The following is a 55670-nucleotide window of genomic DNA, read 5'->3' as shown; positions in this document are numbered from 1 at the left end:
CTGCTCGCCATGGGCTCGGACCACACGCTGATCTCGATCGGCGCGAAGACCCTCCTGAAGAGCATGCGGGATTCCATAGGCTCTTGAGGTCAGCCTTAGGGCTGCTTCAACTCCGTCAGGAATTTGGCGAAGGTCATCGAACCCTCGGGCCACGGGCCGAAGCCGGCGTCGTGGTTGAGATGGCCGGCCTCGCCGGCGTCGATGAAGAGAGACCCCCAAGCGGCGGCGATGTCCTCGGCGACCTCGAAGGCGCAGAACGGATCGTTGCGGCTGGCAATCACGATCGACGGGAAGGGCAGGGGATCGCGCGAATAAGGACCGAAGGTCATCAGGTGCCTCGGCCTGATTTCCGGATTGGACACATCCGGCGGCGCCACGAAGAAGGCTCCGGCGACCGGTTTCCTGAATTGCGGGATGGCCTGCACAGCGGCCGTGACGCCAAGCGAATGCGCAACGAGCACCACGGGCCGCTCAGCTTCGTTGACGGCGTTCGCCACGCTCGTCGTCCAATCCTCGCGCACGGGCTTGGTCCATTCCGCCTGCTCGACCCGGCGCGCCGTCGACAGTTTCGACTGCCAGCGGGTCTGCCAGTGCTCGGGGCCGGAATTGGTGTAGCCCGGCACGATCAGGATATCTGCGTCTTTGACTTTCATGGCGCGGATGTAGCGAGCGGCTGTGGCGGCTGCAACCCTGTCGCTAACATCGGGATGGCCGTAATTGTGAACAACTTGTTCGATTCTTGCTCTCTTGTGTGAACGATCGCAATCGACGATTTGGAGGGGGAACAAGAGCTGGCGGCCTGGAACCCCCATTTGGGGAATAGGCGCCGCCCAAACGGAGAGTTTGATGAGCGAACTGCCTTTTGCCGCGACCACCCCGGTCAGCGTGTCGCGTGTCGGGTTGAAGGCGCGCGATGCCGAGAGCCTTGCCGCCTATTATCGCGCGGTCGTCGGCCTGCAGGAATTGCGCCGCGCCGATGGCGCGATCACGCTTGGCGCCGCCAACCGGCCATTGCTGGTGCTTGAACAGGATGCTTCGGCGAAGCCCGACGATCCGCGCAGCGCCGGCCTTTTTCACACCGCTTTCCTGTTGCCGTCGCGAGCGGACCTTGGCCGCTGGATCAGCCACGCCGCCGCCAACCGTATCGGCATAGAAGGCGCCTCGGACCATCTGGTCAGCGAGGCGCTCTATCTGACCGACCCGGAAGGCAACGGCATCGAGATCTATGCCGACCGCCGTCCGCAGGATTGGAAATGGAACGGCGACAAGGTCGCCATGGCGACCGAGCGGCTGAACCTGCCGGCGGTGGTGGGCAGCGTGCCGGCGGGCGATGCCGGCTGGCAGGGCGCGCCGGAAAACACCATTGTCGGCCATGTGCATCTGCGCGTCGGCCGGCCGGAGGACGCCGAAGCCTGGTGGCATGACCAGTTCGCCTTCGACACCGTCGCAAAATATGGCAGCCAGGCGGTGTTCCTGTCGTCCGGCCATTACCACCATCATATCGGCGCCAATGCCTGGCAGAGCGCCAGTGCCGGCCGTCGCGATCCGTCACGCTCAGGTCTCGCCTGGGTAGAGATGCGCTCGGATAATGTGAAGGATGAAACGAGCCACGAGGATCCGTGGGGCACGGTGATCAGGACGGTGCCTGGCAAGGCTTGAGCTGGCTTCGGTGGCAGTGTCTTTCTCCCCGTCACTATACGGGGAGAAATGCCCGGCAGGGCAATGAGGGGCAGCGCCGAGTCTTGAGATTGTCTTTTCGTCCGCACGGCCTATAAGCGCAGTGATCGCCTAGGGCAGCGCCGCCCCTCATCCGCCCTTCGGGCACCTTCTCCCCGCGAACGGGGAGAAGGAAGGTCAAGCTTCCCCAAACACCCGCTTGAAGATCGTGTCGACATGCTTGGTGTGGTAGCCGAGGTCGAATTTCTCGCGGATCTCGCCTTCGGAGAGGGCCGCCGTCACGTCCTTGTCGGCCAGCAGTTCCTCGAGGAAATCGGCGCCGTGCTCCCAGACTTTCATGGCGTTGCGCTGCACCAGACGGTAGGCGTCCTCGCGTGACAGGCCGGCCTGGGTCAGCGCCAGCAGCACACGCTGCGAATGCACCAGGCCTCTGAACTTGTTGAGGTTCTTCTCCATGTTCTCGGGATAGACGAGCAGCTTGTCGACGACGCCGGTGAGGCGCGCCAGCGCGAAATCCAGCGTCACCGTCGCGTCCGGCCCGATCATGCGCTCTACCGAGGAATGCGAAATGTCGCGCTCGTGCCAGAGCGCAACATCCTCCATGGCAGGCAGGGCCATCGACCGCACCATGCGGGCAAGGCCGGTGAGGTTTTCGGTCAGCACCGGGTTGCGCTTGTGCGGCATGGCCGAGGAGCCCTTCTGGCCCGGCGAGAAATACTCTTCCGCTTCCAGCACTTCGGTGCGCTGCAGATGGCGGATCTCGACGGCGAGGCGTTCGACCGACGAGGCGATCACGCCAAGCGTGGCAAAGAACATGGCGTGCCGGTCGCGCGGGATCACCTGCGTCGATACCGGCTCCGGCTTCAGCCCGAGCTTCGCCGCCACATGCTCTTCGACATAGGGCTCGATGTTGGCGAAGGTGCCGACCGCGCCGGAGATCGCACATGTCGCGATATCCTCCCGCGCGTGCACCAGCCGGTCGCGGCAGCGCGAGAACTCGGCATAGGCTTGCGCCAGCTTGACGCCGAAGGTGGTCGGCTCGGCATGGATGCCGTGGCTGCGGCCGATGGTGACAGTGTCCTTGTGCTCGAAGGCGCGGCGCTTCAGCGCGGCGAGCAGGGCGTCGATGTCGGCGAGCAGGATGTCGCTGGCGCGGGTCAATTGCACCGCAAGGCAGGTGTCCAGCACGTCCGACGAGGTCATGCCCTGGTGGATGAAGCGGGCATCCGGTCCGACGAATTCGGCGAGATGGGTGAGGAAAGCGATGACATCATGCTTGGTGACGCGCTCGATCTCGTCGATCTTGGCGACGTCGAACTTGGCCGCGCCGCCTTTTTCCCAGATGGTCCTTGCCGCTTCCTTCGGGATGACGCCCAGTTCCGCCAGCGCATCGCAGGCATGCGCCTCGATCTCGAACCAGATGCGGAAGCGGGTTTCGGGCGACCAGATGGCGACCATTTCCGGCCGGGAATAGCGAGGGATCATCTGTTTTCAGTCCTGCCTGGGAGAAGCGTCGGCCGCGTCCTAACAGAGGCGGGCCCAATGCTCAACGCTACTGCCGCTCAAACCGGATGGCTAATGCCGGTTCCCGGCAATACCTGGCCCGGCAACGCAACAGCAACACAGGATCGATCCCTTAGGTACGGCCATTTCGCGTCGCGTGGCCGCGGCCGTCATCGGTCCGACATTTGTCTCAAGGACGTCATGCCTATCACTCCATGGTGAACGAGACGTGCCGCGCGATGCATCCAATCCGGCTTTCATTTGTTATTGTCGGCCCGTCTCGCACCCGAAAGGGCACATCCAGCGGAGAACCAGCATGAGCACCGACATCAGCAAGATACGCGGACATATGGAAGTGATCGGCGCCGACGGCGTCCATATCGGCACCGTCGACAAGGTCGAGGGCGACCGGATCAAGCTGACCAAGGCCGACAGCGGCATGGGCTCGCACAAGGGCCATCACCATTATATTTCGCTCGCCCTGGTCGGGGAGATCGACGGCCAGAAGGTCTGGCTTTCCGCGAATTCCGATGTCGCCGTAACCTTCGAGGAAGAAAAGTCCGATCCGACCTGATCGGCGCCGAGCCGTTCAGCGCGACGACCAGACAGGAAACAGATCGCCTTCGGCAGGCATAGCGGCATGGACGCCGCGGCTGATCGCGCGCGCCATGGTTGCGCCGGCCGCCGCGAACAGGTCTATCGCGGCATCGGCGCCGAGCTCGATGCCACTCCTGCCGGTCGCCAGGGCGAACACCAGATCGCCGTCCGCCGGCGTATGGGTCGGCCAGATGGCGCGGGCGAAGCCGTCATGCGCCGAAATCGCCAGCCGCTTGGCCGCGGCCTTGGTCAGCACGGCGTCGGTGGCGATAACGGCGATGGTGGTGCTGCCGGCTTCCCCATGTCCGCCAACACGCCGGTCGCGGTATTTCAGGAGGATCTTCCTGGCGTCTTCGGGCAGCGGATCAGGATAGCCCAGGCCGCCGAACTCGTCGCCGATCTCGAAGGGCGCCGCCCAGAAATGGCGGCTGCCGCCGACCGTCACCGAGCCAGTAGGGTTGACGGCGGCGAGCGCACCGATGGTGACGCCGCTGCCGAGCAAGGTCGAAGCCGAGCCCAGACCGCCCTTCAGCCCGGAGGTCAACGCGCCGGTGCCGGCGCCGGCCGTACCGATGGCGAAATCGGCGATTGCCGTCTGCACGGCCTCATAGCCGAGCTCGCGATAGGGCGGATAACGGCCCCAATCCTTGTCGCCGCCATTGCGCAGGTCGAACAGGATCGCGGCCGGCACGATCGGCACGCGGAAGCCGCCGACCTCGACGCCGATGTTCTTCTCGCGCAGCGCCGCCTGCACGCCTGAGGCGGCGTCGAGGCCGAAGGCCGAGCCCCCGGACAGGACGACGGCATGGATCGTCGCGATCGAATTCTGAGGCTCGAGCAGGTCGGTCTCGCGCGTGCCCGGCGCGCCGCCCAGCACCTGGACGCCAGCCACGGCAGGTTCGTCGCACAGCACCACCGTGACGCCGGATTTCAGCCCGGCGTCGGCGGCATTGCCGACGCGAAGACCAGCAACGTCGGTGATCAGATTGCGCGGTCCGGTGCGGAACATCACTTGCCCTCCAGCGGTACGAAATGCGTGCCGTCGAAGCGGAAGACGCGGAACGGGTTCTGGCTGAGGTCGCCCTTGTCGTCGAAGCGGATGGTGCCGATCGCGGTCGCGAAATCATGGCCGGTCAGCGCTTCGCCCAGCGGCCGGCCGGAGCTTTCCGCATCGGCCAGCGCGGCTTTGGCGATCTCGACCGCGGCATAGGACGGCAGCGTGTAGCCGTCCGGCACGATGTTTTTTGCGCCGAAGGCCTGCACGATCCTGGGGTCGGCGACCTCCGACCATTCCGGCGGCGCGATCATCAGCGTGCCGGCGGCGTAAGGCACATCGCCAGGCGGCGTGCGCAGGTTCTCGCCGCCGGCGAAAGTGATGCCTGCGTCGAGCTGGGCGGCGTCGCGGCCCATGATGGCGATGTCGTCGCCGTCGCCGCCGGCAAACACTTTCGTTGCGCCGGCCTTCTTCAGCCGGCCGACCAACCCGATCTGGTTGTCGAGCTGCGGCCTGAAAGTGTCGGTGAATACCGGCTTCAAGGCTGCCTGTTCGACCGCGGCGCGAAGAGTCTCGGCCATCTCGCGGCCATAGATGGTGCCGTCATCGATTATGGCGAAGAGGTCGTCGCGCCACAGCTGAGTAAGCTTGGCGGCGACCGCGTTGCGCTCATCGTCGCCGCGCGGGCCGAGCCGGTAGACCGGCCAGCCGGTCTTGGCGCGCCGGTCGGTCAGGCTTTCGGTGCGCACGCCGACCGTGATCACCGGAATGTTGGCGTCCTTGAGGATCGGCAGCGCCGCCTCGATCGCCTCGGTGCAGAGAAAGCCCACCACGATATCGACTTTGGCGTCGACGAATTCCTTTGCCGCCGCGGCGCCGCCATCGGCAGTGCAGGCATCGTCTGCGGTCTTGATCGCAACGCCGTTCGCCTCTGCCGCTAAGGCTGCGCCATCCTCAACTTGCTTGCCCAGGATCGCCGACGGACCGGAAAGCGGCGCCGCAACGCCGACCAGCGTCTCGGCCTCGGCGCTCGCGGCCAGCGACAGCCAGAACAGCACGGCTGATGTCGTCGTGAGAAGACGCATTCGGGCTAAGAGATCCTCCATGCCGGGAATACAGTCCCGACACTATTCCAGGAAATGCCTAAAGGCTGGCTAAGCGGCGCGCAACACGCGAATTTGCGGATTGCGGTCAAGCACTTCGCCCGTGATAGATAACTTGTGGCGTGCAATATGCCGCCATATATAACGGGCTTGTTCCGACAGGTGGATTATCGCGTGCTGAAGATCAACGACATCGGGCCGCAGCACTATCGCGATGCGATGGCGCATTTTGCCGGCCATGTGCATGTGGTGACCACGGACGGGCCCGGCGGCAAACGCGGCGCGACGGTGATCGCCGCCTGTTCGGTTTCGGACACGCCGCCGACGGTTCTGGTCTGCCTCAACCGTGAGAACGCCAAGAACGAAGCCTTCATCAAGAACGGCAGGTTCGCGCTCAACACGCTTGCCTCGGACCAGGAAGCCGTCTCGGTAGGCTTTTCCGGTGTCACCGGCTTGCCGGCGGAGGAGCGCTTTGCGCTGGCCGAGTGGGATGTGATCTCGACCGGCGCGCCGACGCTGAAGGGCGCCCTTGCCGTGTTCGATTGCGAGATCATCGACGCCAAGGATCTTGCCACCCACCGTGTGCTTTTTGGCAAGGTGACAGGCCTGCGCATCGGCGATAATTTGCGGCCGCTGATCTACTATAACCGCGACTATCACGTCCTTTGAAACGTGCAAGCGGTACTCACGGAGACAGGATGACCGCGCCGCGCCCCGCGCCGAAATCGATCGACGAAACGCTCGATCTTTTGACCGCCGCGGACTATGTCGCGGATCGCTCGCTGGCGACCGTGCTGTTTCTTTCACTGCGCATGAAGCGGCCCTTGTTCCTCGAAGGCGAGGCGGGCGTCGGCAAGACCGAGATCGCCAAGGTGCTGGCCGACGCGCTCGGCCGCCGGCTGATCCGGCTGCAATGCTATGAAGGGCTCGACGTCTCCTCGGCCGTCTATGAGTGGAATTATGCCGCGCAGATGATCGAGATCCGCATGGAGGAGGCGGCCGGCAAGGTCGTGCGCTCCGACATGGAGCGTAACGTATTCTCCGAAAAATACCTGATCCGCCGCCCGGTGCTCGACGCGCTGACCGGCAAGGCCGGCGCGGCGCCGGTGTTCCTGATCGACGAGCTCGACCGCACCGACGAAGCCTTCGAGGCGTTCCTTCTCGAGATCCTGTCGGACTTCCAGGTTACGGTTCCCGAGCTTGGCACGATCAAGGCGGAAGAGCCGCCGATCGTCATCATCACCACCAACCGCACGCGCGAAATCCACGACGCGCTGAAGCGGCGCTGCCTTTATCACTGGGTCGATTATCCGAACGCCGAGCGCGAGCTGGAGATCGTGCGCCGCAAGGTGCCGCAGGCGAACCGACGGCTGTCGGCGGAGGTCGTGTCCTTCGTCCAGAAGCTGCGCCAGGTCGAGCTGTTCAAGGCGCCCGGCGTTGCCGAAACCATCGACTGGGCGGGTGCGCTCACCGAGCTCGACAAGGTGGCGCTCGACCCGGAGACCGTGTCCGACACGATCGGCGTGCTTTTGAAATACCAGGACGATATTGCCCGCATCGGTGAGGGCGAGGGCCGGCGTATCCTCAATGAGGTGAAGGCCGAGCTTTCGGCGGCGGAGTAGGCGCGATGCCCGTTTCGCGTCCGGAACCCAAAGAGGCGCGCGCCGATGGGCGCATCGCCGACAACATCGTCTATTTCGCGCGCGCCTTGCGCAAGGCTGGCATGCGCGTCGGCCCAGCCTCGGTGAAGGACGCCATCGAGGCGGTGCTTGCCGCCGGCATCGGCTCGCGCGACGATTTCTACTGGACGCTGCATGCGGTGCTGGTCTCGCGGCACGAGGATCATCCGGTCTTCGACGAGGCTTTCCGCCTGTTTTGGAAATCGCGCGAGCTGATCGAGAAGCTGCTGGCGATGTTCTCGCCGGTCGCCCTGGACACAAGCGAAAAGCAAAAGCCGCGGGCGGCGGAGAACCGCGTCAGCCAGGCGATGTTCGAAGGCCACCAGAAGAGCCAGCCGGCCCGGGAAGTGCCGGAGATCGAGGTCGATGCGCGGCTCACCTTTTCCGGCAATGAGGTGCTGCGCGGCAAGGATTTCGCCCAGATGGACGCCCGCGAAATGGCCGAGGCGAAAAAGGCGATCATGGCCTTGCAACTTCCCTTCGACCTCGTCCGCACGCGGCGCTTCAGGGCCGACGCGCAGGGGCGCCGCATCGATCCGCGCGCCATGATGCGCTCGGCGGCGCGCACCGGCGGCGCGCTTATCCTGCCGAAATTCCGATCGGCGCGCGAAGTGCATCCGCCGCTGGTCGTGCTGGCCGACATTTCGGGCTCGATGAGCCAGTACACCCGCATCTTCCTGCATTTCCTGCATGCCCTGACGGAGAAGCGCCGGCGCGTGCACGCCTTCGTCTTCGGCACGCGGCTGACCAATTTGACCCGGCAGATGCGCCATCGCGATCCGGACGAAGCGCTTGCCGAATGCTCGGCGGCGGTGAAGGACTGGTCGGGCGGCACCCGCATCGGTGATACGCTCGCCGAATTCAACCGGCTGTGGTCGCGGCGCGTGCTGGGGCAGGGCGCCGTGGTGCTTCTCATCACCGACGGGCTGGAGCGCGACGACGTCACCGGCCTGTCGCAGGAGATGGAGCGGCTGCACAAATCCTGCCGGCGGCTGATCTGGCTCAATCCGCTGTTGCGCTTCGACGGGTTCGAAGCGCGTGCCCGCGGCGTCAAGGCGATGCTGCCGCATGTCGACGAGTTCCGCGCAGTGCATAATCTCGATGCGCTGACCGATCTTTGCACCTCGCTCGACCGGCGGCCGGCGGCTTCAGTCGATCCGCGCCGCTGGCTGCGAACTGGCGGGAGGCGGGCCGCATAGCCATATGCTCTGTCAGGGAATGTCCCGGCGGGAAAACAGACTTTGTGAGAAGCGACGATGGATGAGAGCGTTTATCTCGATGAGGCCCGCGATCCGCTGATCATCGCGGAGAGTTGGATGAAGGACGGCAAGGATGTCGCCATCGCGACCGTGGTCGAGACCTGGGGTTCGGCGCCGCGTCCGGTCGGCAGCCACCTGGTCATCGACGCCGAGGGGAATTTCCATGGCTCCGTCTCCGGCGGCTGTGTCGAGGGAGCCGTGGTGACCGAGGCGATCGACGTCATCGGCTCGGGCAAGGCCAGGATGCTGGAGTTCGGCGTCGCCGACGAAACGGCCTGGCAGGTGGGCCTTTCCTGCGGCGGCCGCATCAAGGTCTATGTCGAGCGGCTGGGCTGATCTTTCATGGATCCATATGTTCTCAAGACCCTCAACGAAGAACGCCGCGCCCGCCGCGCCGCGGTGCTTGTCACCGACCTTGGCGACGACCGCGACCGCATCGTGCGCGAGGGCGACCATGTCGCGGGCGATCTCGGGGCGGCAATCGCCAATGCGTTCCGCACCGGCAATTCGCGGTCGGTGGAGGCGGAAGGGCGGACCTTCTTCCTCAACGCGCATCTGCCGCGCCCGCGCCTCGTGGTGATTGGCGCGGTGCATATCAGCCAAGCGCTGGCGCCGATGGCCAGGATCGCCGGCTACCCGGTCGAGATCATCGACCCGCGCACCGCCTTCGCGACCCCGGAGCGCTTTCCCGACGTCGCGCTGCATGCCGAATGGCCGGAGGATGTGCTGAAGCGCGCGCCGCTCGACAGCTACACGGCGCTCGCCGCAGTCACCCATGATCCGAAGATCGACGATTTCGCGCTGAAGGCGGCGCTCGACGCCCGCTGCTTCTATGTGGGCGCGCTGGGCAGCCGCAAGACCCATGCCAAGCGCGTCGAGCGCCTGCTGGCGCTCGGTGCCGGCGCCGACCAGATCGCCCGTATCCACGCGCCGATCGGCCTCGACATCGGGGCGGCAAGTCCGGCCGAGATCGCCGTTGCGGTGCTCGCGCAGACCATCCACGCCTTCCGCTCGCGCGGTCTGGAAGCAAAAGGCGCCGTGGCGTGAAATTCGGGCCGGTTCCGATCGACGAGGCGGAAGGGGCGGTGCTGGCTCATGCGACGGCCGCGGGCGAAAAGCGGTTCCGCAAGGCGCACCGGCTGAGCCGCGAGGATGTCGCTGCACTGAAGGCAGCGGGTGTAGTCGAGGTCGTCGCGGCGGTGCTTGGCGAGGGCGATCTCGGTGAGGATGCCGCCGCCGCGAAGATCGCGGCCGCCATGAGCCACCGCAACATCGAGGTCAAGCCGGCCGCCACCGGGCGAGTGAACCTGCATGCAGGGGCCTCGGGCGTGTTTACCGTCAATGCCGGGATGATCGATGCCATCAACGCCGTCGATCCGGCCATCACCGTCGCGACGTTGGCGCAGCATGCGCCGGTCGAGAAGGGCCAGATGGTCGCGACGGTGAAGATCATCCCCTTTGCCGTCGCCGCAAACCTGGTGGACAGCGTGGTGAGGATTTGCGCCGGCCGCGAGATCTTTGCAGTCAACGCCTATCGTCCCATCACGGTCGGCGTCATCCAGACGGTGCTTCCGGGCGTCAAGCCGAGCGTGCTTGACAAGACGCTGCGCGTCACCGAGGCGCGGTTGGCGCGTTCCGGCGGCCGGCTGACGGCCGAGCGGCGCACGCCGCATGAGATTGCCCCGGTCGCCGCGGCCGCGACCCAGCTGGCGCGCGACAATGACATGGTGGTGATCTTCGGCGCCTCGGCGATGAGCGATTTCGCCGATGTCGTGCCGGCCGCGATCGAACGTGCCGGCGGCACCGTCATCCGCGCGGGCATGCCGGTCGATCCCGGCAATCTGCTGGTGCTCGGAACACTCGACGGCAAGCGCGTCGTCGGCGCGCCCGGATGCGCGCGCAGCCCGAAGGAGAACGGCTTCGACTGGGTGCTCGATCGCCTGATTGCCGGGCTCGATGTGACGGCGAGCGATATTGCCGGCATGGGTGTCGGCGGGCTTCTGATGGAAATTCCGACCAGGCCGCAGCCGCGCGAGCCGACGCCGCACCCCGCCAGGTCGGCGCTGAAGGTCGATATCGTGATTCTGGCGGCTGGACGTTCGAGCCGCATGGGCGGGCCGAACAAGCTTCTGGCGCTGTTCGACGGCGAGCCGCTGGTGCGCCGCACCGCTTCCCGCGCGCTGGGCTCAAAGGCCGCCAGCACCATCGTCGTCACCGGCCATCAGCGCGAACGCGTGCGTTCAGCGCTTGGAGGCCTTGAGGTGAAACTCGCCGACAATCCCGATTTCGCCGATGGCCTGGCCTCGTCCTTGAAGGCGGGCATTGCGAAGGTCGCGCCCGACGCGGCCGGCGCGATGATCGTTCTTGGCGACATGCCCGGCGTTTCGTCGAAGGACCTCGACAGCCTGGTCGATGCGTTCCGCCGCTCCGGCGGCCACGCGGTCGTGCGCGCCTCGCACCAGGGCAAGCGCGGCAATCCGGTGCTTTTGCCGCGATCGCTTTTCGCGGCGGTTGCGCAGCTCGAGGGCGATACCGGCGCGCGGCATCTGGTCGAAGCCGAGGGTCTCGACGTCATCGATGTCGAGATCGGGCAGGGTGCATCGATCGACGTCGACACGCGCGAGGCGCTGGAGGGGGCGGGCGGCGTCCTGCAGGATTGACAAACCGAAGCCGAATTTCGCATGCCTCTCGGCATGTCATTGCGCTTCCTCTTCGCCCTGCTCGTTGCAACCGGTTTTGCCGTCCAGGCTGCCCACAGCCAGACGCTTTCGCTAAAACCGTTCAAGGACGACCTCTTCGCTTATCCGGCGGCGCTGTCCACCGGCGATAATGGCGCCTATACGGTGCTCGACTATCATGAGATGCGCGACATCAACCAGCGCGACGAGGTGCCGGAAAAGCGGGTGCGCGCGCAATATACCGACCCCGGCGTGCGCAAGGTGCAGCGGGACCTGATGTTGAAGACCGACGCCGGCGATGTCAGGCATGTCGCGGTCGGCAGGACGGACGGCGCTTCCATCATCGTGCTCTACCTGCATGGGCAGGGCGGCAGCCGCAAGCAAGGTGTCGACGATTTTACTTTCGGCGGCAACTTCAACCGCATCAAGAATCTGATGGCCGCCAATAACGGCCTCTACCTTTCGCCGGATTTCCCCGATTTCGGCGACAAGGGCGCGGCGCAGGTCGCTGCGCTCATTGATCACTACGCCCAACAATCGCCCGGCGCGAAGATCTTCGTCGCCTGCGGCTCCATGGGCGGCATGATCTGCTGGAAGCTCGCCGCGCGCAAGGATACGGGCGGCCGCATCAACGGGCTGCTGCTGCTCGGATCGCTGTGGGACGACAGCTTTCTCACCAGCCCTGCCTGCAAGCGCCGCGTGCCGGTGTTCTTCGGCCAGGGCAGCCATGACGTGGTCTTCCCGGTGGAAAAGCAGGAAGCCTTCTTCCGCTCGATCCTGGCCAAAAAATCCTATCCGACACGCTTCGTGCGCTTCGAGACCGGCACGCACGGCACGCCGATCCGCATGGTGGACTGGCGCGGCACACTGAACTGGATGCTGACGAAAGCGCCGTGACCCTTCTGTCGAGGCTCAAGGCGCAGTGTTGTAATCGATGATCGTCTGCGGATTGATCTCGCCGTCATAGGAAGCATCGACGTCGTACTGGACGAGTGAGAAGTCACCGTTGCGGAACAGATAGGTCCCCGATGACGAAGCATCCCCGACGCCACGCCATTTGTCGGATGTGGTGATGGTTTTCGTGTTCTCGTCATAGTCCGAGTTGGTTGCCCAGCCGCTGGTCTTGAAACCGATGATGTGGATCGACTCGACCTTGCCTTCGCTGTTGTTGTTCTCGTAGCGGATATCGAGATCCGGCTCGGTGAACTGCAGCTGGGTCACGCCGTTGACGTCATCGGCGATGTAGTAGACCGCGGTTTCGTTATAGGCGGCCATCGAGCAGAAGAAGCGGAACAGCCGCGTCTCGCGCTCCGGGTCGGCGGCTTGAGCGTCCTTGTCCTTGTATTGGACCGAATGGGCCTCTGGCTCACCGATTGGCTTGCCATCGGGATCCTGTTTGTCGCACTGCCCGCCATAGGTGGCGAGAAACGCCTTCTTGGCCTGCTCCAGCGCCTCGTCCTTCTTCGGCGGCGGCGGGCCGTCGCCGCAGCTTGCCGGCACGGCGCTGTCGAAATCCTCCGTCGATGGCTTCAGCGCACCCTTGTCGATGAAGATCGGCTGGAAAGGCGGCTCCTGAATTTGCGCATTGACCTGGCGGACCGTGTAGCAGCCCGCGAAAACCTTGGCCTCGCCCTTCTTGTCGGTCGCCTGGATAGCGACCGGGACGCTGTAATAGATGCTGCCGGCGGCACCTTCGTCCGATACAGCGCCGGTCTTGACGTCGACGGTATCGGTGCCGTCATAGCCTTTCACGAAAGCGTTGAAATCCTTGGCTGGCTTCGTATCGCCGAAATAACCCCAGGCGCGGGCGAATTCGTGACGATTGATGGCGCTGTAAAGCGAGCGGATGACGGCGTCGGCGCTGGACCTGTCGTCGATATAGGGCGCATCGGCCGCAAACGCGGACTGGCCGATACTGGACAGGGAAAAGAAGGCAGCCACAGCGAGAAAGATATGTCTCATCGGGAATCTCCGCTCGATAACGAAAATACTACCATGGCGATTGCGGCGGCGCGGTGACGTGGAAGCATGACCGCTTGAAGAATCGTGACCGGAGGCGTTAGGTCACGGCCCGCGGCGCTGGGGCCGCCTTGGGAGAGTGCTCGTGACTATTTCCATGTACGATATTTCCGTCGGCGTCTTTTCCGCCCGGCTGAAGGCGCTGGCCAGCGTGCTGACGGCGGCGGAGCAGAATGCCGCTGAGCGCAAGATCGATCCGCAGGTGTTCCTCACGGCGCGATTGGCGCCGGACATGTTTGCGCTGGCCAGGCAGGTCCAGATCTCCACCGACCATGCCAAGGGCGCGCCGTCGCGGCTCGCCGGCCGCGAGGTGCCGAAATATGAGGACAATGAAGCGAGCTTTGCCGAGCTGCAGGCCCGAATCGCCAAGACGCTCGATCACCTGGCGACGTTCTCGGCGGCCGATCTGGAAGGTTCGGAGGACAGGACGGTCGAATTAAGGCTTGGCGGGCGCGAAACCACGCTGCCCGGCCTGCAGTACCTGCTGCATGTCGCGATGCCGAATTTCTATTTCCACGTCACGACGGCCTACGACATCCTGCGCCACAATGGCGTGCCGCTCGGCAAGCAGACCTTCCTGGGAAATCGCTGAATTTTGAGCAGGTTGAAGGTTTCCCGGCAGCCCGGGAAACCTGTTTGGCTCAGCGTTGTTCAGCGGGCCGACATTTCGCGCGCGATGCGCGGAAAGTCCGCCGGCTTGATGCCGATATCGGCGCGGTCGGCATTGCTCATCGCATTGAGAAGCGCGAGCGCCGCGCGGTAACGCTGGTGTTCTTGCGGCCGTGGCCGAGCGAACATTTCAGTGAAGAACCCCATGACTCAATAGCCCCTATTGGTCCTCCCAACGTCAAAGTATAGGCGGTTTTTTTAAATTGTGCAGTGCAGCAATTGCATGGCTGCCATGCCGCATCAGATTTTTTCCGCCACAATCGATTTTCCGCGAAACTTTTCGGCAGGCTCAATCGTAGGCGTTGGTGCCGGCACTTGGCCGGCTTTTTCCTCGCCACTCCTGGCGACCTTGCCGGACTGCACGAAATGCGGTCCGGCTTTTTGCTTGATGGCTCCGGTCGGCAAAATGCCTGCAATTGTTAACGTCGCCAGAAGTCATTTTTAACGAGGGCGCCCTATCTTCAAATGGCGTCAATGCATGCCGTCACGAGAGGGAGGCTGAGATCGGCACCGGGAACAAGCTCGATTTCGCTTCGTTGCTCGACGACCTGATCGTCGCCTCGGAGAAAGGCGAGGAAGAGGGCGCCCGGCCGTCTATCCCGTTCGACTATCTGTCCGTTGCCGATGAACTTCATTCCGGCCGCATCAAGGTTGCCGGTGAGAGCGTCGCCGCCGAATACCGCGAATCCGGCGCCGATCTTGCCGCGGAGTTCGCAGCACTTCTCGACCGGGCGAAACTGACGCTTGCGGGCGAAGAGCATTGGCCCGAGGAAAAGCTGCCGTCGATCGATCCCGAAGCCATTGCCGGCGAGCTCGGCCTCGACCGGCCGGCCAAGAATGCCGATTTAGGCCGTATCCGTCGCAATTTCGCTTTCGCCAACCATCCGGACCGGGTCGCGCCGCATCTGCGCCAGCGCGCCATGATCCGCATGCAGGTGGCCAACATGCTGATCGACGAGGCGAAGCGACGGGCCTTGGCTGGGGCACGCCGTTAGCCGCGCAGTTTACGCAAAAAGTCGAAGACTGCGGGCTTGGAGAAACTCCGGCCTGTGCTTTATGCTTGAACTTCCTCCCCGCGCTGTCCGCGCAAAACTCCCGCCGGAGATCTCATGCATAAACGCCGCCTCGGTCGGACCGACCTCCTTGTTTCGCAAATCTGCCTCGGTTCGATGACCTGGGGGCAGCAGAACACCGAAGCGGAGGGCCACGCGCAGATGGACCTGGCGTTCTCGCGCGGGGTGAATTTCATCGACACGGCCGAGCTTTACCCGATCCCGCCCAAGGCCGAGACGCAAGGGCGGACCGAGAAGACCATCGGCAGCTGGATGAAAGCCAATCGCAACCGCGACAAGGTCATCCTTGCCTCGAAAGTGGTCGGCCGCACGGCCAACACCTGGTTCCGCGGCGATCGTCCCTCGAAGCTGGTGCGCGCCGACATCTTCGACGCGGTCGAGAAGTCGCTGGCCAAGCTCGGCACGGACTATATCGACCTCTATCAGATCCACTGGCCGGACCGGGACATTCCCTGGGGCTCGAATCCGACGCGCGTGGGAGCGGTGGCGCGGCGCCCGGATGCGGCAGGCACTCCGGGAGGCGAGACGCCTGTTGCCGAAACGCTCGCCGTCTTCGACGAACTGGTGAAGGCCGGAAAGATCCGCCATCTGGGTCTCTCGAACGAAAGCTCCTGGGGTGTCATGCGCTTCGTCTTCGAGGCCGAAAAGGCCGTGGGTCCGCGCGTCGCCTCGCTGCAGAACGCCTACAACCTCGTCAACCGCACCTTCGAGGTGAACCTTGCCGAGGTCTGCGAACGCGAGGAGATCGGGTTTCTTCCCTATTCGCCGCTGGCGCAGGGCTATCTCACCGGCAAGTACGATCATGGCGCGCGGCCGCAGGGCTCGCGCTCGCAGCTTTTTAACCGCGGCCAGCGCTACGAGACGCCGAATGCGGCGGAAGTGCTGCTTCAATACAACGAGCTGGCGCGCTCCTTCGGCATGGAGCCGGCGCTCTTCGCCAACGCCTATGTGGCGAGCCGGCCCTTCGTGACGGCGAACATCGTCGGTGCGACCACCATCGCGCAGCTCGAGACGGCGCTGTCCTCGGTCGACGTCACCTGGACGGAAGAGATGCAGAAGGCGGTCGACGCCATTCACCAGCGCGTCGGCAATCCGTGTCCTTGATCGGAATCGTTTAAAAAACAAAGGGGTGGAGACGATGGCAGAGTTTCCGATCGAGGCCGTGCGCGGCAGATTTCCGGCGCTTTCGCTGACCGATAAAGGGCGCCGGCGCATCTATCTCGACAATCCCGCCGGCACGCAGGTGCCATTGACGGTAGCGGACGCGGTGTCGCGCTGCCTGCTCACCACCAACGCCAATCTCGGCGGGTTCTTCGAAACGACGGTGGCGGCGCAGCAGGTGGTCGACGCGGCGCATGCGGCGATGGCCGATTTCCTGAACGCATCAAGCGTCGAGGAGATCGTCATCGGCGCCAACATGACGACGCTCACCTACCACATGTCTCGCACGCTTGGCCGCACGATGAAGCCGGGCGACGAGATCATCGTCACGCGCATGGACCATGAAGGCAATGTCTCGCCCTGGCTGCAGCTCGCCGAGGATCTTGGCCTGGTCGTGCGATTCCTGCCGTTCGACGAGCGGAGCTGGCAGGTGGAAGAGGCAGCGCTGAAGGCGCTGCTGTCGGACAAGACGCGGCTCGTCGCGCTGAATTACGCGTCCAACCTCACCGGCTCGATCAACCGCGTGCAGGCGCTGACGGCGGCAGCTAAACAGGCCGGCGCGCTGGTCTATGTCGACGCTGTGCAGTTCGCGCCGCATGGGCTCATCGACGTGCAGGCGCTCGGTTGTGATTTCCTGATCTGCTCGGCCTATAAATTCTTCGGGCCGCATATGGGCATATTGTGGGGACGCCGTGACGTGATCGACGGCCTCAAGCCCTACAAATGCCGCTGTTCGTCGAACGGGCTGCCGGAGCGGTTCGAACTCGGCACGCCACAGATCGAGCTGATGGCCGGGCTGACGGCGGCAATCGACTATTTCGCTGATCTCGGCGCTGCCGCCGGCGAGGGCGGGTCGCGGCGGCGGCGGATTGCCAAGGCATTCGACGTTTCGATCGCTTACGAGAACGCACTGGCCCGGCGACTGATCGAAGGCCTGTCCGATATCGAGGACCTGATCATCCGCGGTATCACCGATCCGGAGCGCCTCGCCGAGCGGGTGCCGACCGTTTCCTTCACGGTCGAGGGCATCGCGCCGGAAACAATCCTGCGGCAGATGAACGCCGAGAATATCTTCCTGTGGTCGGGCCATAATTACGCGTGGGAGATCGTCCACCAGCTCAGCATTCCAGCCGAGCAGGGTGTCGTGCGCATCGGCATTGCCCACTACAACACGGCGGCCGAGATCGAGGAGACGCTGGAGAGCGTGCACCGCGTGATCGCGATGCTGCGGCAGGAGCGCTAGTCCTTCTTGCTGCCGAAGCCGGTCAGGAACGCTGTGAGGTTGTCGCCCAGCGCATCGCAGAGATAGCCGCCTTCCTGGACGATGATCGTAGGCAGGCCGAGCCCGGCAATCGCTTCGCCGATGCGCGAGAAGCCTGGCGTCGTCACCGATAGGCCGCCGAACGGATCGCCTTCGAAGGCATCGAGGCCGAGCGCAACGACCAGCGCTTCCGGCGCGAAGGCGCGGATGCGTTGGAAGGCCGTCGCCAGTGCTTCGAGAAAAGCCGCGTCGCCGGATTTGCGCGGCAGCGGCAGGTTGAGATTGTAGCCGAGGCCGGGACCTTCGCCGCGTTCGTCGGCATGGCCCCAGAAGAACGGGTAGAAGCGCACCGGATCGGCGTGCAACGAGACGGTCAACACGTCGGGTCGGGCATAGAAGATGCCTTGCGTGCCGTTGCCGTGGTGCAGGTCGACATCGAGGATGGCGACGCGGGCGGAACTCTTGCGCAGAACCTGCGCGGCCACGGCCGAATTGTTGATGAAGCAGAATCCGCCGGCGACATCGGCGAAAGCGTGATGTCCAGGCGGACGGCAGAGCGCATAGGCCGACGGCGCGCCGGCCATCACCGCCTCGGCGGCTTCGACCGCGCTCCAAGCGCTCCACAGCGCGCTGTTCCAGGTCTCGGCCGAGATCGGGCAGGCGGTGTCGGCCATATGGTAGCCGGCCTGGCCGACCGCCGAGGCCGGATAGGAGCCGTTGCGAGCGATCGGGTGGATGTTCGGGATCACCTCCGCCGAAGCGCCTTCGATGCGCTGCCAGCGCGTGAAGATGTTTTCGAGGAAGTCGAGATATTCAGGCGTATGCACCGCCGCGACCGGGCCAAGCCCGTGATTTTTCGGGCGTTCGACCGTCAAACCGGCCGATCTTGCGCCGGATAGCAGTCTCTCCACCCGCTCCGGCTTTTCCGGATTGGGCTGCGGCGCGCCGCTCGAAAGGAAAGCCTTGGGATCGTGGCGCTTCTGCTCTTCGGCATAGAAGGCTTTCATCGTCATTCCTCCGGAGCGTCGGCAAAGGCGAAAAAGGCATCGCCGACGATCTTCTGCACCTGTTCGTAACTCGACCGGCCGATGCCCAGTTTCTCATAGAAGGCCTTGGCGGTCTCGTTGTCGGTATCGACGGAGAGCCTCAGATAAACGCCGCCCGCCGCGCGGCACTCTTTCGCGACGCGCCGCAGCAGTTTCTCGCCGATGCGGCGGCCGCGAAAGCGGTCCTCGACATAAAGATCCTGCACATAGACGCCCGGACGACCCATCCAGGTCGAGAAGATCGGGAAATACAGGCAGAGCCCGGCGAATTCGCCGCCGATCTCGGCGATCAGGGTCGAGAAGGCGGGCTTTTCGCCGAAGCCGTAAGTGCGGAGGTCGTCAGCGGTGGATTTGATCTCCTGGTTGGCGCCAATATGGGCGCCGAGACGCAGCAGCGCGGCGTAGATTGTTTCGACGTCGTCGATGGTACCGGGACGGTGCAGAATGTCGGTGGCCTGCTGCGGCATCGGTCAGTCCGCATGTCCGGCGGCGCTGGAGCCGATCAACAGATCGTCAAGCTCGCCGATCCTGTCTTCGGAAAAGACACGGATACCGTTTTCCTCGAGCAGCGCGGTAGTCGTGCCTTGGCCAGCCACGCGGGCCCTTGAAAAGCTCCCGTCATAGATAAAACTGCTGCCGCATGATGGGCTGCCGTCCGTCAATACGGCATAGCGGCATCCGGTTTCCCGGGCGAGGTCGAGCGCCAGTTGCCCGGCTTCGCGGTAAAGGCGGGTGACATCGCTGCCGGTTTGCTCGATCACTCTGCCATGGCCCTGCTGGACCGCATGGCCGTCGCCCGCGCCCTGGATTTCCGCCGGCGGACGCGGCGTCGAAAAACCTGCCGCTACCTCTGGACAGATCTGCACGATCCGGCCTTCCGACTGCCACCGCGCCAGTACGGGATGGTGATCGAGCCGAAACGAGCCGTTGTAGCGCACCTTGCTTCCGAGCAGGCAGGCCGAGACAAGCACTCTCTCCATATCGGCTCTCCCTTGGCGAGGGCTCAGTGATTGACCGGCAGGTCAAGTTCGGCGGCAAGTGCCTCCAGCGTGTCGCCAAGCACCGCGATAATCTCGCCGATCTGTTCGCGGGTTGTGATCAAAGGCGGGCAGACCATGAAATTATCGCTCACCGGCCCGCCGCGCACGCGCCGCGAGTAGATGATGAGTCCACGCTCGAAGGCCAGATCGATGAGCCGCAAATTGGCGTTGAGATTCTGTGGCAACGGCGTCCTGGCCAAGGGGTCGGCGTAGAGCTCCGCACCCATGAACAGGCCCTTGCCTCGCACGTCGGCAACGAAAGGAAAGCGACGCGACAGCGCTTCGAGTTCGGCCCTCAGCACTTCGCCCATGACAGCGGAATTCTCGACCAGGCCAAGGCGGTCGACCTCGCCGAGAACGGCAACGCCGGCCGCGCAGGCGACGGGGTTACCGCCATAGGTATGGCCATGCAGGAAGCCGCCCGCCGTAACGACCGGTCCGACGATCCTCTCCGTCGCGGCAAGCGCCCCCAAGGGCGCATAGCCGGAGCTCAGCCCTTTCGACAGCGCAACGATATCCGGCCGGCAGCTCCAATGGTCGCCGCTCAGGAACTTGCCGGTGCGCCCGATGCCGGTCATCACCTCGTCATGGATCAGCAGGATGCCGTAGCGGTCGCAGATTTCGCGGATCCGGGCAAAATAGCTTGCGGGTGGGACCAGTGCCGCGGTCGCCGCGCCGCCAATCGGCTCCATGATGAAGGCAAGCACGCTTTCGGGGCCTTGTTCCAGGATCTTTTCCTCAAGCATGTCAGCGTAGCGGACGCCGCGCTCTTCCAGCGACAGATTATCTTGGTCGCGATGGACAAACGGGGCCGGCACCAGCGGCATCGGCTGTCCGAGCGGGTCGAATGTCCTGGTCAGGACATCGTCGCCGGTGACGGCAAGCGTGCCAAGCGTGATGCCGTGATAGGAGGGCATGCGACCGATGATTTTCCAGCGCTTGTCCTGGCCTGTCGCGACCGCCCATTGGCGCGCGAGCTTGAGGCAGGCCTCGACCGCCTCGGAACCGCCGGAAACGAGATAAATGCGCTCGAGCCCGTTCGGAAGCCGCTCGGCCAAGTTCCGCGCCAGCGCGACGGCCTGTTCATTCTCGAATTGGAAGATGTAGGCGAAGCTGACGCGGTCAAGCTGCCGCTTCATCGCATTGATGACGTTGCGATTGCCGTGACCGACATTGACGTTGACCGCGCCGCTCGATCCATCGATGTAGCGGCGGCCGCTCTTGTCCCACAGATAGATGCCATCGGCGCGATCCACCATCGGCTGGGGCCGTCGCGTGAAGTGGAAAAGGTTCGGCCGGCTGACGGTTTTGATCGACGGCGCAGTGTTCATTTGCCCCTCTCGTCTCGGCCAAGATAGCGGTCGAGAACATTCTTGGTCACGCGTTCGACCATCGCGTCCTGCCTTAGCAGGCCGGCGACCCATTCGCAGCTTCCGGCATGGAACACCTCGCCCTTGCCGCGCGGGAAATGGACGATCATGCCGTTGCCGCGCTTGACCTTGTCGAGATTGGCGTCGCTCGCCTCGCCGAAAAGCGTCTCGGCGGTGAAGCGGCCATCCTCGTCGGTGAGGAACTGGTCCTTGATCGGGATGTCGGCGCTTTCCTCAACCTGGCTCGCCATGCCGACCGCCAGCACCTGCAGGCCGTCGGGCGCGCCGCTGTCCGCGGTTGGATAGGGCAGGCCGCCGCGGATCTCGAAATCGAGGCCGTCGACCTCATAGCCATAGACATGGCTGTCGGCGCCGAGCAGGTCGCCATAATAGATGCCGGTGCCTGCGAAGGCCCAGTGCTCGGGACGGTAGACCGGAAAGCCGCGTACGCCGCGCGGGGCGCAGCCGCCCCAGCCGGCATAGACGCCTCGCGTCGCATTGAGGCCGAAGGTGGCGCTGCCGGGGCGGCCGATCTCGGACGCTTCCCAGGAATTGGTGGCGCGGGTGACGTCACCGCCGCGATAGGCCGGGTCTTCCGCGCGCGCCTTGTACTTGTAGCAGACCTGGCGGCGGCCTTGGTCTTCCAGCCTCGTCTGCCACATGAAATTGCCGGCAAAGCGCGCCGCATGCCCGCCGCGGGTCACATAGTTGTCGACCGCGTCGCGCATTTCCCAGGTCCAGTACTCATCGTGGCCGACGAAGACGACACATTCGTAACCATCGAGGATCTCGGGCGAGAAATGCAGCTCGTGCTGGCTGGCGAGATCGACCTGGTAGCCGGCGCGTTCGGCGAAGCGGAAGAAATGGCTGTCATAGCTTGCCCAGCCGGAGGAGGCGTATTTCTTCGAATGCCCAGTGGCGAAGGCCCATTCCATATGCGGGTAGCGCGGCACGGTCTTCGGCGGCATGGCGACTTCGACCGGCACGCGGGGCGCGTCCTTGGGCAGCACGACGAAGCCGCGGCACCAGGGACGCTGGGTCGATACGATGGTCGCGTATTGGTCGCGGTTCGGGCCGGTGATGCCCTGATAGTGGTTCGAGCCGCCCCAGGTGTTGTAGGCGGTCCAGGTGCCGGTGGCGGCGACCTGCAGCAGGCGGCCCGGCTTGCGGCCGGGCCGGGGCGCGACGATGAAGAGATGGTGGCTGCGGATTGGATTGCCGTCGCGGCCTTCGGCAAGAAGCGCGATGCGATAGGCGCCCGACGGCCAGTCGTCGCCGATGCGGAATTCGAACGACGCCTCCCAGCCGCAACCTTCGACCGAGCATTGGTCGGGCGTATCCTGCCAGCGCGCCGACAGGCCTGCTCCCTCGAAGACCTTGGTCTCGGCGGCGCCGTCGCGGATGACGGCGATGCTGAAGTGCGGCGCCGACGAACTGACGAAAAGCGTGACGATTTCGCCCGGACGATAGGAAAACCGGTCGCTGTAGCACCAGATCTCACCGCGCTCGCCATCCATCCCCGGCCATTCGTAATAATGGCCGCGTACCGCCTCGCGGCGCTGCTCGGGCGTCAGCCCGAAATCGGGAAATTCGGTGAGCAATTGCATCAAGCTGGACCTGAGATCACGAAGCCGTCATTGAGACCATCGGCCGGCCAAGCGTCAAATGGAAAGCATCGGGCCAGCAGGTACCCGCGTTTGTCGATATCCGGCAAACGGATTATTCATTGGGCGTTGTTCAGTGCCAGGGAGCCGACATGCTGCGTGTGCAAAAGGTCAAGGTCGACGACATCTACGTGCCGACGGCGCGCCGCAAGACGCTGCACCCCGAGACCGTGCGCTATCTTGCCGAGGATATTCTCGAGAACGGGATGAAGACGCCGATCCAGGTGCGGCACGACGGCAAGCGCCACATCCTGGTCGAGGGACTGCACAGGCTCGAAGCCGCGAAATGGCTGGGCGAGACCATGATCGATGCCTATCTCGTCCAGGCCAAGCGCCACTAAGGTGTGTCGATATTCAGGTGATGCCGGCCTGCAAACGCCGGCTTTCTGCGCTCCCGGTGCTCACGTACTCAAAAGTACGCTCCGCTCCGGTTCTCGAAAGCCACCGTTTTCGACTCGGCCTGACCTGAATCTCAACACACCTCAACCGGCTGCGGTCTCTAAGGATTGCCGATCTACGAAGCCTTGGCCCGCCGCGGCTGGCGCAGATGCCTGACGCCGCTCATTTCGACGAATTTCGTCGCCGTGTCCCAGAGATAGTCGCCATAAAGGAACGGCTCGAAGGGCTCGGCGCCCTCGAGCGGCAGGGGAGCGATCTCGGCGTCGACGCGTGGCTCATAGAAGAACGGGATCGAGAAGCGCGCCTGTTTGGGCGCGATCACCCGATGCCGGGTCGCCCGCACCCGGCCTGCGCTCCAGCAGCTGTCCGAAATTGACGGCGAGCGTGTTGTCGGCGGGCGGCACGTCGATCCATTCGCCGGCAAGGTTTTTTGCCTGCAGGCCTTCGACGCCGTCCTGCGCCAGCAAGGTGACGAAACCGGAATCGGCATGCTCGCGGCCGATGATGGTCCGCATCTCGCCTTTGTGGAGTACGGAGAAGTCGGGACCGCTGAGGTCGACGCCGCTGTTCGGGTCACGCAACGGGTAGCGGATCAGGCGCAATGTCGAGATGCCGCCCTCGAAATCCTTATCGAAAATGGTCTCGGTCAGCCCCAGGCCGCGCGCGACCGAGCGCAGCAGCGCATTGCCGACCGTCGCCATCGCCTTGTAGTAGCCGGCGGCAGCCTCGCGCCAGCTGGGCAGGGTGCTTTCGGGCGGGAGCGGCGTGGCCTCGCAGAGCGGATCGCCGGTATCGAGGCCGGAGGGTTCGGTCCGCGCGTCGGCGATGTCTGGCCCTATGTCGATGCCTTCCTTATAGGACACGGCGCCCGGCTGCAGCGGAAACCAGCCGCGATAGACATTTTCCTTGGTGCGGTCGAAATTCCAGCGCAGCAGCTTCTGCTTTTCAGCGTCCGGTAGCGAAAAGATCGCCAGCAGTCGCGCCCGGTTCTGCGGCGTCAGCCAGTCGTCGCCGGGAAAGTCGCGGATCGCCATGAAGCCGATGCCGGAGGCCGCGGCCATGATCCTCGAGTCGGTCTGGTCGCGGGCGGGCGAGTGACCGAACAAGGGTGCGATCGCGATCGTGTCGATGTCGGCCATCAGTCTTCCTCCCGTCGGACGCCATAAGCAGGGCGCGGCGGCGGGCGATTGTCAATCGCAGGCAACTGCGCGTCATTGGGCCACCCGTATCAGCGCAGGCGATCGCATCCCATCAGTGTTTTTTGTTTGACCCTCTCATGCCGGCCGCTACCTTGCCGGCATTTCCTCGAAACGGGTGTCGGTGATGGCGAGATATGAGGGCCGGTGCCTGTGCGGCGCGGTGCGTTACAGGGCCGAAGCGGAGCCGATCAACGAGCGCGTCTGCCATTGCCGGATCTGCCAGAGGGCGATCGGCGCGGCCTTCAACGCGCGACTCCTGTTCCGCATCGACGATGTGACCATCGAAGGGCCGGTGGCGACCATCAACTCCACGCCGGACCTCAAGCGCGGCTTCTGCGCGGCTTGCGGCACAACCCTGTTCTCGCGCCGCGATTCCAGAAACATTCTCGGCGTCACCTCCGGCTCGCTCGACGACCCGTCGCTGTTCAAGCCGGACATGCATTTCTGGACTGCCTCGAAGCAGCCCTGGCTGATGCTCGACGATGGCCTGCCGCAATATGAAGGCGCGCCGCCGGCCTGAGTCATTGCGACGCATCTCTGCACAAAAATTTCATCTCCGCTGCACGACATAGCCGGCAAAGCGTCATTGGCGGGCCATCTTTGGCTGCCTATGTAAGCGCCATGCGGGCAGGCATCGAGGAGGCGACGGATGAGCGAGAGCATCAACACCCTGGACGAGCTTTTGAACGACCCGATGATCCAGCTCGTGATGGCGCGCGACCGCGTGCGGCCGGCCGAGCTTCGCCTGCTCCTGGAAAAGGCGCGAGACAAGGCCGGCGATGATTCCCGTATCGACCAGGCTTCGGTGCCGCCGGCCCATGTGGTGGCAAGAAGCTGCCTGAAGCAGTGGCTGCACCGCTGAGGCAGTTCCAGGAAAATGGTCAGCTCGAATACGCCGGCAGGTAAGCGTAGTGATTGCGTAAATAGGCGAGCTTGAAGCCGAGCCGGTCGTAGTTGCGATAGGCCGGTCCGTCGCGGTCGGGGAGCGGCGCCTCGATATCGGCGACAAACAGCTTCGCGCCGGCCGCAATGCCGTCGCGAACCAGCCTTTCCCCAAGCATGGCATCCAGATCGAAGCTCGGCGCCATGATGCCAGGTACCGGCGCGTCGATGCCGCTCCAGGCGGCGCCGTCGGGGCCGATGAAAAGCGAGCGCACCGCGGCGACCGCGCCGCCACGTTTCAGCATGTAGTGGCGCCAACCCTTGCGGCCGACAAGCGCGGTGAGCCAGGGCGAGGTGGGGAGCCTGTATTTGGCATCGATGAAAGAAGCCCATTCCGAAGCCGTCCTGGGGGTCACCTCCTCGATAACGGGATCATCTACCGGGATCAGCGGGTCGCGCGGGAAGAGCGGTTCGGCTGGCAGCGGCGTCGCGTCGCGATAGATGCGCTCCCAGCCGCCCTGATGCTGCAGGCCGCGCGCTTCCAGCCAGCATCTCAGCCGCGCCGGCTCGGTGTGCGGACTGGTGTAGAACCACGGCCGCATGATGCCGGCCTCGCGATAATGCGCAAGCAGCGCGTCGAGCTGTTCCTCGGTCGCCGGACCATCGACGCCGATATTCTTCACGCAGTTGAAATGGATGAACGGGATCGTCGTGCAGGTGGTCCAGACCAGATCGCCCTCGCTCGCGATCGACAGCCCTTGGCGTGCCGCGAAATCGGCGGGCGCCGCGTCGTAAAGGTCGCGCCAGGCCGCGACTTCGGCGCGCTCGATGGCGCGGCTGAAGTCACGCGATACCTCCTCGATCGCGATTTCCGGGGGGTGCGTCTCCAGCGGCACGACAGGCTCGAGTTCCGAGAGGGCGGCGGTCGACATGGCATGCTCCTCCGATATGCCTTACAGTGTAAGATTAGCGAATGATAATATGGTGCCAAGCGTTGTCAAGCAGGATTAGCGGCACCTTACAAATCCGTGAGTTGGAATCACGCTATCGTGAGGCTAAGCCTGTCCTCGTGGGGCTTTTCGAATGACGATTCACTTTTGCCTCGGAGGAGACCGAGGCCCGGGGAAAAGGGTTGAGATGACCGACGTCTGCACTCAAGGGTTGGATACCGGCTTTGTCGGCCTGGGTTATGCCAAAGTGGCATTTCTGGGCATCGTGCAAGGCATCACCGAATTGCTGCCGATCTCGTCCACGGCGCATATGCGCATCGTGCCGGCGGTGCTCGGCTGGCAGGATCCCGGATCGGCCTTCTCGGCCGCGATGCAGCTGGCGGCGCTGGCGGCGGTGATCAGCTATTTCTGGAGCGATGTCAGGGACGTGCTCTTCGGATCGATCGCGGCAATCTCGCGCCGCGATTTCGGCGACCGCTATTTCCGCCTGGCGATCAGCATCATCCTTGCCACCATCCCGATCATCATTGCCGGCCTTGCGCTTTCCGGAGTGCTCAACGCCTGCAATTCGCCGCTGCGCGGGCTCGCCGTTATCGGCTGGGCCTGCATCGCCATGGCGATCCTTTTGGCGCTCGCGGAGATTTTCGCCAGCCACAAGCTGATGTTGCGCCAGGCCTCGATCCTCGACGCGCTGCTGGTGGGCGTTGCCCAGGTCGGCGCGCTCATTCCCGGCGTCTCGCGCTCGGGCTCGACGCTGACGGCGGCGATGGGGCTGGGCTTCGCCCGGCCGGAGGCGGCGCGCCTGTCCTTCCTGCTCGGCCTGCCGGCAATCGCGCTGGCCGGCCTCAAGGAGCTCTACGAACTGCACAAGGTGCATCTCGACGCGCATGGCTGGTCGATCCTGGCGGTCGGCCTCGTCGTCGCCTCGATCTCGGCCTTTTTCGCGATCTGGGGGCTGATGCGGGTGCTGGAGCGCTTCTCCGCCTGGCCGTTCGTTATCTATCGCGGCCTGCTTGGCGTGGTGCTGCTGGTCAGCGTCGCGGCCGGCTGGTTGACCTGAAGCAACCCGGGAAATCCACGCAGCGGCCTCGGCCGAATCCGCTATACCGATGCTGAGGAGCGGGATGCGCTGATGGATCTTGTGACCCTGCTGAACTCGGTTCCTTTGCTGGCCACGCTGGTGAAATCGGGGGTGCCTGCCGCCGTAGGCGCGGGCATCGGCCTCGGCCAATGGCTGGCGGCGCTGCCGCCCTGCCGCAACCAGACTTTCGAGAACGCGACGTATCTGGTCTGCGAGGCCGATCCGAAGCATTTCTCCATCGAGTTGTTCTGGAAGAACAAGGATGGCGACTTCTACCGATCGCTGCACAATCTGCGCAGCGCGCAGCAAGCGGCGGGGCGCAACCTGCTGTTCGGCATCAATGCCGGCATGTATCATCCGAACCTCGCGCCGGTCGGGCTTTATGTCGAACGCGGCGAGCAGGTCACGCCGGCGAAGACCGGATCGGGAACCGGTAATTTCTCCATGCAGCCCAACGGCATCTTTTATCTCAGCGCCGGCAAGGCAGGTGTTCGCGCGACCAAGGATTATCTCAAGCGTCCGCCGCGCGTGGATTACGCGACGCAGTCCGGGCCGATGCTGGTCATCGACGGCAAGCTGCATCCGAAATTCCATGCGGACGGCACCTCGCGAAAAATCCGCGATGGCGTGGGCGTGCGCGCCGACGGCGTCGCGGTTTTCGCGATCTCGGACGATGTCGTGACCTTCCACGAATTCGCGCGGCTGTTCCGCGACCAGCTCGGCTGCCCGAACGCGCTTTTCCTCGACGGTTCTATCTCGAGCCTCTACGCGCCCGGCATCGGCCGCAACGACGATTTCTGGAATCTCGGGCCGATGATCGGGGTGTTCAGGAAGTAGTCAGAGCGCTTGCTGCGCGCTTCCAGCTTAACCGGACGCGTCCTGGATCGCGGACAGCAGCCATGGTCCTCCGGCCTGGCGGGCGAAGGTCCACAGCTCGGTCGCTTCGACCGGATTGTTGGGATCGCCCTTCTCGACGGCGCCGGTCTGGCGGTTTTGCATGGTATCGATCGCCGACCAGCGCATCGCCACGGTGGCGTAGTCGCGCGAGCCTTCCCGCCACGCCTCCGCCACTTCGCCCTTCAGCAGCCTAAGGTTTGTAACCTCGTTCTTGAGGCCGTGGGTCGCGTTGTCGGCCAGTTCCTCCGAAAGGTAGGAAACCATTTCGGGGGTCGTCAGCCGGCGCAATCCCTGGTGATCCTCACGAGTGAAGGCAGCCTGCACCTCGCCAAGGATTCGTTCGAACGCGTCGCGATCAGCGTCAGTGATGCCGATTTCATCGGCTCCTGATGCGTCAGCGGAGCCGAAGCTTGCGGCGTTGGACGAATAGCTGGGCGGCGCGCCGCCCCAGCCTTGCCGTCCGAACGGAACGCCGGCGTTTCGCATATTGGCAGGCGCGGCATTGTCTCGATTGAGGAAGCGCATCGCCAGCATCACGAGGCCGCCGATCAAGAGCAGCTGGAAGATGAAGCTCAGCCCGCCGCCAATGCCGCCGAAACCATGGCCCAGCATCATGCCGAACAGGCCCTGGAAGAACAGTCCTCCCACAAGGCCGCCGACAAAACCGCCGCCGAAACCACGCCAGAAGCCGGGACGCGCGGAGCCGGGAAACGACTGCGATGATGGGATGGACTGGGTGGTTTGTGGCGTCATCGAGCGCGTGACAGGCGCCGTATAAGGGGCCGTCCTGGTCGGCGCGGGCGCCTGATAGGTGCGGCTGCCACGGCTGCCGAAGCTGCCGCCCATGCGCGCCTCGGCGGTGCCGATTGAGACGGTCCCGAGCGCCATCAGCAGGATCATGAGGATCGACGCGACTTTGATCGTTCGTGACTTCGACATTAAGCACAGTCCTTGAGTACGCTTCGCTTTTGCGCGAGCCCCTTATATGGGGTGCCAGGCGAGCCAGGTTTAGCCCCTGCTTCAATGCGGCTGCCGATCCGGCGACGATCGTCCTGATACTAGGCTCGCTCGCGGCTGTGCCTTCGCGCGGGGCGAGAGGTGACGGGGACACACCCCGAATCGGCCACGACCGTCGCGCCAAAGGTAAATTTTGATTCAAACTTTGTTGGTAATTTCTCGTTAGGAATGGGGCTACCGGCGGCGCTGTTCCTGCCTTCGGTCTGTTTTGTCTTGCGTACAGGTCAAAGATGCGGATTTTTGGCGTCGTCAGTTTCGTGCTCGCAGCGCTTTGCCTTGCCGGCTGCTCGTCCACGTCGGGCGCCGATGCCCTGCAACTGCCGTCCAACGAGACGACGAGCTCGGTCGTGCGGCCGAGCGCGCCGGTTTCGAAGGGCATGAGGACGGTCCGGCGGGAGAAAACCGTCGAGACAGCGTCGATGTCGGGCATGGCGCGCATCACGCCGCCGGCGCCGCTGCTCGACGAGGGCAACGCGAGTCCCGGCGACGAGAATTCGCGCCTTGGCGACGAGAATTCGCGCCCCTTCGGCCTTGCCGAGGAGGAGACGGTAAACTTCCCTGCGACCGACCTGCCGGACAGCGTCGAGCCGCCGGTGCAGGAGGCCGCGCTGGTCTCGCCGCCGAAGCGGCTGTCGCGCGCCGCGCCAGCCATGCTTGCCGGCCCGGTCACGCGCTATGCCTTCCGCGACGCCAAGCCGATCAATTTCGGCCGCTCCTCGCCGCGCCATCTGGCCGTGCATGGCGTCGACGTCTCGCGCTGGCAGGGCAATATCAATTGGAGCAAGCTGCGCGCCCAGGGCGCCAACTTCGCCTATATCAAGGCGACCGATGGCGGCGACCATCTCGACCCGATGTTCATGAAAAACTGGCGCAACGCCGACGCCGCCGGGTTGAAGCGGGGCGCCTATCATTTCTTCTATTGGTGCCGCACGGCGGGTGAGCAGGCCGACTGGTTCATCCGCAATGTGCCGAAGATGGACGGCGCATTGCCGCCGGTGATCGACGTCGAGTGGAACGGCGAATCCTCCTGCAGGCGCAAGCCTTCGCGCGAAAAGGTGCTGGAGAAGATGCAGGTGTTCATGGACAAGCTGGAGCGCCATTACGGCCAGCGCCCGATCATCTACACCAGCCCTGATTTCTATCGCGACAATTTGCGCGGGGCCTTCCTGGATTATCCGTTCTGGCTGCGCGCCGTGGCGGCGCATCCGTCAAAAGTCTATCCGGGCCGCAAATGGCTGTTCTGGCAGTATTCGGGCTCCGGCCTGTCGCATGGCGTGACAGGCCGCATCGACCTCAACGTCTTCCACGGCGATGAGCGGCAATGGCGCGCCTGGCTGGGCGGCGGCGGCCAGATGATGGCCGACGCGGACTGAGGCGCATCCGATCGCCTCGGCTATCTCCGTGGCAGATGTCGCGACTCCGCCATCGTCACATAGGCGAGCACGGCCATGAAAGTCGCGAAATAGGCCACAATGGCGGTGACGACGATTAGGCTCTCTGTAGGCATTTCCATCTCCTCGGAAAGAACGGCCGAGGAAACAATCAGGAACGATGGGCTTTGCCTTGATCTGGATCATGCGATCGATCAATTGGATCGCCTGGCCGCCATGCCGCGCTCAGCAGGTGACCAGATCCGTGTGGCCAAAACCCTTCGAGTAGTCGAGCACGGAGATCACTGTCGGCATCACGCGGAAGATGCAGACCTGATCCGGCGTCGGCATCGGACCGGGCATCGAGGTTTGCGGCGGATACTTCATCGGCAGCATGCGCAGAACCTTCTCGGCCTCGGCGCGGTCTTCCACCGGCTGCGCCCGCGCCGCCATGGAAAGCCCGGTGATCTCCATCACCTGCGGCGCGTCGTGGTCTATGGTCAGCGACAGGCGATCGTCCCGCGCCAGATTTGCCGCCTTCTGGCTGTCCAGGCCGCAGAGGAAGTAAAGGGTGAGGCCATCATTGACGTAGCCCACAGTCGTCGCCTGCGGCCAGCCGTCCGGCCTCAGCGTTGCGACCGTCATGATCCGGTGCTGATCCAGCAGCGTCTGGATCTTGTCCTTGATCTGCGCGTCCATCTTCGCCTCCAAAGTCATTGCTGACGGCGCGATGGTAGGGATAGTGGAGAACGTTGCTTTGATGTACGTCAACGCATGAGCGGCGGCGCAACTCGCGCCTTCGTCATCCTCGGGCTTGACCCGAGGATCCATGCCGAAACGTGCGTGAAGCTCGCGGCGGGCGAGAATGTCCCTGCTGCCGAGCGCTTGATCCTGCACCTCTAGCTTGTCGTCTGCATCACGGCATGGATTCCAGGGTCTGCGCGCGTCGCTTCGCTCCTTGCTCCGCCCTGGAATGACGAAGTTGCGAAGGCGATCGGTCCTCACGCCTCGTTGATCATCGCCTCGATATTGTAGCCGTCCGGATCAAGCACGAAGCAGGCGTAGTAATGCTCCGCATAGTTCGGACGCGGCCCGGGGCGCGCCATTGTCCGCGGCGCCCGCTTCGAGCGCCGCGCGATGGAACGCATCGACCTCAGCCTTGCTCTTCGCCCGGAAGGCGACATGCAGATGGGTGAGTGGCGGCGTCTCGCCCGTGCTCTGGATCTCGAACAGGCAACCATTGCCGACATCGAAGGCCCAGAAGATGCCCTCTTTGCCGAAGGCGAGGCTGTAGCCCAAGGGTAAGAAAGCCCTCTCGTAGAAGAGCTTGCTCTTGGCGAGGTCGCTGACTTCGATGGTGATGTGATCGATCATTCTGTGTTCGGGAAAGGTTGTCGAGCGCCGATGATGGGCTGTTGCACGAACCTAGCAATCGAAGCGACATCGGGTGAGGATGCTCGACGAAGAACTGTCGAAACATTCCTCACCCTATACGCCATACCGGCTACTTTTTCCGAGACGGCTCATTTCTTGTATCACCGTATCCGGGTTTTGGTACCCGCTCTACGGTGGTGGTATTGGGCCGGCGTTCTGCCACTTTGACTGGCACAAATTGACCGGATTTGGAGTCTCTGCCGACGTCGAAGGTTTTACGCTCTTTGTTTGACATATCCACGTCCTCATACCTTTCATGTGCCGAAGCTACCTCGACTCCAAGGAAGACGTTCCCTTATAATGACCTTGCTACAGGAGAGGGAAATCAACCTCTTCGCCCCGCGTCGGCTCCGGCCTTTTCGCGGTATCCAAAGCCGGCTCATCGAGCCGGCTTTGGTATTCCAGTCATGTTGTGCAGATTCGAAATTGCTGCCCTAACTTGAGGCGGAATAGGACGTTGTTCGGAAAGTCCGAGGTTTTTCACGCGATTCTCGGCCGCGCTTCGGCTGACTGCGAAGAACGTCATAATTTCCGAAATTTCAAAGAAGTCCCGAACTAGCGCTTCTGGCATCAAAAACGCAGCGGCGAATGCGTTCGCCTGCCACTCTGCGCTCGCAAACTCCGGCAATTCTTTCATTTTGGAGTATCGGATTGGAGCCCGATCCAACGGAACCGCAGACTTGTGAAGAACCAAATGCCCCAACTCATGGGCCGCTGTCCACCTACCTCGTCCTTCAAAGTTCGCGGCGGATTGATAACTTGTTGCGGACAGCACTACGCAAGGCGGATCGAATTCCGTGTATCCTTCAGCTCCGTCCATTTGATAGTCATCTTTGACAACCAATGCGAAATCGCCAAATAGCCTTGGCATCTCGTTTTCAAGGACGCCGATCATATCGGGAGCTTGGCAGGTGGTTGGTATCCGCAATGCCTCGCGCCATGCCGCAGCAAGTATCTCAATTTCGGTGCGGCGTTTTGGAGGGACGCAGTAATCGTGGCTCATATTTTTAATCTCCTGGAAGATCCGCATCGAGTTTTCGTATCTCGTCAGGAGACATCTTATTGATCTTCCTGAACAATCTTCTCGCAAGCGCGGCTCTTTCTTTATTGACGGGTGTGAATCGAATGACATTCGCACGGGCGTCAGCCAGTGCCTGAAGGTGTTTTCTCGTCACTAGGTCCAGTTTCAGCCAATCTCCGAATTTTTCGACATAGCCTTCTGGAACCTGCTTTCCTCCTGTTTCAACGGCAGAGATAAACGACGGAGAACATTCGAACTCCCTTGCCTGATCGATCATCCGCAACTTTCGAGCCATTCTGATTCCTCGGCACGCGGACCCAAATGCCGTCAGAGTCTTTTCCGACATATTTTGCTTCCTTTCCTTTTTCACCTGCAGGTGAAACGCTCCCTCAAAAAAATACCCCTGCCGCGTTAGCGGCAGGGGGGCTAATCCTCAGCTGCACCCGCTCGTCGAACCACACGTATCGCACTTCTCGCAGGTGCCGTTTCGCACCATGGTGAAATTGTGGCACTCGGAGCATTCGTTGCCGGTGTAGCCCTGGAGCAGCGACTGCTGGCGGCGGGTCGCGGCGAGCTTCTTCGCCTCGGCCGCCTCGTTGGCGGCGGCGTCGGTGAAGAGAGCTTCGGCGCCGCCGGCGGCCTCGGCTTCTTCTTCCACCATGTCTTCGGCCAGTTCCCTGGCGCGCTCCTCATAGTCGCGCTTGTAGGCGAGCGCTTCGTCGCTGGCTGGCTTCAGCGCCAGCACGTTGGAACCGGCGAAGGCGGTCGGCGCGGCGCGGGCAGGGGTGATGGTAGCGGGAGAGGGACTTGAACCCCCGCCAAAGCAGCCCTTTGGCTCGCTGCCGATGCCCGAGACCAGCTTCACCGGCGAAGCGCCGCGATAGAGGCCCTTGGAGAAGGGCGTCGCCTTGCCTTCGGTGATGCCGCGGCCGAGCGCCGTCTTGTCGAAGTCCGACTGGTCGACATGGGCGAGGTCGTGGCGGCCGAGATAGGAGACGGCGAGCTCGCGGAACACGTAGTCGAGGATCGACGTCGCGTTCTTGATCGCGTCGTTGCCCTGCACCATGCCGGCCGGCTCGAACTTGGTGAAGGTGAAGGCCTCGACATATTCGTCGAGGGGCACGCCGTACTGCAGGCCGAGGGAGATAGCGATGGCGAAGTTGTTCATCATCGCACGGAAGGCAGCACCCTCCTTGTGCATGTCGATGAAGATCTCGCCGAGACGACCGTCATCGAATTCTCCGGTGCGGAGATACACCTTGTGGCCGCCGACGACGGCCTTCTGCGTATAACCCTTGCGGCGGTTCGGCAGTTTTTCGCGGTCGCGGTAGAGACGCTCGATGACGCGCTCGACGATCTTTTCCGTCACCTGCACGGCGCGCTGCGCGGCGGGTGCCGCGATCAGCTGCTCGACCGCCTCGTCCTCGTCCTCCTCGCCATCGGCGAGTAGCGAGGCGTTGAGCGGCTGCGACAGCTTCGAGCCGTCGCGATAGAGCGCGTTGGCCTTCAGCGCCAGCTTCCAGGACAGCATGTAAGCGTTCTTGGCGTCCTCGACCGTCGCCTCGTTCGGCATGTTGATGGTCTTGGAGATGGCGCCCGAGATGAAGGGCTGGGCCGCCGCCATCATCAGGATGTGGCTCTGGATCGACAGCGAGCGCTTGCCGATCTTGCCGCAGGGGCTGGCGCAGTCGAACACCGGCAGGTGCTGGTCTTTTAGAAATGGTGCTCCCTCAAGGGTCATCGCACCGCAGACATGGATATTGGCGGCGTCGATGTCCTTCTTCGAGAAGCCCAGCGCCGGCAGCATCTCGAAGGAGAAGTCGCCGAGTTGCTCGTCGGTGAAGCCGAGCGTCTCCTTCACCCAGTCGGCGCCGAGCGTCCACTGGTTGAACACGAACTTGATGTCGAAGGCCGACTTCAGCGCCGCGTTCAGCGCCGCGATCTTCTCGTCGGTGAAGCCCTTGGCCTTCAGTGTCGACGGGTTGATGCCCGGCGCCTGGTTGAGGTTGCCGTGGCCCACCGCATAGGCCTCGATCTCGGCGATCTGGCTCTCGGAATAGCCGAGCGTCCTCAGCGCTTCCGGCACGGCGCGGTTGATGATCTTGAAGTAGCCACCGCCAGCGAGCTTCTTGAACTTCACCAGGGCGAAGTCGGGCTCGATGCCTGTGGTGTCGCAGTCCATGACGAGGCCGATCGTGCCGGTCGGCGCGATCACGGTCGCCTGCGCGTTGCGGTAGCCGTGCTCCTCGCCGAGCTCGATGGCGCGGTCCCAGGCGGCGCGGGCATGCTCGGCCAAAGCCGGCTGCTTCAGGTCGGAGGCGACGAGAGGCACCGGGTTGACGGCCAGCTTCTCGTAACCGTCCTTGTCGCCATAGGCGGCGCGGCGGTGGTTGCGCATGACGCGCAGCATGTTCTGGGCGTTGCGGTCATAGTCCGGGAAGGCGCCGAGCTCGGAAGCCATCTCGGCCGAGGTCGAGTAGGCGACGCCGGTCATGATCGCGGTGAGCGCTGCGCAGATCGCGCGGCCCTCATCGGAGTCGTAGGGAATGCCGGAGGTCATCAGCAGGCCGCCGATATTGGCGTAGCCGAGGCCGAGCGTGCGGTAGTCGTAGGAGAGCTTGGCGATCTCCTTCGACGGGAACTGCGCCATCATCACCGAGATTTCGAGCACGACGGTCCACAGCCGAACGGTGTGCTCGTAAGCGGCGATGTCGATCGTGCCGTCTTCCTTGCGGTAGGGCAGGAGGTTGATCGAGGCGAGGTTGCAGGCCGTGTCGTCCAGGAACATGTATTCCGAGCACGGGTTGGAGGCCCGGATCGCACCGGCGGAAGCGCAGGTGTGCCAGTCGTTCATCGTCGTGTTGAAGTGCAGGCCCGGATCGGCCGACGCCCAGGCGGCGTAGCCGATCTTTTCCCAGAGATCGCGGGCCTTCAGCGTCTTCAGCACCTTGCCGTCCTTGCGCGCGGTAAGCTGCCAGTCGCCATCGGCCTCGACGGCGCGCAGGAAATTGTCCTTCAGCGACACCGAATTGTTGGAGTTCTGGCCGGAGACGGTGAGGTAGGCATCCGAATCCCAGTCGGTGTCGTAGGTGTTGAACGACATCGAGGTGTAGCCTTGCTTGGCGAACTGGATGACGCGGTAGATGTAGTTCTCCGGCACGGCGTCCTTCTTGGCCAGCTTGATCTCGCGCTTCAGCGCGGTGTTCAGCGCCGGGTCGAAGCAGTCGTCGCCATTGCCTTCGCAATTGACGCAGGCCTTCATGATGGCTTCGAGGTGCTTCTTGACGATCTTGGAGCCGGTCACCAGCGAGGCGACCTTCTGCTCTTCATTGACCTTCCAGTCGATGAACTGCTCGATGTCGGGATGGTCGGCGTCGACGATGACCATCTTGGCGGCGCGGCGCGTCGTGCCGCCCGACTTGATGGCGCCCGCCGCGCGGTCGCCGATCTTGAGGAAGCTCATCAGGCCGGAGGAGCGGCCGCCGCCGGAAAGCTTCTCGCCTTCGCCGCGCAGCATGGAGAAGTTCGAGCCGGTGCCGGAACCGTATTTGAACAGGCGCGCCTCGCGCACCCACAGGTCCATGATGCCGCCCTCGTTGACGAGGTCGTCCTGCACGCCCTGGATGAAGCAGGCATGCGGCTGCGGATGCTCGTAGGCCGACTTCGACTTGGTCAGCTTGCCGGTGAAGGGGTCGACATAGAAGTGTCCCTGGCTCGGGCCGTCGATGCCATAGGCCCAGTGCAGGCCAGTGTTGAACCATTGCGGCGAGTTCGGCGCGACGCGCTGAGTGGCGAGCATATAGGCGAGCTCGTCGCGGAAGGCGCGCGCGTCTTCCTCTGACTTGAAGTAGCCGCCCTTCCAGCCCCAATAGGTCCAGGTGCCGGAGAGACGGTCGAAGACCTGGCGGGCGTCGGTTTCCGAACCGTAGCGCTCGGCCTCGGGCAGCTTGGCGAGCTCGGCCTCGTCGGCGATCGAGCGCCACAGGAAGGAGGGAACGTCGTTCTCCTCGACCTTCTTCAGCCGCGCCGGCACGCCGGCCTTGCGGAAATATTTCTGGGCCAGGATGTCGGCCGCGATCTGGCTGAACTGCGCCGGCACATCGATGTTGTCGAGGCGGAACACCACCGAGCCGTCGGGATTCTTGATCTCCGACAGGGCCTTGCGGAATTCGATCTCCGCATAGGCAGACTGGTCTGGCTTGGTGAAGCGACGCTCGATGCGCATTGGTCCGGTCCCTTTGTGTCTATATATAGCGCCTTTCCCCGGGGATTTCTGCCCCACATGGCGAAAAGCGCAGTCCGCCGTTTGCCGGCATTGCGAGCAGCGCCGGCACTCTCCTCGTCGCAGGCGCCGGCATGCAGGCAGCAGAACGCTTTCCCAGGCATTTGCCCGGGCTGCAGGCCGACCCTTGCGGGTCCCTAAACTGAAACTTTTGTCGATTCCCTCCGTGGAGGGAGGTTCACATTATCTAGCGTCGAGCCTGCCTGCAAACACTAAATATAGTGTTAACAGATCATTTTTTCCAGGCCGACAATTCTCCCTTTCGCCCACCCAAACCCCAAAGATCCCAACGCTTCCGCCGGCCTCGTGAACGGGCGGAAATCCGGGCAAAACGCACAAAATCCGGGAAAAAAGACCGGCCTCTGAACTCTCCGGTCACGCCCGCAACAGGAGCGCATGGCCTATAAAAAGCGACTCGTTCCGACCCGTCAAGGATTCGTTTTTGTAGCTTTTGTGACCCCAACATCTTGTGTGTCACATATGTGGATAACGGGGACATGCGAAGCCCAAGTCCCCGGGCACTTGACGAGGTTTTATCAGGCTGCCGCGAAGCGTTGGGGCCAGCGGCTTTTCATTTTAGCTGGCTTGCACTATCTGTTGCGTTCGCGGGGGCGCGCCTTGTCAACGCCAAAAGCATCCGCTACGCCCCGCTCATGACAGTCACCGTCCGTTTCGCCCCATCGCCGACCGGCCGCATCCATATAGGCAATGCGCGCACCGCGCTGTTCAACTGGCTTTTCGCCATGAACAACAAGGGCCGTTTCATCCAGCGCTTCGACGACACCGACATTGCCCGCTCGAAGCAGGAATATGCCGATTCCATCCTTTACGACCTGCACTGGCTGGGCATCTTCCCGGATGTCACCGAGTACCAGTCGCGCCGCTTCGATATCTACGACGCGGCGGTCGAGCGGCTGAAGGCGGCGCGGGTGCTCTATGCCTGCTACGAAACGCCGGAAGAGCTCGATCTGCGCCGCAAGGTGCGCCGCACGCGCGGCCTGCCGCCGGTCTATGGCCGCGAGGCGCTGACGCTGACGCCGGAGCAGGTGGCGGAATATCAGTCTGACGGACGCAAGCCCCATTGGCGCTTTCTTTTGCCCAATTTCACCAGCGATCCGCTGCAGCCGGAGCGCACGGACGTGCATTGGAACGATCTGGTGCGCGGCGAGGAGACGGTCGATCTCGCATCGCTGTCGGACCCCGTCCTGGTGCGCGAGGACGGCACCTATCTCTACACCCTGCCTTCGGTGGTCGACGATATCGAGATGGGCGTCAGCCACGTCATTCGCGGCGACGACCATGTCACCAACACAGGCGTGCAGATCGCCATCTTCAAGGCGCTCGGCGCCGAGCCGCCGGTCTTCGGCCACCACAACCTGCTCACCACGACCACGGGCGAGGGGCTGTCGAAGCGGACCGGCGCGCTGTCGATCGAGAGCCTGCGCCAGGACGGGATCGAGCCGATGGCGGTCGCGTCGCTGGCCGTGCTCGTCGGCACGTCGGAGAATGTCACGGCGGCGCATGATCTCAACGAGCTTGCCGGCCATTTCGACCCGGCGGCGACGTCCAAATCCGCTTCCAAGTTCGATCCGGACGAGCTCCTCGTGCTCAACCGCGCGCTGATGCATCACATGTCGTTCGAGGACGCTCGCGACCGGCTGATGGTGCTGGGCATTTCCGGCGACAAGGCCGAGGCGTTCTGGCTGGCGGCGCGCGGCAATCTCGACCGCCTGTCGGACGCGGTCGCCTGGTGGCGAATCCTGAGCGAAGGCCCGCAGGAGCCGGCCGAGTTTTCCGGCGAGGACCGCGATTTCCTCAATCAGGCGTTCGACGTGTTGCCAGAGGAGCCGTGGAACGGAACGGTCTGGAAGGACTGGACCGGCAAGATCAAGGAAGCGACCGGGCGCAAGGGCAAGCCGCTGTTCATGCCGCTGAGACTGGCGCTCACCGGGCGGTCTTCGGGGCCGGAGCTTTCAGATCTATTGCCGCTGATGGGTCGGGAAGGAACGCTGGCCCGACGACCCTGACCTTGCGCTGATCCGGCGGCAGCATCGAGACCGGCGATACCGGCACCTTGGTGGTCAGCCGCTTGATCGCGTCCTGGTCGAGCCCGCCTTCGGCATTGGCGAGCGTTTCGGGATCGGCGCCCGGATCGGGTTTCACCGCCGGCATGGGAATGAAGGGCGCCATCCCACCATCCGGCTGCGATTGTTCGGGGTTGGGCGGATTGCCGCCGATGATCGTAAAATTGCCGGCCTGCGCGTTGCATCCGCAAGTGGGCCGCGAATAATTGGCCTGCTTGTAGAGATAGGCGGTCGGCAGCGAGCTGTAGGGTTGGCCGGTGACCGAGGAGGTCATCGATCCCGAATCGTCGTCCATCCCACGCGAATAGAAGACCTGCATCTCGGTGCCGGGGCAGCTCGATTCGCAATTCTTCTGGTCGCGTTCGAAATCGCCGACGGAGGCGGCGTTGGACATCGGGTAGAAATAGCCGTCGCAGGTGCGCACGCACATGGTGCGGAACTCGCCGCCCAAGCGCGGCAGGTCCATGCCGTCCGGCTGGTTGATGACGCGGCGGATGTTGCGCACGCTCGGATCATCAAGCGGCACGTCCGCCGTGTCCGGCATGTCAGGAGCGTCGGGCGTTTCGAGCTGCTCGTCCTGGCGGCCGAAAAGCTGCTCGAACAGATTGCCGCCGCCATTGTCGCGGGAAGCCTCCTGAAGCGGCGCGCGTTGCGGCGCGATCTCGTCGTCGCGGCAGTTGTTGGCATCGAGCGCCGCCAGGATACGACTGCGGTCGCGCCGCGTGCCACCGGCGGCAAGCCGCTCGCGCTTGGCCTGCAAAGTGTCGAGATTGGCGTTCATGCGCTCTATCGAGGCGTTGATCGCCGCGCACTGGCTGACATTGCGCGAAAACAGCGTGAAGCCGCAACCGGCATCGCTTGCCCGGCCGCGGGCCCTGGCAAGCTGCTCGCGCTGGCGCGCGATGGCGTCATCATATTTGCGGACGAGGCCCGGTCCGCCGCCGCCCCCGCGCGCTGCGGCGAGTTCGGCTTCAAGCTGACGGCACGTGCGGGAAGCTGCCTGCGGCTCGGTCACGGCAACGGCCGACGCGGCGAACGCCGAAAGCAGCGCCGCGAGATGCGTCAGCTTCAACCCTTTCATCCGCCTGACACCCCGATTGTCCGTAGCCGGAAGGCTAGCGTGCTCGTGGTTAACTGTTTCCTAGCAGGGGCCACACCGAAGCTGACAGAAGCATGGCGATTCCAACAAACGCGACGTTCCAGACGAGCGAGCGAAGCAGGGGAACACCGAATGCGTAGAGCGGAAGATAGACCAGTCTGGCCGAAAAATAGAGTCCGGCTCCCCACTCGCTGAGCGAAGTCTCACGGCCGGCCGCGTGGACAAGAAAAACCGCCGCCACGAATACTGGAAATGTCTCGACGAAGTTCCGCAGCGCCTTTTCCAGCCGTCCCGCCATCCCGGTGAGCGGAGGGACTTCGGCGTCTCGGGCGCTGGCCGTCCAGCGGTAACCCCGCTGAAAGCTCGCCGAATGCGAGGCGAGAACTATGTGAATGAAACAGAGCACACAACTTGCGGCCAGCATGGTCAGTTCGAATCTCATTCAACCCTCGCACTTGCCATTCGTCTTTCGCGCTTGAATACCCAAACGCGACGGTGAGGCCGCGATGGGCATCACCAACTTACAACGATGCGCCATCGGCATTTAAGGTCAGAGTCGTCCTTAATTCAGGTCGACCAGCGCCTGCGCCTGGTGCGCCGCTTCGACAACGGCCAGCGCGGTCATGTTGACCACGCCGCGCGAGGTCACCGACGGCGTCAATATATGCGCGGGCTTGTCGGTGCCGAGCAGGATCGGCCCGACATGCAGCGCATCCATCATGGCGCCCAGCGCCGTCAGCGTGATGTTGGCCGAATCGAGGTTCGGGAAGACCAGCAGATTGGCCTCGCCCTTCAGCCTGGAATGCGGATAGACGCGCTGGCGCAGATGTTCCGAAAGCGCCGTATCGGCATGCATCTCGCCATCGCATTCAAGGTCGGGCGCGATGCGCGCCAGGATCGCCGCGGCTTGCCGCATCTTGAATGCGCTCGGCGCGTCGCGCGAACCGAAATCCGAGAAGGAGAGCAGGGCGGCCTTGGGTTCCATGCCGAAACGCCTGATTTCCTCGGCCGCCAGAACGGTCATCTCCGCGATCTCCTCGGCTGTGGGATCGATGGAGACGTAAGTGTCTGTGAGAAAGATGATGCCCCGCTGCGAAATCAGCATGGAGAGCGCCGACAGATCGCGGTCCTTGACGCCGGCGCGCGGCCCGATGATCAGCGAGACGTTGCGCAAGTGCCGCTCGAAACGACCTTCGAGCCCGCAGATCATGGCATCCGCATCGCCACGCTTCAGCGCGAGCGCCGCGATAACCGTATTGTTGGTGCGCACCATGGTGCGAGCGGCTTCCGTCGTCACCCCGCGCCGGCCGGCGAGTTCGATCAAAAGATCGACATAATGGCGGTAGCGCGGATCGTCTTCCGGATTGATCAACGCGAAATCAACGCCCGGCCGGATGCGCAGGCCGTAACGCTTCAGGCGCACCTCCACCACATGCGGGCGGCCGATCAAAGTCGGTTCGGCGATGCCTTCCTCCAGCACCACCTGGGCGGCGCGCAGCACGCGCTCGTCCTCGCCGTCGGCGTAGATGACGCGCTTGGAGCTTGAAGCCTTGGCGGAGGAAAACACCGGCTTCATCACCAGGCCGGAGCGGAAGACGAAGCGGTTGAGCTTGTCGATATAGGCGGCGAAGTCGGCGATCGGCCGCGTCGCGACGCCGGTGTCGCAGGCAGCCTTCGCCACCGCCGGCGCGATGCGCAGGATAAGGCGCGGATCGAAGGGCGAAGGGATCAGGAAATCGGGGCCGAACATCGGCGTCTCGCCAGAATAGGCGCGGGCGGCGACGTCCGAAGGCTCCTCGCGGGCAAGGGCGGCGATCGCCCGCACCGCCGCCATCTTCATCTCCTCGTTGATGGCGCTGGCGCCGCAATCGAGCGCGCCCCGGAAGATGTAAGGAAAGCAGAGCACGTTGTTGACTTGGTTGGGAAAATCGGACCGCCCGGTGCAGATCATGGCGTCCGGCCGGGCGGCCCGCGCCAGCTCCGGCATGATCTCGGGATTGGGGTTGGCCAAAGCCAGGATGAGCGGTTTCGGCGCCATATGCTGCAGGAGCTCCGGCTTCAACACGCCGGCGGCGGAGAGGCCGAGAAAGACGTCGGCGCCGGAAATGACATCGGCCAGCGTGCGCGCCTCAGTGTCCTTCACATAAGGGTCCTTCCAGCGATCCATCTCCTCGACGCGGCCCTTGTAGGCGACTCCGAAACGGTCGGTGACCCAGATGTTTTCCACCTGGGCGCCGAGCGAGACCAGAAGGTTGAGGCAGGCAAGTGCTGCGGCGCCCGCGCCGGAAGTGACGATCTTGATGTCGGAAATCGCCTTGCCGGCCAGTTCCAGCCCGTTGAGCACCGCGGCGGCGACGATGATCGCCGTGCCGTGCTGGTCGTCATGGAAAACCGGGATGCCCATGCGGGCCTTCAGCCGCTCCTCGACCTCGAAACATTCCGGCGCCTTGATGTCCTCCAGGTTGATGCCGCCGAAGGTCGGCTCGAGCGCCGCCACGGTCTCCACCATGCGCTCGATCTCCGGCGCGTCGATCTCGATGTCGAAGACGTCGATGCCTGCGAATTTCTTGAACAGCACCGCCTTGCCTTCCATCACCGGCTTGGAGGCGAGCGGGCCGATATTGCCGAGCCCAAGCACGGCGGAGCCGTTGGAGACGACGCCGACAAGATTGGCGCGGGCGGTGTAGTCGGCGGCGGTGGCGGGGTCGTCGCGGATCTCGAGGCAGGGCGCGGCCACGCCCGGCGAATAGGCTAGCGCCAGGTCGCGCTGGTTGCCGAGCGGCTTCGTCGCCTGGATCTCGAGCTTTCCCGGCTTCGGGTGCTTGTGGAAGAACAGGGCTGCCTCGTCGAGGTCCGACCGGGCCGGTTTCTTGTTCTCGCCGTCCATTGCGGCCCCTCCCTGCTATACTGGTTTGGAGCCTTTTAGCACGCGCCCGCGATTTTTCGCGACCGCAAATCGCGGGCTCCGGCTTCACAATGCCGGAGCGGAAATAATCTACCGATTCCAGCTGGTTGGCGGGAGAGCTTCAGGCGATGCTCAGAAGGCGCTTACGTAGAGGCCGCCGTCGACCGGGATGTTCTGGCCGGTTAGGTAGCCGGCATGGACCGAACAGAGGAAGGCGCAGATCTGCCCGAATTCCTCAGGCGTGCCGAGACGTTTCGCCGGCACGTCGGCGCTGATGCGGGCCTTGCGCGCGGCTGCCGCGGCCGGGTCTTCCTGAGTGCCTGCTTCATGTGGGCCGCGCAACCGGTCGGTGTCTAGTTTCCCGGGCAGCAGGCTGTTGATGGTGACGTTGCGATCGATCACTGTGCGCGCCACGCCGGCCAGGAACGAGGTCAGGCCGGCGCGGGCGCCGGAAGACAGGTCGAGGCCGGGGATCGGCACATAGACCGACAGCGAGGTGATGTTGACGATGCGGCCGAAGCCGCGCTTGGCCATGCCGTCGATCACCGCCTGGATGAGCTCGATGGGCGTCACCATGTTCTGCGTAACGCCCTCGAGGATCTTGGCGCGGTCGAGCTCGCGGAAATCGCGGAGCGGCGGGCCGCCATTGTTGTTGACCAGGATGTCCGGATCGGGGCAGGCGGCAAGAATCGCCTTCTGGACCTCGGGTTTCGACACGTCGCCGGCCACTTCGATTACCTTGACGCCGAATTTTTCGCGAAGCTCGGCGGCGGTCTTGGCCAGAAGCTCGGCGTTGCGACCGTTGACGACGAGGTCGACGCCGGCTTCGGCCAACGCCATGGCGCAACCTTTTCCAAGTCCCTTGCTCGAGGCGCACACGATGGCCTTTTTGCCGCGAATGCCGAGATCCATGGTGATTTTCTCCTGGTGCTTTGGTCGCGCCAAGCTAGCGCCTGGGCTGGATCAACCGCAACCGTCATACGATTGTTGCATGAATCGGGGCATAGGCACGCGAAAGCAAAGGGTAAAATCGCGATGTCAGCCCCAGAGCCCCGCACTTTCCGCGCCCTGTTCATTTCAGACGTGCATCTCGGCTCGAAAGCGGCCAAGGCCGATTTCCTGATCGACTTCCTGCGCTATCACGATGCCGAGATCATCTATCTGGTCGGCGATATCGTCGACGGCTGGCGACTGCGCCGCAGCTGGCACTGGCCGCAGAGCCACAATGACGTCGTGCAGAAGCTGCTGCGCAAGGCGCGCAAGGGCGCCTCGATCACCTATATCGCCGGCAATCACGACGAATTCGCCCGCCAGTTCCAGGGCGTGCATTTCGGCGGCATCGTCGTCGCCGACCGCGCCATCCACGAAACCGCCGACGGCCGGCGCCTGCTGGTCATCCATGGCGACCAGTTCGACACGGTGGTGCACAACCAGCGCTGGCTCGCTTATCTCGGCGACTATGCCTATGACACGGCGATGCTGATCAACCGCGTGGTGACGAAGCTGCGCCATCTGCTCGGCCTGCCTTACTGGTCGTTCTCGTCATGGGCCAAGGTCAAGGTGAAGAAGGCGGTGAATTTCATCGGCTCGTTCCAGACCGTGCTTTCCGAGGAAGCGCGGCGCTCGCATGTCGACGGCGTGATCTGCGGCCACATCCATCACGCCGCGATCGAAAGCTATGGCGACGTACAGTACATCAACACCGGCGACTGGGTGGAAAGCTGCACGGCGGCGGTCGAGCACTTCGACGGCCGCCTGGAGATCCTGACCTGGGCGCATGTGCTGCCGGAATCTTCAACTGGGAAGGATGTGTTGGTTCCGGTCGACATTATCGACCTCAAGGGCAGGGCGGCGCGAGCGGCCTGAACGCGCCTGCCGATCAGAGATCGGCCGCGGTTGGAGCCTCTTTGCGCGCGTTGTTCATTGAAGCCGAAGCGCGGCATATCCCGTGCCGGACGCGGTCTTCAACAGCTTTGCCCTTGATCGATTAGTCCAGGCAGTTCCGCCCTGCCTTGCCGCATGTTAGGGATCGAAACGCGTTGCAGGCCGTCGATTGCAGCGTAATTGGATCGATTCATGTCGCTGCCGCCGCTCTCGCCCGAACAACGCATCAAGCCCAGCCATTTCGAACTGCGCATCAGCCTGATCTTCGCCACCTTGTTCGTGTCACAGGGCACGCATCTGCCTTATTTTCCGCTCTGGCTGCAGGCGAAGGGGTTTCATGCCGAGCAGATCGCCGTCATCCTGGCGGCGCCGATGTTCCTGCGCGTGGTGACGACGCCGATGCTGACGGCGCTTGCCGACCGGGGGAAGGACCGCGCCAATGTCTATATCGCGCTGGTCGCGGCCTCGATGGTTGTCTCGGCCGGCTATTTCCTGCCGGCCGCCTACGCGATCGTGCTTGCCGTGTCGCTGCTGCTCACCATCGTCTGGACGCCGCACTCACCGATGGCCGATTCGCTGGCACTGTCGGGCGTGCGCCGCTTCGGCTCGAATTACACGACGATGCGCAAATGGGGTTCGATCGCCTATCTGTGCGCCAATATCGCGGGTGGATTCATCCTGGCGGCCACCGGCCCGCAGGCGGTTCCGGTGATCATCTTTGTGGCGCTCGGCGCGGCCCTGGTGGCGGCGTTGGCGGCACCGCGCATGGGGCGGCCGCGCAAGGCCTCGCCGCTGTCGGCCACCGAGATCCAGCATAAGGCCCCCAGCCTGTTCAACGCCTATTTCCTCTATTTCACGCTCGGTGTCGGCGTCATCACCGCCAGCCACGCCTTCCTCTACGGCTTCGTTTCGATCTACTGGAAGTCGATCGGCATCGGCGATTCCGTCGTCGGCCTGCTATGGGCCTGGGGCGTGGTCTCCGAGGTCGGCATGTTCCTGTTTTTCAACCGCATTTTTTCGTCGGTCTCGGTGGTCAAGGTAATGGTGATCGCCGGCATCGGCTCGATCGTGCGCTGGATCGCCTTTCCGCTCGTCTGGCCGCTCGGGCTTGGCGTCGGCGGCTTCTTCCTGGTCCAGTCGCTGCACTCGGTCTCGGTCGCGATGGTGTTGATCGGGCTGCAGAAGATGATCGGCGAGACGGTTTCCGAAGAGCGCACGGGCGCGGCGCAGGGCATTGCCTATTTCTTCAACGGCTTCTTCATGGCGGCGGTGACGCTTGCTTCCGGCCCGCTTTACGACCGCTTGGGCGTCGATGGTTTCTGGGCGATGATCCCGATCGCGGTCATCGGCATGGCGCTGATCGGTCTCGCCGCGCGCTCAGCCCCAAAGCTCCCTGTTGGGGGGTGAAACCAGCGATCCCTGGTAGACGAGGCCGGGCTCGCGATCGCGTGCGAGAAGCAGCGGGCCATCGAGGTCGACGAAGTCGGCATCCTGCGCCAGGAGCACCGCCGGCGCCATGGCGAGCGAGGTGCCGACCATGCAGCCCACCATGATGCCGAAGCCGAGATCGCGGGCTCGGTCGCGCAATCTCAATGCCTCCGTCAGGCCGCCGGATTTGTCGAGCTTAATGTTGACGGCGTCGTAGAGACCGACCAGCGCGTCGAGGTCCTTTGCCGCATGCACGCTTTCGTCGGCGCAGATCGGCACCGGATGCGCGATCCGGCGCAGGATGTCGTCCTTGTCCGCCGGCAGCGGCTGCTCGATGAGCGTGATGCCGTGCTGAGCGGCGAAGGCCAGGTTCGCCTCGACATTTTGGTCCGTCCAGCCCTCATTGGCATCGAGGATGATGCGGCTTTCGGGGGCGGCCTCCGTCACCGCGCGAATCCGCGCCATGTCGTTGTCGCCGCCGATCTTGACCTTGAGCAAAGGCCGCGCGGCATTGGCGCGCGCCTGCGCGGCCATGGCTTCCGGTTCGGCAAGCGACAGCGTGTAGGCGGTTTCCAGCGGCTTGGGCGGAAGGACGCCGATCGCTGCCGCCACGGGCTTGCCGGTCAGCTTGGCTTCCAGATCCCACAGCGCGCAATCTATGGCGTTTCGCGCGGCGCCCGCGGGCATGGCAGCGAGCAGTGCGGTCCGGTCGATGCCGCCAGCGATCTGGTCGCGGATGACCTCGATGGCGGCATATACGCCCTCCATGGTCTCGCCGTAGCGCTTGTAAGGCACGCACTCGCCGCGCCCGGAACGTCCCCCGTCAGCGATCGTTACGGTGATGACTTCGGCCTCGGTTTTGGATCCGCGTGAGATGGTGAAGGTGCCGGCGATCGGGAATCGCTCCATTTCGACCGAAATGACACGCGCCATAATTTTCTTCTCCGGCTGTGCGACACCAGTCTGCCGGCAAATCGACACGCCAGTCCCGTCACGCTAAACAGGACGCCATGTTGACCATCCGCAAACGCGACGCAAGCGGCGAGGCCGCCGAGAACGGCGAGCATCGACCGCGCGTCACCGTGGGCGAAGAGGGCGGGGTGCTGGGCTGCGCGTTTTCCGGCGTGTGGACGACGCGCACCGTGGCGGCGGTCGATGCGGACATGCGCAAGATCGAGCAGAGAAGCGGCGCGAAACAGCTGATGCTCGATCTTTCCCACATCGAAAAGATCGACACGGCCGGGGCCTGGCTGATCGACCGGCTGGCCAGCGCCTTCGAGAAGAAAGGCGTCGAGGTCCATTTGCAGGGGCAAAGCGAGGTCGCCTCGATCCTGCTCGGCGCCGTCGGCGACGCGGTCCGCCGCGAGCCCGAATCGGGCCCGTCCGGGCCGCCCAACATCATCCTGCGCGCTCTGGAGCTGGTTGGCCGGCGGGTCTACGAGATGCGCGACGATTTCTTCGCCTCGATGAATATCCTCGGCGCCACGATCCGTGGCGCGCAGATGAAGCTCGGGCGCGGTCACGCAGTCAATCCGGCCGCGATCTTCAACCAGATCGATCGCATGGGCGTCGGCGCGATCCCGGTGGTGGTGCTGATGTCGGCCATCGTCGGCGCCATCGTCGCCCAGCAGGGCGCCTATCAGCTCAGCTATTTCGGCGCCAATATCTTCGTCGTCGACCTCGTCGGCGTGCTGATCCTGCGCGAGCTCGGCGTGCTGATGACGGCGATCATGCTCGCGGGACGTTCGGGCAGCGCCATCACCGCCGAGATCGGCTCGATGAAAATGCGCGAGGAGGTCGATGCGCTCAAGGTGATCGGCCTCAATCCGATCGGTGTGCTGGTGTTTCCCCGGCTCGTCGCGCTGGTGATCGGGCTGCCATGCCTCACCATCATCGCCAATTTCGCGGCGCTCGGCGGCGGCATCGTCGCCGCCTGGCTCTATTCCGATATCCCGCCGGCCGCGTTCATCGACAGGCTGCGCGTCGCCATCGATCTGAGCACCATCTTCGCCGGCCTGATCAAGGCGCCGTTCATGGCCCTGACCATCGGGATCATTGCGTCTGTCGAGGGCATGAAAGTCGGCGGCAGCGCCGAATCGCTCGGCCTGCACGTCACCGCTTCGGTGGTGAAGTCGATCTTCATCGTCATCATCCTCGACGGGCTTTTCGCCATGTTCTACGCAGCGATCGGCTTCTGAGATGGCGAACGGCAACGGCACCACGGCAGCGGAGCACACAAACGATGGCGAGATCGTGCTTTCGGTTCGCGACGTCACCGTCGCGATCGGCGACAAGCTGATCCTCGACAAGCTTTCGCTCGACATCAAGCGCGGGGAGATCCTCGGCTTTGTCGGCGCCTCCGGCGCCGGCAAATCGGTGCTGCTGCGCACCATACTGGGGCTGATGCCGAAGCAGTCGGGGACGATCAGCCTGTTCGGCGTCGATGTCGACAAGGCAAGCGACGCCGATCGCCTGCGCATCGATATGCGGCTTGGGGTCCTCTTCCAGCATGGGGCGCTGTTTTCGGCGCTGACGGTGCTGGAGAACGTGCAGGTGCCGATGCGCGAATATCTCGACCTGCCCAAGGCGCTGATGGATGAGCTCGCCATGCTCAAGATCGAGCTGGTCGGGCTGCCGACCGACGCCGCGCAGAAATTCCCGTCCGAACTTTCCGGCGGCATGATCAAGCGCGCGGCGCTGGCGCGTGCGCTTGCGCTCGATCCCGACATCGTCTTTCTGGACGAACCGACCTCCGGGCTCGATCCGATCAGCGCAGCCGAGTTCGACGAACTGGTCGTCAAGCTGCGCGACACGATGGATCTCACCGTCTACATGGTCACGCACGACCTCGACACGCTGTTCACCGCTTGCGACCACGTCGCGGTGCTCGGCAAGAAGCGGGTTCTGGTGGAAGGCACGATCGACGACATGCTGAAGAGCGATGAGCCGTGGGTGAAATCCTATTTCCGCGGAAAACGCGCCCGGCAACTTGATCTTGCGGCGCGCGCATAGCGATAAGTGGGGCGATGGAAACAAGAGCCAACTACGTCATCGTCGGCATCTTCACGCTGGGCGCGATCCTGGCGGCCTTCGCCTTCGTCTATTGGACGGCCGCCATCGGCGACAGGGGCGAAACGGCGATGCTGCGCGTGCGCATCCCAGGCTCGGCCTCCGGCCTCAGCCGCGGCAGCCTGGTGCTGTTCAACGGCGTCAGGGTGGGCGATGTGAAAAACGTCTATATCGATGGCGACGATCCGACCGTCGCCATTGCCGACGCCGAAATCGCCCGCTGGACACCGATCACCAAGTCGACGCAGGCCGACATCGGACTGACCGGCCTCAGCGGCCAGGCCAATATCGAGCTCAAGGGCGCCGACCCCAAGGAAGCCAGGCTGCTCGACGAGGCGGAGAAGGAAGGCAGGGTCGCCGAGATCGTCGCCAACCCGTCCGCGGTCACCAACCTTTTGCAGACGGCGCAGAACATCTTTACCCGCGCCGACAAGGTGCTTAGCGAGCTCGAAGGCTTCACCAAGGACGTTCGCGAGCCGCTGACGCAGACGATCAAGAACGTCCAGACCTTCTCGGACGCGCTGGCCAAGAATTCCGACGGCATCGACAAGTTCCTGTCGGCGGTGAGTTCGCTTTCGGATCAGCTGAAGAATGTCTCCGGTCGGCTCGACAGCACGCTGAAGGCCGCCGAAGGCCTGCTCAATTCCGTCGACAAGGACCAGATCAAGAGCATCGTGGCCAATGTCGACACGGTGACAGCAAATCTGAAGGAGACTTCGAAGCAGTTCGATACGGTCATCGGCAACGTCAACACGGCGGTCGGCTCGATCAACGATTTCGCCAAGCAGACGCAAGGGACACTGGCCAAGGTCAACGGCGTGCTCGACGGCATCGATCCGGCCGACGTCAAGGAGGCTTTGGCCAACATCCAGAAAGCCAGCGCCAGCGCCGACAAGGCGGCCTCGGACATCGCCAAGGTCACCGACAAGATCGCCAACCGTTCCGACGACATCAATGACACGATCAAGAATGCCCGCCAGCTTGCGCAGCGCCTCAACGACGCCTCGGTGCGCGTCGACGGCATCCTGGCCAAGGTCGACAAGCTCCTCGGTTCCGGCGAGGCCGACGGCGTGATGGCCGATGCGAGGGCGACGCTCAAATCCTTCAAGCAGGTGGCCGACACGCTGAACTCCCGCCTCGGCACCATCGTCGACAACCTGTCACGCTTCTCCGGCCAGGGGCTGCAGAACGTCGAGGCGCTGGTGCAGGACAGCCGCCGCTCGATCAATCGCATCGAGGAAGCGGTGACCGATCTCAGCCGCAACCCGCAGCGCATCCTGTCCGGCGGCGAGGGCGAGGTCCGGCAGTTCGACGGAAGGGCAAGGCGTTGACTTCGGCCGCCGCGACCGCCAAGAAAATGAACCGCGAATGCGGGTTGATCGGGGACAACGGGGATCGCGCGTGAAGTCGGTCAGGGTGGTAGCGGGTAGTTTGAGATCGTCCGCGGCGGCATTGCTGGTGCTTACGCTTGCCGGCTGTGCGGTCCTGGGCGGCAAGCCGGCGCCGCTCGACACGTTCGAACTGTCCGCGCCGTCGGTCGACGTGCATGCGCACAGCCGCCGCCAGATCCTGATCGCCCAGCCCTCGGCGCTCAAGGCGCTGGACAGCCAGAACATCGTCATCAGGCCTTCGGACCGCTCGATCCAGTTCCTGAAAGGCGCGCAATGGGCGGACCGGCTGCCGCTGATCGTGCAGGCGAGGCTGGCCGAGACCTTCCAGCGCTCCGGCAGCTTTGCCGGCGTCGGCAAGCCGGGCGAAGGGCTGGCCATCGACTACCAGATCATCGCCGAGGTGCGCTCCTTCGAGGTGCGGGTCAATGGCGGCGAGCATGCCGACGTCGACCTGTTCGTGCGCATCCTGAACGACCGCAACGGAGAGGTGCGCGCCTCGAAGGACTTCACCGCGAGCGCGCCGGTTTCCGGCAGCGGCAATGCGGCTTACGTCCGCGCGCTGGACAATGCCTTCGGCCAGGCGGCGACCGACATCGTCCGCTGGGCCGATTCGACGATTTGAGCGAGGCTCCAGGCAAGCCACGTTTTTTCAGAGCCGTGATGACCGTAAGTTTTATTCAACGGACGTTTTCGGTTGATGGTGATGAGGTGACCTGCCGTTTCTTTTCGCCCGAACCAGAGGACGGGGGAGATTTCTTATGTTGGTATGAAATAGGATGGCCCGAAGGCTCGCGCACGTTCAGGGCGCGTGGGATCGATGCGGTGCAGGCGCTATTGCTTGCCATGCAAATGGCCCATGCTGATCTTTTGTCAGAACGCGAAAGACATGGACGGCAAGTGTTGTGGCTCGATCAGCGTAGTCTTGGATTGCCCATCGCTAATTCAATTCGCGACTTGGATCCCGACGGCGGGTTCTGAACTTTGCAGAGACGAAAAAGGCGGGCTTTCGGCCCGCCTTTTGATTCCTGGAGCTGCCCGGCTCAGTGCAACCGGCCGCTGGCATGGGCCAGCATGGTGTAGACCTTGCCGGTGTCGGAGGTCAGATAGGTCTGCGCCATGATGTTGTCGCGGTCGTTGCGCGAGACGTCCTTGAGCAGCTTCTCGAAATCCTCGCAGTAGCGGTCGACCGCAGCGCGGAATTCCGCCTCGGCCTGGTACTTGCGGCGGATCTCGTCGAAGGTCTGCTGGCCCTTGAGCGTGTAGAGGCGACGGGTGAACACGTCGCGCTCGCCGCGCCGGTAGCGGTTCCACAGCTCGATCGAGGCGTCGTGGTCGATGGCCCGCGCAATGTCGACGGAAAGCGAGTTGAGCGATTCCATGACATGCAGCGGCGAGCGCTGGGCAGGCGTCGCGCGCGGCGCTTCCGCCGGCGCTGCCGGCCGAAGCTCTTCCTCGCGCGAGGCGTTGGTCAGGAGATCGCGCACCCAGCCGCCCTGCTGCGTCTTGCCGTTCTCACGGCGCGGCGCCTCGGCGGGACGTTCCAGGTCAAGCGTGCCGCGCAGCGTGGTCTCGGCGAGCGGCGCCTGAGGGGCGCGCGCCGCCGGTTGCGGCTGCTGCTGAGGCTGCGGGGCCGGCGGGCGGCGCAGCGGCGGCTCGGCGGCGCGGGCCGGTGCCTGCGGAGCAGGGCGCAGACCGCGAGGTTCGCCCTGTTCGCTCGAGCCGCTGCGGCCGGATTTCGCAACGATATCCGACAGTTCCTTGAGCGCATTGATCTGCTCAGCGACGGCGCGGCGGATGGCCGAGGTCGATTCCTTGGCCTCTTCCGGCATCTCGATGACGCCCTTCTTCAGCTCGGCGCGGGTGAGATCCAGCTCGCTCTTGATCGAGCCTGCGGTGCGGCGCATCTCCTCGGTCGCGTCGGCAAAGCGGCGCGTTGCCGAATCGACGACCTCGGCGATCGCGGTGCGGATCTTCTCCGCCGATTCCATCGTCCGGCCCTCGGCGGTCTGCATCGTCTGACCGACGAGGCTCTCGAAGGAACGCATCACCTTCTCGAGGTCTTCCGACTTCTTGACCAGGCCGACGGCGAGGTCCTCCAGCGAGGACTGGCGCTCCAGCGTGTGCTCGAGATTGCTTTGCGCGGAGCTGAGCAGGTTCGAGGCGCTGGAAAGCAGCCGGCTGTGCTCGTCGAACTTGGTCGCGATCGCGGCCACCTCGCGCAGCGTCGCCGATGACAGGTCGGTGAGCCGCGTCGTGTTGGAATCGACCAGACGCGCCGAGCTGGCGAAGGTCTGGGCGGCCTTCTCCGTGGTCGAGGCGAAGCTCTGCGTGCTGCCAGAAAGCCGCTCCTCGACCTGGCCGAGATTGACGGCAGCCTGCTCGATGAGCTGGCCGAGCTGCGCGCTGGAGGTCGTCATGCGGCCAATTAGGTCGGCCACGCTGTCGGCAAGCGAGGAACGCGCGCCTTCGACGGCCGACAGCGTTTCGGCCGTGCGGCTGGCGAGAGCATTGACGAGATTCGTGTTCTCGCTACGCAGCTTCTCGGCCGCGCGTTCGGTGACCTCTTCCATGCTGCGCTGCAGTTCGGAGCCGCCCTGGGCGAAGCGCTCGACCAGCGGCTTGGCCGTCTCGTCGAGGATCTTCGCCATCTCGGCCGAACGCGCCGCGAGCATGGTGTTGAGCTCGCGGGTGTTGGCGCCGATCGTGCGCGCGGCCTCGTTGGTGCTCTGGCCGATATGCTGGCCGACCGCCGTGAAGGTCTCGGCGATGACGTTGGCGCGCGAGATCAGCTGAGCCTCGGCGCTGGAGACCTGCTCGCTGAGCTTCTGGCCCATCGTCTCTGCGGTGTAGGCGAGGCGGTTTTCCACGCTCGCGACCTGGTCCTCGACGCGCGCGGCGGCAGCCGCGGCGCTCGCGGCAATCCGCTCGTCGGCGCCGGACAGCGCCTGCTCGATCTCGCGGGCATGCACGGCGAGCTCCTGGCCGGTCTGGCGCGCGCGGTCGGCGACACGCTGCTCGGTGGCGGCGAAGGCGCCGACGATCGTGTCGGCATGCTCGCCGATCGTCGAGCTGGTCGAAGCGATGCGCGACACCAGGCGGTTGTCGGCGTCGTCGAAGATGCGGCCGATCTCGCCGGCGCGGGCGGAAAGCGCTTCCGAGCCCTCGGCGATGCGCGCCATGAGCTGCTGGTCGGCGCCGTCGAAGATGCGGCCGAGATCGGAGGCGCGGGCGGCCAGCGCTTCGGCCGATTCGGTGATGCGCATCGACAGCCGCTCGTCCGCGCCCTCGAAGTTGCGCAGGATGTCACCGGCACGCGAGGCCAGCGACTGCGCCGTCTCGACGGCGCGGGCAACCAGCTTCTGGTCGGCCGCGTCGAAGGTGTTGGCGATCTCACCGGCGCGCGTGGCCAGCTTGTCGGCAGTTTCCTCGGCGCGAGCCATGAGCGAGTTCGACGCGTCGTCGGCGCGCGCCATCAGCATGTTGGACGTGTCCTGGGCACGTTCGTGCAGGCGACGGTCGGCCGCCTCGAAGGCCTGGGCGATGTCCTCGGCCCTGGCAAGCAGCGCGGCGGAGGTCTGCTCGGCGCGTTCGGCGATCTTGCGATCGGCGTCGCTGAAGGCCGCACCGGCCTGCTCATGCAGGGTGCTGGTGACTTCCATGACCTTGTCGCGCAACGCGCCCGCCACGAACACCGCGGTCTTCTCCAGCACGCCGCGCACATTGTCGACACCGGTCGACAGCGCTCGCTCCATGGTGCTGGCGCGTTCTTCGATGACACCGGTCTGGCGGCTGAAGGCCTGCTCGATCTTCTCGACATCGGCGGCGATCGCTGCCGAAATGTCGCTGCTCCGCGCGGCGATCTGGTCGATATGGCCGGAGACCGAACGGTCGACGTCCTTGCGCGTATCGGCGAGCTTGGCGAGATCGTCCTCCAAGGCGCGGGCCAGCATGTCGCGGCCTTCTGACAGCTTGCCGACATGGCCGGCGATGACGTCGTCGATCTCGGATCGGCTTTCGGTCAGCTTCTGGAGGTCGGCTTCGAGGGCGCGCCTAAGGATATCGCGGCCCTCGGCGAGCTTCTCGACCTGGCCGGCGACAAGACCGTCGATCGAGGCGCGGCTTTCGGCCAGCTTGGCGAGATCGGCTTCAAGGGCGCGCGTGAGGATATCGCGGCCTTCGGAGAGCTTCTCAACCTGGCCAGCGACGAGGCCGTCGATGCCGGCACGGCTTTCGGCCAGCTTGGCAAGGTCCGCTTCAAGGGCGCGCGTGAGAATATCGCGGCCTTCGGCGAGCTTTTCGACCTGGCCGGCGACAAGGCCGTCGATCGAGGCGCGGCTCTCGGCGAGCTTGGCAAGGTCGGCTTCGAGTGCCCGCTTGAGGATGTCGCGGCCTTCCGCCAGCTTCTCGACCTGGCCGGCGACCAGACCGTCGATGCTGGAGCGGCTCTCGGCGAGCTTGGTGAGGTCGTCCTCCAGCGCCTTGGAC

The 55670-nt window shown here is 64.1% G+C and carries 54 protein-coding genes and 1 pseudogene (2 of these 55 only partly in view); 28 read left to right on the top strand and 27 right to left on the bottom strand.

Going from position 1 to position 55670, the window contains the following annotated elements; all coding sequences use genetic code 11:
* A protein-coding gene (locus EJ068_RS00810; RefSeq protein WP_127253300.1) for an HpcH/HpaI aldolase/citrate lyase family protein crosses the window boundary here: on the top strand, positions 1-87 show its end. 687 nt of this gene lie to the left of the window's left edge; 87 of the gene's 774 nt are visible here — the last part of the coding sequence; the start codon falls outside the window, past its left edge; the stop codon is at positions 85-87.
* An 8-nt stretch (positions 88-95) separates the two neighbouring features.
* Here the strand turns inward: EJ068_RS00810 and EJ068_RS00805 are convergent, their stop codons facing one another.
* Positions 96-653, bottom strand: coding sequence for an alpha/beta hydrolase (locus EJ068_RS00805; protein ID WP_127253298.1), 558 nt, complete (start codon positions 651-653; stop codon positions 96-98).
* Between the two features lie 193 nt (positions 654-846).
* Here EJ068_RS00805 and EJ068_RS00800 point away from each other — a divergent pair, with 193 nt between their 5' ends.
* Entirely contained in the window at positions 847-1659 is an 813-nt protein-coding gene (locus tag EJ068_RS00800; protein ID WP_127253296.1) for a VOC family protein, read from the top strand.
* 195 nt (positions 1660-1854) lie between these two features.
* On the opposite strand, the gene purB is transcribed toward EJ068_RS00800, so the two are convergent.
* Positions 1855-3162, bottom strand: a complete 1308-nt coding sequence (purB, locus tag EJ068_RS00795; protein WP_127253294.1) for an adenylosuccinate lyase — start codon at positions 3160-3162, stop codon at positions 1855-1857.
* A 334-nt stretch (positions 3163-3496) separates the two neighbouring features.
* Between purB and EJ068_RS00790 the strand changes: the two genes are divergently transcribed.
* Entirely contained in the window at positions 3497-3754 is a 258-nt protein-coding gene (locus EJ068_RS00790; RefSeq protein ID WP_127386013.1) for a DUF2171 domain-containing protein, read from the top strand.
* Between the two features lie 15 nt (positions 3755-3769).
* On the opposite strand, the gene EJ068_RS00785 is transcribed toward EJ068_RS00790, so the two are convergent.
* Both EJ068_RS00785 and EJ068_RS00780 read right to left on the bottom strand, forming a co-directional pair.
* The gene (locus EJ068_RS00785) at positions 3770-4786 is read right to left on the bottom strand and encodes a P1 family peptidase (RefSeq protein ID WP_127386012.1); all 1017 of its coding nucleotides are present in this window, start codon (positions 4784-4786) and stop codon (positions 3770-3772) included.
* A complete protein-coding gene (locus EJ068_RS00780; protein ID WP_127253501.1) occupies positions 4786-5856 on the bottom strand; it encodes a branched-chain amino acid ABC transporter substrate-binding protein in 1071 nt (356 codons plus the stop codon). Before EJ068_RS00780 ends, EJ068_RS00785 begins: the two co-directional genes overlap by 1 nt.
* Before the next feature lie 192 nt (positions 5857-6048).
* On the opposite strand from EJ068_RS00780, the gene EJ068_RS00775 reads away from it, so the two are divergent.
* From EJ068_RS00775 to EJ068_RS00745, 7 genes are read left to right on the top strand one after another with little or no spacing between them, the layout of a single operon-like run.
* Entirely contained in the window at positions 6049-6543 is a 495-nt protein-coding gene (locus EJ068_RS00775; protein ID WP_127253500.1) for a flavin reductase, read from the top strand.
* Positions 6544-6572: 29 nt separating this feature from the next.
* Positions 6573-7496 carry a MoxR family ATPase gene (locus tag EJ068_RS00770; protein ID WP_126060608.1) on the top strand — a complete coding sequence of 308 codons (924 nt, stop codon included), beginning with the start codon at positions 6573-6575 and terminating at the stop codon, positions 7494-7496.
* 5 nt (positions 7497-7501) lie between these two features.
* A complete protein-coding gene (locus tag EJ068_RS00765) occupies positions 7502-8752 on the top strand; it encodes a VWA domain-containing protein (RefSeq protein ID WP_127253499.1) in 1251 nt (416 codons plus the stop codon).
* Between the two features lie 57 nt (positions 8753-8809).
* Positions 8810-9148: an XdhC family protein gene (locus EJ068_RS00760; RefSeq protein ID WP_127253498.1), complete on the top strand. Its 339-nt coding sequence runs from the start codon at positions 8810-8812 to the stop codon at positions 9146-9148.
* Positions 9149-9154: 6 nt separating this feature from the next.
* Positions 9155-9859 (top strand): XdhC family protein, encoded by a 705-nt coding sequence (locus EJ068_RS00755; RefSeq protein ID WP_127253497.1) that lies wholly within the window; start codon positions 9155-9157, stop codon positions 9857-9859.
* The gene (locus EJ068_RS00750) at positions 9856-11472 is read left to right on the top strand and encodes a molybdopterin-binding/glycosyltransferase family 2 protein (protein WP_127253496.1); all 1617 of its coding nucleotides are present in this window, start codon (positions 9856-9858) and stop codon (positions 11470-11472) included. The genes EJ068_RS00755 and EJ068_RS00750 overlap by 4 nt, the downstream gene beginning before the upstream one ends.
* 33 nt (positions 11473-11505) lie before the next feature.
* On the top strand, positions 11506-12387 hold the full coding sequence (locus tag EJ068_RS00745) for an alpha/beta hydrolase (RefSeq protein ID WP_127386254.1): 882 nt from the start codon (positions 11506-11508) through the stop codon (positions 12385-12387).
* Between the two features lie 15 nt (positions 12388-12402).
* Here EJ068_RS00745 and EJ068_RS00740 read toward each other — a convergent pair whose 3' ends face one another.
* Complete coding sequence (locus tag EJ068_RS00740) at positions 12403-13452, bottom strand: DUF1176 domain-containing protein (protein ID WP_127253737.1); 1050 nt, start codon at positions 13450-13452, stop codon at positions 12403-12405.
* Between the two features lie 142 nt (positions 13453-13594).
* Here EJ068_RS00740 and EJ068_RS00735 point away from each other — a divergent pair, with 142 nt between their 5' ends.
* On the top strand, positions 13595-14101 hold the full coding sequence (locus EJ068_RS00735) for a DUF1993 family protein (RefSeq protein WP_126082508.1): 507 nt from the start codon (positions 13595-13597) through the stop codon (positions 14099-14101).
* A 59-nt stretch (positions 14102-14160) separates the two neighbouring features.
* Here EJ068_RS00735 and EJ068_RS00730 read toward each other — a convergent pair whose 3' ends face one another.
* On the bottom strand, positions 14161-14325 hold the full coding sequence (locus EJ068_RS00730) for a DUF1127 domain-containing protein (protein WP_095818565.1): 165 nt from the start codon (positions 14323-14325) through the stop codon (positions 14161-14163).
* Positions 14326-14418: 93 nt separating this feature from the next.
* Positions 14419-14583, bottom strand: coding sequence for a hypothetical protein (locus tag EJ068_RS32455; protein ID WP_189342723.1), 165 nt, complete (start codon positions 14581-14583; stop codon positions 14419-14421).
* Positions 14584-14714: 131 nt separating this feature from the next.
* Between EJ068_RS32455 and EJ068_RS00725 the strand changes: the two genes are divergently transcribed.
* The 3 genes from EJ068_RS00725 (at position 14715) to EJ068_RS00715 (ending at position 17655) form a co-directional block, all read left to right on the top strand.
* Positions 14715-15173 (top strand): hypothetical protein, encoded by a 459-nt coding sequence (locus tag EJ068_RS00725; RefSeq protein WP_127253738.1) that lies wholly within the window; start codon positions 14715-14717, stop codon positions 15171-15173.
* A gap of 114 nt (positions 15174-15287) precedes the next feature.
* Positions 15288-16355 (top strand): aldo/keto reductase, encoded by a 1068-nt coding sequence (locus EJ068_RS00720; RefSeq protein ID WP_127386252.1) that lies wholly within the window; start codon positions 15288-15290, stop codon positions 16353-16355.
* 34 nt (positions 16356-16389) lie between these two features.
* Positions 16390-17655, top strand: a complete 1266-nt coding sequence (locus EJ068_RS00715) for a cysteine desulfurase-like protein (protein ID WP_127386253.1) — start codon at positions 16390-16392, stop codon at positions 17653-17655.
* Here EJ068_RS00715 and EJ068_RS00710 read toward each other — a convergent pair.
* From EJ068_RS00710 to EJ068_RS00690, 5 genes are read right to left on the bottom strand one after another with little or no spacing between them, the layout of a single operon-like run.
* A complete protein-coding gene (locus EJ068_RS00710; RefSeq protein ID WP_127252849.1) occupies positions 17652-18680 on the bottom strand; it encodes a histone deacetylase family protein in 1029 nt (342 codons plus the stop codon). The genes EJ068_RS00715 and EJ068_RS00710 overlap by 4 nt on opposite strands.
* Before the next feature lie 2 nt (positions 18681-18682).
* Complete coding sequence (locus EJ068_RS00705) at positions 18683-19186, bottom strand: GNAT family N-acetyltransferase (RefSeq protein ID WP_129554442.1); 504 nt, start codon at positions 19184-19186, stop codon at positions 18683-18685.
* 3 nt (positions 19187-19189) lie between these two features.
* Positions 19190-19699, bottom strand: a complete 510-nt coding sequence (locus tag EJ068_RS00700; protein ID WP_127252847.1) for a DUF523 domain-containing protein — start codon at positions 19697-19699, stop codon at positions 19190-19192.
* Between the two features lie 23 nt (positions 19700-19722).
* Complete coding sequence (locus EJ068_RS00695) at positions 19723-21090, bottom strand: aspartate aminotransferase family protein (RefSeq protein WP_127252846.1); 1368 nt, start codon at positions 21088-21090, stop codon at positions 19723-19725.
* The gene (locus EJ068_RS00690) at positions 21087-22736 is read right to left on the bottom strand and encodes a N,N-dimethylformamidase beta subunit family domain-containing protein (protein WP_127252845.1); all 1650 of its coding nucleotides are present in this window, start codon (positions 22734-22736) and stop codon (positions 21087-21089) included. The genes EJ068_RS00695 and EJ068_RS00690 overlap by 4 nt, the downstream gene beginning before the upstream one ends.
* Before the next feature lie 149 nt (positions 22737-22885).
* Here EJ068_RS00690 and EJ068_RS00685 point away from each other — a divergent pair, with 149 nt between their 5' ends.
* Positions 22886-23134, top strand: coding sequence for a ParB N-terminal domain-containing protein (locus EJ068_RS00685; protein ID WP_127252844.1), 249 nt, complete (start codon positions 22886-22888; stop codon positions 23132-23134).
* A 173-nt stretch (positions 23135-23307) separates the two neighbouring features.
* On the opposite strand, the gene EJ068_RS33030 is transcribed toward EJ068_RS00685, so the two are convergent.
* Positions 23308-23514, bottom strand: a complete 207-nt coding sequence (locus EJ068_RS33030) for a hypothetical protein (RefSeq protein ID WP_245463309.1) — start codon at positions 23512-23514, stop codon at positions 23308-23310.
* The gene (locus EJ068_RS00680; protein ID WP_245463308.1) at positions 23468-24331 is read right to left on the bottom strand and encodes a 2OG-Fe(II) oxygenase family protein; all 864 of its coding nucleotides are present in this window, start codon (positions 24329-24331) and stop codon (positions 23468-23470) included. The genes EJ068_RS33030 and EJ068_RS00680 overlap by 47 nt, the downstream gene beginning before the upstream one ends.
* A gap of 184 nt (positions 24332-24515) precedes the next feature.
* Between EJ068_RS00680 and EJ068_RS00675 the strand changes: the two genes are divergently transcribed.
* Together EJ068_RS00675 and EJ068_RS00670 are read left to right on the top strand one after the other, a co-directional pair.
* A complete protein-coding gene (locus EJ068_RS00675; protein WP_127252843.1) occupies positions 24516-24911 on the top strand; it encodes a GFA family protein in 396 nt (131 codons plus the stop codon).
* A 129-nt stretch (positions 24912-25040) separates the two neighbouring features.
* Positions 25041-25253, top strand: coding sequence for a hypothetical protein (locus EJ068_RS00670; RefSeq protein ID WP_127252842.1), 213 nt, complete (start codon positions 25041-25043; stop codon positions 25251-25253).
* A gap of 19 nt (positions 25254-25272) precedes the next feature.
* Here EJ068_RS00670 and EJ068_RS00665 read toward each other — a convergent pair whose 3' ends face one another.
* A complete protein-coding gene (locus EJ068_RS00665; RefSeq protein ID WP_127252841.1) occupies positions 25273-26205 on the bottom strand; it encodes a hypothetical protein in 933 nt (310 codons plus the stop codon).
* Positions 26206-26410: 205 nt separating this feature from the next.
* Here EJ068_RS00665 and EJ068_RS00660 point away from each other — a divergent pair, with 205 nt between their 5' ends.
* Both EJ068_RS00660 and EJ068_RS00655 read left to right on the top strand, forming a co-directional pair.
* On the top strand, positions 26411-27283 hold the full coding sequence (locus EJ068_RS00660) for an undecaprenyl-diphosphate phosphatase (protein WP_127252840.1): 873 nt from the start codon (positions 26411-26413) through the stop codon (positions 27281-27283).
* A gap of 72 nt (positions 27284-27355) precedes the next feature.
* Positions 27356-28141, top strand: a complete 786-nt coding sequence (locus tag EJ068_RS00655; RefSeq protein WP_127252839.1) for a phosphodiester glycosidase family protein — start codon at positions 27356-27358, stop codon at positions 28139-28141.
* 27 nt (positions 28142-28168) lie between these two features.
* Here EJ068_RS00655 and EJ068_RS00650 read toward each other — a convergent pair whose 3' ends face one another.
* A complete protein-coding gene (locus EJ068_RS00650; RefSeq protein WP_127386348.1) occupies positions 28169-29140 on the bottom strand; it encodes a Tim44 domain-containing protein in 972 nt (323 codons plus the stop codon).
* A gap of 308 nt (positions 29141-29448) precedes the next feature.
* Here EJ068_RS00650 and EJ068_RS00645 point away from each other — a divergent pair, with 308 nt between their 5' ends.
* The gene (locus EJ068_RS00645; RefSeq protein ID WP_127251309.1) at positions 29449-30591 is read left to right on the top strand and encodes a GH25 family lysozyme; all 1143 of its coding nucleotides are present in this window, start codon (positions 29449-29451) and stop codon (positions 30589-30591) included.
* 243 nt (positions 30592-30834) lie between these two features.
* Here the strand turns inward: EJ068_RS00645 and EJ068_RS00640 are convergent, their stop codons facing one another.
* From EJ068_RS00640 to EJ068_RS00625, 5 genes and pseudogenes are all read right to left on the bottom strand, one after another.
* Positions 30835-31485: a pyridoxamine 5'-phosphate oxidase family protein gene (locus EJ068_RS00640; protein ID WP_245463307.1), complete on the bottom strand. Its 651-nt coding sequence runs from the start codon at positions 31483-31485 to the stop codon at positions 30835-30837.
* Between the two features lie 104 nt (positions 31486-31589).
* A pseudogene (locus tag EJ068_RS00635) lies at positions 31590-31962 on the bottom strand (VOC family protein).
* Positions 31963-32401: 439 nt separating this feature from the next.
* The gene (locus EJ068_RS00630) at positions 32402-33025 is read right to left on the bottom strand and encodes an ImmA/IrrE family metallo-endopeptidase (protein WP_210212031.1); all 624 of its coding nucleotides are present in this window, start codon (positions 33023-33025) and stop codon (positions 32402-32404) included.
* 4 nt (positions 33026-33029) lie between these two features.
* Positions 33030-33338 carry a hypothetical protein gene (locus tag EJ068_RS32915; RefSeq protein WP_210212030.1) on the bottom strand — a complete coding sequence of 103 codons (309 nt, stop codon included), beginning with the start codon at positions 33336-33338 and terminating at the stop codon, positions 33030-33032.
* Between the two features lie 138 nt (positions 33339-33476).
* On the bottom strand, positions 33477-37268 hold the full coding sequence (locus EJ068_RS00625; protein ID WP_127251307.1) for a vitamin B12-dependent ribonucleotide reductase: 3792 nt from the start codon (positions 37266-37268) through the stop codon (positions 33477-33479).
* Between the two features lie 710 nt (positions 37269-37978).
* On the opposite strand from EJ068_RS00625, the gene gltX reads away from it, so the two are divergent.
* A complete protein-coding gene (gene gltX / locus EJ068_RS00620) occupies positions 37979-39352 on the top strand; it encodes a glutamate--tRNA ligase (protein WP_127251306.1) in 1374 nt (457 codons plus the stop codon).
* Here gltX and EJ068_RS00615 read toward each other — a convergent pair.
* From EJ068_RS00615 to EJ068_RS00600, 4 genes are all read right to left on the bottom strand, one after another.
* Positions 39270-40490, bottom strand: coding sequence for a DUF2865 domain-containing protein (locus EJ068_RS00615; RefSeq protein WP_127251305.1), 1221 nt, complete (start codon positions 40488-40490; stop codon positions 39270-39272). The genes gltX and EJ068_RS00615 overlap by 83 nt on opposite strands.
* Before the next feature lie 49 nt (positions 40491-40539).
* Positions 40540-40950 (bottom strand): MAPEG family protein, encoded by a 411-nt coding sequence (locus tag EJ068_RS00610; protein ID WP_126082533.1) that lies wholly within the window; start codon positions 40948-40950, stop codon positions 40540-40542.
* 120 nt (positions 40951-41070) lie between these two features.
* On the bottom strand, positions 41071-43395 hold the full coding sequence (locus EJ068_RS00605) for an NADP-dependent malic enzyme (RefSeq protein WP_127251304.1): 2325 nt from the start codon (positions 43393-43395) through the stop codon (positions 41071-41073).
* A gap of 150 nt (positions 43396-43545) precedes the next feature.
* Positions 43546-44325 (bottom strand): SDR family oxidoreductase, encoded by a 780-nt coding sequence (locus EJ068_RS00600; protein WP_127251303.1) that lies wholly within the window; start codon positions 44323-44325, stop codon positions 43546-43548.
* A 123-nt stretch (positions 44326-44448) separates the two neighbouring features.
* Between EJ068_RS00600 and EJ068_RS00595 the strand changes: the two genes are divergently transcribed.
* Both EJ068_RS00595 and EJ068_RS00590 read left to right on the top strand, forming a co-directional pair.
* Entirely contained in the window at positions 44449-45279 is an 831-nt protein-coding gene (locus EJ068_RS00595; protein ID WP_127251302.1) for a UDP-2,3-diacylglucosamine diphosphatase, read from the top strand.
* 210 nt (positions 45280-45489) lie between these two features.
* A complete protein-coding gene (locus EJ068_RS00590) occupies positions 45490-46704 on the top strand; it encodes an MFS transporter (protein WP_127251301.1) in 1215 nt (404 codons plus the stop codon).
* Here EJ068_RS00590 and dgcA read toward each other — a convergent pair.
* Positions 46675-47658, bottom strand: coding sequence for an N-acetyl-D-Glu racemase DgcA (dgcA, locus tag EJ068_RS00585; RefSeq protein WP_127251300.1), 984 nt, complete (start codon positions 47656-47658; stop codon positions 46675-46677). The two genes, EJ068_RS00590 and dgcA, sit on opposite strands and share 30 nt — an antisense overlap.
* 77 nt (positions 47659-47735) lie before the next feature.
* Between dgcA and EJ068_RS00580 the strand changes: the two genes are divergently transcribed.
* The 5 genes from EJ068_RS00580 to EJ068_RS00560 are packed head-to-tail and all read left to right on the top strand — an operon-like array spanning position 47736 to position 52163.
* Positions 47736-48923, top strand: a complete 1188-nt coding sequence (locus tag EJ068_RS00580) for an ABC transporter permease (RefSeq protein WP_127251299.1) — start codon at positions 47736-47738, stop codon at positions 48921-48923.
* A 1-nt stretch (position 48924) separates the two neighbouring features.
* Complete coding sequence (locus EJ068_RS00575) at positions 48925-49737, top strand: ABC transporter ATP-binding protein (protein ID WP_127251298.1); 813 nt, start codon at positions 48925-48927, stop codon at positions 49735-49737.
* 14 nt (positions 49738-49751) lie between these two features.
* Positions 49752-51125, top strand: coding sequence for an MlaD family protein (locus EJ068_RS00570; protein WP_127251297.1), 1374 nt, complete (start codon positions 49752-49754; stop codon positions 51123-51125).
* A gap of 37 nt (positions 51126-51162) precedes the next feature.
* Positions 51163-51807, top strand: coding sequence for an ABC-type transport auxiliary lipoprotein family protein (locus tag EJ068_RS00565; protein ID WP_127251296.1), 645 nt, complete (start codon positions 51163-51165; stop codon positions 51805-51807).
* A gap of 38 nt (positions 51808-51845) precedes the next feature.
* Complete coding sequence (locus tag EJ068_RS00560; RefSeq protein ID WP_127251295.1) at positions 51846-52163, top strand: hypothetical protein; 318 nt, start codon at positions 51846-51848, stop codon at positions 52161-52163.
* Positions 52164-52225: 62 nt separating this feature from the next.
* Here the strand turns inward: EJ068_RS00560 and EJ068_RS00555 are convergent, their stop codons facing one another.
* Positions 52226-55670 carry the 3' portion of a kinesin gene (locus tag EJ068_RS00555; protein WP_129554441.1) on the bottom strand. Its footprint extends 2951 nt past the window's final position, so 3445 of the gene's 6396 nt are visible here — the last part of the coding sequence; the start codon falls outside the window, past its right edge; its stop codon occupies positions 52226-52228.

This window comes from Mesorhizobium sp. M2A.F.Ca.ET.043.02.1.1, from assembly GCF_003952405.1.
Taxonomy (GTDB): domain Bacteria; phylum Pseudomonadota; class Alphaproteobacteria; order Rhizobiales; family Rhizobiaceae; genus Mesorhizobium.
This window is presented reverse-complemented; position numbering and strand designations above follow the sequence as displayed.

Excerpts from the sequence above, each read along its gene's own strand:
- EJ068_RS00805 (WP_127253298.1), bottom strand. The coding sequence starts at position 653 with ATGAAAGTCAAAGACGCAGATATCCTGATCGTGCCGGGCTACACCAAT.
- EJ068_RS00800 (WP_127253296.1), top strand. The coding sequence starts at position 847 with ATGAGCGAACTGCCTTTTGCCGCGACCACCCCGGTCAGCGTGTCGCGT.
- purB (WP_127253294.1), bottom strand. The coding sequence starts at position 3,162 with ATGATCCCTCGCTATTCCCGGCCGGAAATGGTCGCCATCTGGTCGCCC.
- EJ068_RS00790 (WP_127386013.1), top strand. The coding sequence starts at position 3,497 with ATGAGCACCGACATCAGCAAGATACGCGGACATATGGAAGTGATCGGC.
- EJ068_RS00785 (WP_127386012.1), bottom strand. The coding sequence starts at position 4,786 with ATGTTCCGCACCGGACCGCGCAATCTGATCACCGACGTTGCTGGTCTT.
- EJ068_RS00780 (WP_127253501.1), bottom strand. The coding sequence starts at position 5,856 with ATGCGTCTTCTCACGACGACATCAGCCGTGCTGTTCTGGCTGTCGCTG.
- EJ068_RS00770 (WP_126060608.1), top strand. The coding sequence starts at position 6,573 with ATGACCGCGCCGCGCCCCGCGCCGAAATCGATCGACGAAACGCTCGAT.
- EJ068_RS00765 (WP_127253499.1), top strand. The coding sequence starts at position 7,502 with ATGCCCGTTTCGCGTCCGGAACCCAAAGAGGCGCGCGCCGATGGGCGC.
- EJ068_RS00760 (WP_127253498.1), top strand. The coding sequence starts at position 8,810 with ATGGATGAGAGCGTTTATCTCGATGAGGCCCGCGATCCGCTGATCATC.
- EJ068_RS00755 (WP_127253497.1), top strand. The coding sequence starts at position 9,155 with ATGGATCCATATGTTCTCAAGACCCTCAACGAAGAACGCCGCGCCCGC.
- EJ068_RS00745 (WP_127386254.1), top strand. The coding sequence starts at position 11,506 with ATGTCATTGCGCTTCCTCTTCGCCCTGCTCGTTGCAACCGGTTTTGCC.
- EJ068_RS00740 (WP_127253737.1), bottom strand. The coding sequence starts at position 13,452 with ATGAGACATATCTTTCTCGCTGTGGCTGCCTTCTTTTCCCTGTCCAGT.
- EJ068_RS00730 (WP_095818565.1), bottom strand. The coding sequence starts at position 14,325 with ATGGGGTTCTTCACTGAAATGTTCGCTCGGCCACGGCCGCAAGAACAC.
- EJ068_RS00720 (WP_127386252.1), top strand. The coding sequence starts at position 15,288 with ATGCATAAACGCCGCCTCGGTCGGACCGACCTCCTTGTTTCGCAAATC.
- EJ068_RS00715 (WP_127386253.1), top strand. The coding sequence starts at position 16,390 with ATGGCAGAGTTTCCGATCGAGGCCGTGCGCGGCAGATTTCCGGCGCTT.
- EJ068_RS00710 (WP_127252849.1), bottom strand. The coding sequence starts at position 18,680 with ATGAAAGCCTTCTATGCCGAAGAGCAGAAGCGCCACGATCCCAAGGCT.
- EJ068_RS00705 (WP_129554442.1), bottom strand. The coding sequence starts at position 19,186 with ATGCCGCAGCAGGCCACCGACATTCTGCACCGTCCCGGTACCATCGAC.
- EJ068_RS00700 (WP_127252847.1), bottom strand. The coding sequence starts at position 19,699 with ATGGAGAGAGTGCTTGTCTCGGCCTGCCTGCTCGGAAGCAAGGTGCGC.
- EJ068_RS00695 (WP_127252846.1), bottom strand. The coding sequence starts at position 21,090 with ATGAACACTGCGCCGTCGATCAAAACCGTCAGCCGGCCGAACCTTTTC.
- EJ068_RS00690 (WP_127252845.1), bottom strand. The coding sequence starts at position 22,736 with ATGCAATTGCTCACCGAATTTCCCGATTTCGGGCTGACGCCCGAGCAG.
- EJ068_RS00685 (WP_127252844.1), top strand. The coding sequence starts at position 22,886 with ATGCTGCGTGTGCAAAAGGTCAAGGTCGACGACATCTACGTGCCGACG.
- EJ068_RS00680 (WP_245463308.1), bottom strand. The coding sequence starts at position 24,331 with ATGGCCGACATCGACACGATCGCGATCGCACCCTTGTTCGGTCACTCG.
- EJ068_RS00675 (WP_127252843.1), top strand. The coding sequence starts at position 24,516 with ATGGCGAGATATGAGGGCCGGTGCCTGTGCGGCGCGGTGCGTTACAGG.
- EJ068_RS00670 (WP_127252842.1), top strand. The coding sequence starts at position 25,041 with ATGAGCGAGAGCATCAACACCCTGGACGAGCTTTTGAACGACCCGATG.
- EJ068_RS00665 (WP_127252841.1), bottom strand. The coding sequence starts at position 26,205 with ATGTCGACCGCCGCCCTCTCGGAACTCGAGCCTGTCGTGCCGCTGGAG.
- EJ068_RS00660 (WP_127252840.1), top strand. The coding sequence starts at position 26,411 with ATGACCGACGTCTGCACTCAAGGGTTGGATACCGGCTTTGTCGGCCTG.
- EJ068_RS00655 (WP_127252839.1), top strand. The coding sequence starts at position 27,356 with ATGGATCTTGTGACCCTGCTGAACTCGGTTCCTTTGCTGGCCACGCTG.
- EJ068_RS00650 (WP_127386348.1), bottom strand. The coding sequence starts at position 29,140 with ATGTCGAAGTCACGAACGATCAAAGTCGCGTCGATCCTCATGATCCTG.
- EJ068_RS00645 (WP_127251309.1), top strand. The coding sequence starts at position 29,449 with ATGCGGATTTTTGGCGTCGTCAGTTTCGTGCTCGCAGCGCTTTGCCTT.
- EJ068_RS00630 (WP_210212031.1), bottom strand. The coding sequence starts at position 33,025 with ATGAGCCACGATTACTGCGTCCCTCCAAAACGCCGCACCGAAATTGAG.
- EJ068_RS32915 (WP_210212030.1), bottom strand. The coding sequence starts at position 33,338 with ATGGCTCGAAAGTTGCGGATGATCGATCAGGCAAGGGAGTTCGAATGT.
- EJ068_RS00625 (WP_127251307.1), bottom strand. The coding sequence starts at position 37,268 with ATGCGCATCGAGCGTCGCTTCACCAAGCCAGACCAGTCTGCCTATGCG.
- gltX (WP_127251306.1), top strand. The coding sequence starts at position 37,979 with ATGACAGTCACCGTCCGTTTCGCCCCATCGCCGACCGGCCGCATCCAT.
- EJ068_RS00615 (WP_127251305.1), bottom strand. The coding sequence starts at position 40,490 with ATGAAAGGGTTGAAGCTGACGCATCTCGCGGCGCTGCTTTCGGCGTTC.
- EJ068_RS00610 (WP_126082533.1), bottom strand. The coding sequence starts at position 40,950 with ATGAGATTCGAACTGACCATGCTGGCCGCAAGTTGTGTGCTCTGTTTC.
- EJ068_RS00605 (WP_127251304.1), bottom strand. The coding sequence starts at position 43,395 with ATGGACGGCGAGAACAAGAAACCGGCCCGGTCGGACCTCGACGAGGCA.
- EJ068_RS00600 (WP_127251303.1), bottom strand. The coding sequence starts at position 44,325 with ATGGATCTCGGCATTCGCGGCAAAAAGGCCATCGTGTGCGCCTCGAGC.
- EJ068_RS00595 (WP_127251302.1), top strand. The coding sequence starts at position 44,449 with ATGTCAGCCCCAGAGCCCCGCACTTTCCGCGCCCTGTTCATTTCAGAC.
- EJ068_RS00590 (WP_127251301.1), top strand. The coding sequence starts at position 45,490 with ATGTCGCTGCCGCCGCTCTCGCCCGAACAACGCATCAAGCCCAGCCAT.
- dgcA (WP_127251300.1), bottom strand. The coding sequence starts at position 47,658 with ATGGCGCGTGTCATTTCGGTCGAAATGGAGCGATTCCCGATCGCCGGC.
- EJ068_RS00580 (WP_127251299.1), top strand. The coding sequence starts at position 47,736 with ATGTTGACCATCCGCAAACGCGACGCAAGCGGCGAGGCCGCCGAGAAC.
- EJ068_RS00575 (WP_127251298.1), top strand. The coding sequence starts at position 48,925 with ATGGCGAACGGCAACGGCACCACGGCAGCGGAGCACACAAACGATGGC.
- EJ068_RS00570 (WP_127251297.1), top strand. The coding sequence starts at position 49,752 with ATGGAAACAAGAGCCAACTACGTCATCGTCGGCATCTTCACGCTGGGC.
- EJ068_RS00565 (WP_127251296.1), top strand. The coding sequence starts at position 51,163 with ATGCGGGTTGATCGGGGACAACGGGGATCGCGCGTGAAGTCGGTCAGG.
- EJ068_RS00560 (WP_127251295.1), top strand. The coding sequence starts at position 51,846 with ATGACCGTAAGTTTTATTCAACGGACGTTTTCGGTTGATGGTGATGAG.